A 56,082-nucleotide genomic window follows, 5' to 3' on the forward strand; every position below is an offset into this window, starting at 1 on the left:
CTCTTGCCATTCTCGCGGCTGATCTGGTTCAGCCCTTCGCTGAAGCGGAACTTTGCCACCTGCGACAGCGGCACCGACCCGCGCCTTTCGCCCGCTTCCTGCGGCAGAAGCACGGGAAGTGCCGCCAGCGCATCGATGCTCTCGCGCGTCGCCGCCGGCACCCGCACTGTCACTTCGAAACGCCGGTCGCCTTCGAACAGCAGCCCCGCCTCGCGCCCCGCCATCGCCGCGGCGACGGTATCGGCGACTTCCGCGACCGTCAGGCCATAGCGCGCGATCGCCGCGCGATCGAACTTCACGTCGAGCGTCGGTGACCCGCTGGTCTGTTCCGCTTTCACATCCGCGGCGCCGGTTATGGTCTGGAGCACACGCACGATATGCTGGGCCGTGACGCCCATCTTGTCGAGATCATCGCCGTACAGCTTGATCGCGACATCGCCGCGCACCCCGGCGATCAGCTCGTTGAAGCGCAGCTGGATCGGCTGGCTGACCTCGAAGGCGTTGCCGATCTTCGCGCCCGACTTCTCCTCGATCCGCTTCAGCACATCGGCCTTGCTGGTCACGCCCGCCGGCCATTCCGACTGGGGTTTCAGGATCACGAAGCCGTCCGAGACGTTCGGGGGCATCGGATCGGTCGCCACTTCGGCGGTGCCGGTTTTGGAGAACATCACCGCCACTTCGGGCAGGCTGGTGACCGCGCGTTCGACCTCGCGCTGCATGGTAAGCGACTTTTCGAGACTGACCGAGGGCACGCGGGTCGAGGCCAGCGCGACATTCTTCTCGTCGAGCTGCGGGATGAACTCCTGCCCCAATGACCCGAACACCAGTGCCGACGCTGCGAAGAACGCGATGCCGGCGCCAATGAACGGCCAGGGCCGCGCCACCGCCCGGTCGAGCAGCGGCGCGTAGAGCGCCTTGGTCCGGGCGATGATCCACACCTCCTTCTCCGAGACCTTGCCGCGGATCAGCAGGGCGACCAGCGCCGGGACGAGAGTCAGCGCCAGGATGAAGGCGGCGACCAGCGCGAGCATGATGGTGATCGCCATTGGCGAGAAGGTCTTGCCCTCGACGCCGGTGAACATCAGCAGCGGCGCGAAGGCGAGCAGGATGATCGCCTGGCCGAAAACCGTCGGCTTGATCATATCCTGCGACGCCCGCATCGTCTCCTCCAGCCGCTCGCTCAACATGAGTAGCCGGCCTTCATGCTCCTGGCGAAGCGCAAGCCGAGCCAGGCAATTCTCGATGATGATCACCGCGCCATCGACGATCAGCCCGAAGTCGAGCGCGCCGAGGCTCATCAGATTGCCGGGCACCCGAAAGGCATTCATGCCCATCGCCATCATCAGGAACGAGAAGGGAATGACGAGTACCGCGATGATCGCGGCGCGGACATTGCCGAGCAGCAGGAACAGCGCGATCGCGACCAGGATCGCGCCCTCGGCCAGGTTCTTCTGCACCGTCGCGACCGTCGCATTGACCAGCTTCGACCGGTCGAGCACCGTCGTCACCTTGATCCCCGGCGGCAGCGACTTGGCGATGCCGTCGAGCCGCTCGCCGACACTGCGCGCGACCACGCGGCTATTCTCGCCGATCAGCATCAGCGCGGTGCCGATCACTGCTTCGTGGCCGTTCTGGCTTGCAGCCCCTGTACGCAGCTCGCCGCCGATCTTCACCTCGGCGACATCCTTGACCGCGACCGGCACGCCGCCGCGGGTCGCGACGATCGCATCGGCGATCTCGTCGACATCGCGAATGCGGGCATCGGCGCGGACCAGAAACGCCTCGCCCCCGCGATTGAAGTAATTGGCGCCGACCGCAAGGTTCGCCGCCTCCAGCGCCTTGGCCAGTTCGGAATAGGAAATGCCATAGGAGGACAGCTTCACCGCATCGGGCTCGACGACATATTGCTTGGCATAGCCGCCGATCGAATCGATCCCGGCAACGCCCTGGACGGTGCGCAGCTGCGGGCGGATGATCCAGTCCTGCACCGTGCGCAGATACGCCGCGCGGCCGACCTCGTCGGTGAGCCGCGCGCCTTCCGGCGTGAGGAAGCTGCCGTCCGACTGCCAGCCTGGCCGGCCATTGCGGATCGTCGCGCCCTTGCCGCCCGGGTTGGTGAAGTCGATCGAATACATCAGCACTTCGCCGAGCCCGGTAGTGACCGGCCCGATCTGCGGCTGCACGCCGTCCGGGATCGTATCGCGTGCCTGGGCGAGGCGCTCGCTGACCTGCTGGCGCGCGAAATAGAGGTTGGTCTTGTCGCTGAAGATCGCCGACACCTGGCTGAAGCCATTGCGCGACAGCGAACGGGTGGTCTCCAGGCCGGGGATGCCGGCCAGCGCGGTCTCGATCGGGAAAGTGACGCGCTTCTCGATCTCGACCGGCGACAGGCCGCGCTCGACCGTGTTGATCTGGACCTGGTTGTTGGTGATGTCGGGCACTGCGTCGATCGGCAATCGCGTCAGCTGCCAGGCGCCGAACCCGGCGACGATCAGGAAGAGCAGCACCACTGCCCAGCGGGCGCGGACGGAAAAGGCCATCAGGGTTGCGATCATGGCTCAGTCCTCCTCGCCTGCGCCCTTGGCCAGTTCGGCCTTGAGCAGGAATGCCTCGCCGGTCGCGATCTTCTGGCCGGCGGTGAGGCCGGACAGGATCTCGATCCGCCCGGCGCTGCGCCGGCCCGTCGTCACTGGTCGTGCGCGGAAGCCGCTCGCACTCCGCACGAACACGACATCGCGCCCCTCGAGCGACTGGACCGCGCTCTCCGGCACGACGATGCCGCCCGCTTGCCCGGCGGCGGCGGGCTTGAGCCGCACCTGCACCGACTGGCCCGGCTGCAGCGCCCCGTCCGTGGCATCGATCACGGCGGTCGCCGCGCGCGTCTCGCCGCTCAGCGTCGGCGTCACGGCGCGGACCCGTGCTGTTATCGTCCGTCCGTCGGGCAGTTCGATCACCGCGGCGTCGCCAGCGGTGATCCGCTGCGCATCGATCGCCCCGAGTGCCGCCTCGATCTGGATCAGACGCGGATCGGCGACCCGGAACAAGGGTGTCTCGGCCTGCACGAATGCGCCCAGGCTGACTTGCTGGGCGGTGATCCGGCCGGAGATCGGGCTGGCGACGATCACGCCGCGCCCGTCACGCGTGACGTTCGCCGCCCCGGCCGCGACCTGCGCGCGGCGTGCCTCGGCATTGGCCGCTGCGGCCTCCGCCTCGGCGCGTTCCAGGTCGACGCGCGCCGACACTTTCTGATCGTAGAGATAGCGCTCACGCGCCACCCCGCGCGCGGCGAGCCTTGCCCGGGCTGCGGCGGTCGCGCCGTCGGCGGCGATCTGCGCCGCCTCGCGGCTCTCGACGATCGCCAGCGCCTCGCCTGCCCGCACCGGATCGCCGAGCCGCTTGAACACGCGCGTCACCGCGCCGCTCGCCCGGGCGGTGACCAGCGCTTCGCCATTCGGCGCGGCGGTGACGGTGGCATGCGCGACGATCTCCGCCGCCAGCCCGCCGGCCGCGATCGTCTGGGTGGTGATGCCCGCCTCGCGGATCGCAGCAGGGGTCATCTCGACCGCGTCGTTCGCCGGTGTCTTGCCGCCGGCCTCTGCATTGGCCTTTGGCGCGACCGGCTCGGCGGCCTCACTGGTGCAGCGCGCGACGGAGAAGCCGCTGGCGGCGGCGACAAGGATGGCGGCGGCAATGCTGCCGGCCAGGCGTTTGTCCTGAAGGATCATTGATTGTCTCCGGAAGTAAGGGGCGCGGGAGCGGTCAGCCGCTTCAGCCGCGCTTCGGCATCATGGTAAGCGGCGAGCGCATCGATCGACGCGCCGCGCGTCTCGGCCAGCGTGCGTTCGGCCTCGAGCAGTTCGAGCTGGCCGAACTTGCCCTGGCCATAGCCAATGCGTGCGATCCGCGCCGCCTCGACCGCTGCGGCCAGCGCCGCACCGCCCGCAGCGCGCGCGGTCGCGGCTTCATTGTCGCGCTCGGCTTCGGCACTGGCGATCGCCTGTTCGGCATCCGTCAGGCTCAGCCGGCGCTGCGCATCGGCCTGGGCCCGCTCGGCGCGCGCCTGATCGAGCGCAGCGCGGCCATTGTTGAACAGCGGGATCGGGATCGACACGCCGAACACCGCCGCCATGTCATTGGTCGCCGCCAGCCGTCGCGCGCCCGCACTGAGCGTGATGTCGGGCACGCGCTGCGACCGCGCGAGCCGCACCTGAGCATCGGCCGTGGCGAGATCGGCCTTCGCCGCCGCCCAGGCCAGCGTCCCCTCGGCCCGCGCCGGGATGGTCGGGCCATAGCCGCCGACCCGGTCGAACCAGTCCAGGTCGAGCGCCCCTGTCACCGGCCGGCCAGTCAGCCGCGCCAGCGCGTCGCGCGCCACCGTCACCGAGCGCCGTGCGCGATCGAGCGCGGTCGCGGCGTTGATCCGCAGCACATCGGCACGCTGTTCGTCGATCGGCGAGGTCGCGCCGACCTGTACCCGGTCGCGCGCGACGCGCAGGCCCTCATCGGCGATCCCGGCCTGCGCCTGCGCCACGGCCAGTCGCCGCTCCGCCGCGACCGCCACGATATAGGCCTGAGTGACGCGCAGCTTCAGGTCGCCCAGCAGCATCGCCGCGCTGACCTGCGCGCGGGTCAGCCGCGAGTCCGCCACCGCGATCCGTGCCGAGCGCTTGCTGCCCAGTTCGAGCGGCACTTGCAGGCTGGCGGTGGTCTCGGCACTCGACAGCCCATGATAGCTGCCCGTGCCGACGATATTCTCGGCCTGGACCTGCACTGACGGGTTGGGCCGCAACCCGGCCACGGTACGACCCGCATCAGCGGCACGCACCCCGGCTTCTCCCACTTCGACCATAGGCGATGCCGCCCCGGCCTGCGCCAACGCCTGTTCAAGCGTCAGCACGCCTCCTGATTGCGCCTGTGCGACACCCGCACAGAACGCGGCGGCCAGCATGGCCGCGATGAAACGATACATTTGAAAACACTCCTGACGGACAAGACTCCGGCAGCGCGGCGCACATCGCGTCGCGACCGGGGGCGGCCGTCAGGCTTGGGGTGGTCTCAGCGCAGGGTCGGTCGGGCTCGTCACCCCGCCGCGATACTCGGCCAGCGCCGGAATAGACGCGGCCGGGGCATGACCGACGCCATCGGCATCGGCGACCGGCGCCGCGACATGATGCCCATGGCAGCCGCCATGATGGTGCGGAAAGCCGCTATCGCCATCGGCCGGCACCTGGTCGGAATCGCCGTCGCTATGCCCGGCACTCATTTCCGTGCCGGTGGTCGCACAGCCGATCGGCTCCGACGCATGCGCGACTGACCCGAGCCCGAGCGACAGCGCGAGCATGAGACAGGTCAGGAGCAGGAGCATCCGGTGCATCACATCACTCACTAGCAGCGATCGCGCCATGATGGGAAGCGATCGATCCGCCGGAGGCTGGGTCCGCGCGCAGTTCCTGCCGCGCCTGGCGCACGATCTGCGCACCGCCGCTCAGTCCCAGCACCGCCAGGATCGTCGCGACGATCAGGTCGGGCCACATCGTACCGGTGCCGAACACCCCGCCTGCCGCCAGCACCACCGCGACATTGCCGATCGCGTCGTTGCGCGAGCAGATCCAGACCGAGCGCATGTTCGCATCACCCTGGCGGTAGCGGTACAATAGTGCGGCAACGCCGCCATTGGCGACCAGCGCCATAACCCCGATCACGCCCATCGGCACGGCTTGCGGCGAGGCTCCGACCAGCGCGGCCCAGCCCGCCGTCACCAGCACCCAGCCGCCGAGCACGGCCAGCGTCGCGCCCTTGGCAAAGGCCGCGCGGGCGCGCCAGCGTAGCGCCATGCCGGCCACCACCAGGCTGATCGCATAGCTGGCCGAATCCCCGAAGAAATCGAGCGCATCGGCCTGCAGCGCGCGCGATTCCGCCGTTGCGCCAACCACCAGCTCAATCCCGAACATCGCCGCGTTGACGATCAGCGCGATCCACAACACCCGGCGCCAGCGCGGATCATTGGCCGGTTTCTGCGTTGCGCAACTGTTGCAGGCCATGATCGCGGCTCCTCGACCGACTCGACGATCCGCTCTATATGCACCCTGTAGCAACTACAGGGTCAAGGCCTATGAGCGATCTCAAGATCGGCGACCTCGCGCGCGCCACCGGCACCGGCGTCGAGACAGTCAGATGGTATGAGAAGGTCGGCCTGCTCGCCCGCCCGCCGCGCACCGCATCGAACTATCGCAGCTATGGCCATAGCGACCTGATGCGCCTCAGCTTCATCCGCCGCGCCCGCGACCTGGGCTTTTCGATCGACCAGATCCGCACCATGCTCGACCTGTCCGACGACCGCGGCCGCGATTGCGCGACGATCGACACCATCGCATCGGAGCATCTGACCGAGATCGACCGCAAGATCGCCGACCTCACCGCCCTGCGCGGCGAACTGGCCAATATGGTCGTCTCATGTCGTGGCGGAAGCGTCGCGGATTGCCGGATCCTCGAGGCGCTCGCGCCCGGTCAGCGCTCATCGGCCTGACTCGTCGATCAGTGTCGCGAGATCGATCGCCCCGGCCATCGCCGCATTGCCCGCATCGCCGGGATGCAGCCGGTCGCCGGAATCATAATCGCGCCGCAACCTCGCAGGATCGGCCGGATCGCCAAGCAACCGGTCAAAATCGACCACCGCGTCGAATGTGCCGCTGCTGCGGAACCAGTCATTCACCCGCCGCCGCAGCGCGTCTTTCTCCGCGCTGTAATAGCTCGCCGCCATCGGCGTGCGGGGCAGCGCACCCGCGAACGGCGTCAGGGTCGCGCCGATCACGCGCACGCCATTGGCATGCGCCCGTATGACAAGCTGGCGATAGCCGACGGTCAGCCGCTCGAACCGCATCGGGGGTTCGCCCGGCGCGAACGGCGTGCTCGGCCAGGCAATGTCATTGATGCCAAGCAGCACGATCAATGTCCGCACGCCGGGCTGGGCAAACACATCGCGATCGATCCGCGCCAGCGCATTGCTGCCCATCCCGTCGCTGAGCAGCCGCGCGCCCGAAATGCCCGCATTGACCACCGCAATGCCCTGCGGCGCGGCGCGCGCAGCGAGATAATCCGGCCAGCGCCGCTCCGTTTCCATCGTCGCGCCCGCACCGTCAGTGATCGAATCGCCAAGCACGACCACTGTCCCGCGCACCGCCGGTGCCTCGACCAACACATCGGACAGGAACAGCCTGACACTGGTCAGCTCAGGCCGGACGAAGGCAGGTGCCGCAAGACGATCGCCGCGCAGGAGATAGCCGCTGCGCCGCCCGTCCCAGTGAAACGACTCCACGGGCACCGCCTCCCGGAAATACAGGCTGACGGCAAGATCCGCCGCCGCCGCGACCGGCATCGCCACGGCATCGCTCAGCACCGAAGCGCCCGGCGCAAGGATCACGCCTGGCGCGCCGCCAAAGGTCACCGTCCGGTCAGTCGCTGCGGCGATTGCCGAGCCGCCTGCCGACCGCGCCAGATGCACCCCGGCGATCCGCACCGGCGATTGGCCATAGGCATTGGACAGGCGAATCCGCACCTGCGTGCCGCCAATGCCGATCCGCACCACTTGCCGCACGGTGCGATCCTGCAGCGTCACGGGAACCCCCGCCGGCAACACAAAGCCCTCACCCCAGACCGGCTGCGGGCTCGCGCTCCACCCCGGAACCCAGTCGGCTGCCTGGGCATTTCCCGGCAAGGCCAGAACGAGAGCGAGAGCGGAGAACAGGCGGTTCATTGGAGTATCCTTTCGGCGAGGGGCGCGACACGGCACCTCTGTCGCGCCCGAGATGGACCCGTCGCCATCCGTGAAGTAGACGGCCTGAAGGAACATCATTCGAGAATTGACAGCACAAATGGCACGAAGCGACATCAACCGTACCGGCGAGATGGAGATGTTCGTCCGCGTGGTCGACCATGGCGGCTTCTCCGCTGCGGCACAGGTCGTCGGCCTCACGCCCTCGGCGGTCAGCAAGCTGGTCGCACGGCTCGAAGCCCGGCTTGGCGTGCGGCTCGCCCAGCGCTCGACCCGGCATTTCGCGCTGACTCCGGAAGGGCAGAATTATTACGACCGTGCGCTCCACATCCTCGCCGATCTCGACGAGGCGGAGCGCACTGCCGGCGCAGGCGGCCGGCCGACGGGGCGGCTGCGCATCAGCAGCAGCGCCTCCTATGTCACCCATGTCCTCGCGCCGATCCTGCCTGCCTTTCTCGACGCCTGGCCCGATATCGATATCGATGTGGTCCAGACCGACACGGTGATCGACCTGCTCGCCGACCGCACCGACATTGCGGTCCGCGCCGGCCCCATGCCCGATTCCCGGCTGGTCGCACGCAAGCTTGGCGAGACGCGCATGATGATCGTCGCCGCGCCCGGCTGGATCGCCCGCCACGGCATGCCGCAAAGCCCGGCCGAGCTCGAGCGGCACGACCGGCTCGGCTTTGCCTATTCGCGCGCCACCAATGGCTGGCCATTGCTCGACCAGGGGCGCGAGACCTTATTGCCGCTGCCGGCGCGTATTCGCGTGAGCGACGGCGAAGGCATTCGCCGCCTCGCGCTGGCCGGCATCGGCATCGCTCGCCTCGCCACCTTCACCATCGGCGACGATCTCGCGGCGGGCCGGCTGGTGCCGCTGCTCGAACAGCACAACCCCGGCGACACCGAAGCCTTTCACGCGGTGTTTCTCGGCCGGTCGGAATCGCTACCGGCGCGGGGGCGGGTGCTTCTCGATCACCTCGCCGAACATGGCCGGGTCGCCTGAACCGCTCAGCCGCGCAGATCCTTGCGCTGAGTCACCACCGGTATCCCGTTTGTGTCGACCTCGAACCCCACGATCTGGAAGCCGTGGCGCAGATTGATGATGATCATCGCATTGTTCACTGCGCGTGTCCGCGTTTCGACATGGGTATAGCCGCTCGCAGCCGCCGTCTCGTGCTGCCGAACCATCAGCGCGTCGGCGATCCCCAGCCTGCGCGCCGAGGGATGCACACCACCGAGCCAGCTATAAAGCAGGTCCGGCCCTCGCCTGTAGCCGAGCTTGAACCCGGCCAGTTCGGCCCCACCCCAGGCGAGCCAGAGATCGTGCCCGGCGATCCCGGGCAGGCGCGACGCCAGATAATCCGGGTCGAACCCGGGAAAGACCGCCGCACATAATGGCAGCAGCAACGCGACCGCCTCATCCGCGCTCCCCTCATGGCGCCGGTACTCGATGTCGCTCATGCGTCCTCCGCGTCGATATTGTCGATCACCCGCCTCAGCAGCGACAGCAGGGTTTCGACCTCGTCCGGGCTGAACCCGCGTACCGCCGCTGCATTGCCCGCGGTCAGGATCTGGCGCGCGGCACCCTGCCGCGCTCGCGCCGTCTCGGTCAGCGAAATCAGGCTGCTGCGTCCATCCTCCGGGTCAGGCTCGCGCTGGATCAGCCCGTCACGCTCCATCCGTGCCAGCATCTGCGCCATGGTCGGCTGCTCAACTTTGGCCCAGTGCGCCAGCTCGCGCTGCGACAGTTTCACACCATCCTTCAACGCGACCAGCACCGGCAATTGCCCGGTGCTCATCCCCAGCGGCTTGAGCCGCGCATCGCCGAGCCGGGCCATCGCCCGCGCAGCCCGGCTGATATGGTGACCGGGCGTCGCCATCGGTTTCCATAGATCGTCGCCCATTTACATAGCTACCTATCTAATATATATAGTGGCCTATGCAAACCATAGAGACCCAAATCTGATGCGACAATATCGGATCGCGATTATCGGCGGCGGCCCGGGCGGACTGACGCTGGCGCGGCTGCTTCATCTCGGCGGCCTGTCCGCCACTATATTCGAACGCGACGCGCATGCCAGCGACCGACCACAGGGCGGGACGCTCGACCTGCACGCCGATACCGGGCAGCGCGCGCTGCGCCTCGCCGGGCTCGAGCGCGAATTCCTCGCTGCCGCGCGCTATGACGATCAGGGCATGCGGCTGTACGACAGTGATGGCGTCCTGCTGTTCGGCGACGATTCGAGCGAGGGAGACCGGCCCGAAGTCGACCGCGCCGCGCTGCGCTGCTTGCTGATCGACTCGCTGCCGCCGGCGATGATCCGCTGGGGTACGCGCGTCGATCGGATCGAACCGACGGAAGATGGCCGTCACGATGTGATCGCGGGCGGCGTGCGTGAGTCCTTTGACCTGGTGGTCGGCGCCGATGGCGCCTGGTCGAAGGTCCGCCCGCTGCTCTCCGACGCCCGCCCTGCCTATGAGGGCGTGACATTCGTCGAGCTTGGCTTTGACGATGTCGACCGCCGCCATCCTGCGATCGCCGCGCTGGCCGGGCGGGGCAAGATGTTCGCGCTCGGCGACAATCGCGGCCTGATCCTGCAGCGCAACGGCCATGCCCATATCCGCGGCTATTTCTCGCTACGTACCGACGAGCCCTGGGCCATTTCGCTGGAGGACGCCGCGCCCGACGCGATCCGCGAGCGGATGCTGGGATATCTCAAGGGCTGGGCGCCCGCGTTCACCGATGCGATCCGCTCGGCCGACACGATCATCGGCGTGCGGCCACTTTACGCCCTGCCCGTCGGGCATCGCTGGGCGCATCGCCCGGGGCTGACCCTGATCGGCGATGCCGCGCATCTGATGTCGCCATTCGGCGGCGAAGGCGTCAATCTGGCGATGACCGACGCGGCCGATCTGGCGGCGGCGCTGATCGAGGACGACGACACGGCGATGGCGCGCTTCGAGGAGGCGATGGCCACCCGTGCCGAACCGGCGGCACGCGGCGCGACGGAGGGGCTGTACCATGCGATTTCGCCAAATGGCCCGGAAGCGGTGCTGGCGCATTTCATGGAGGTAATGGCGGGGGCGTGAGCGCCAGCCTTCACCGGCTGGCGATCGGCATCATCCGGCGGCGAACCCGCTGATCGCCAGTTTCTGCCCGGTCAGGCGCAGCGACGCGAACAATACGCCGCCATAGACCGCCGCAGTCGCAACGAACGCCAGCACTGTCGCCATGCCGAAGCCCGTGTTCAGGCCGCGATGCATGGCCAGCGCGACCGTCAGCGCGGCCGCTCCCGCCAGCAGCGGCGGCCATAATGGCGCGAGCGGTGCACGCACCCCGAGCTGCGCGCGCAGCACCAGCCGCCGCAGCGCCGCCTGCACCATGGTCGCCAGCAACACCGCCCCCGCCGCCCCGGCGACACCGAAGCGCGGGGTGAAGCTGATCGCGGCCGCGACGCAGACGATGAAGCTCGCCAGCATGATCAGCAATCCGCTCTTGGGCCGGAGATAGACGAACAGGAAATCACCAAGGCCGAACGTCCCCTGCACCGCCTCCGCCACGGTGAGCAGGATCAGCGCCAGATAGCCCGCGCTGAACCCGGCGCCGAACAGCTCGAGCAGCTGCCCGCCGACCGCGACGAATGCGACCAGGAAAGCGGTCTGCACCGACAGGATCAGCCGCGCGGCGGTGGCGAGCGCAGTGACGGTGCGCGCCTGGCCGCTGACCGACAAGGTACGCGCGACCATCGGCACCAGCAGGCTGTCGAAGCTCTGCCGCGCATGGCGCAGCGGCGTGCGCAGCTGCTGCGCCATGCCATAGATGCCGGCCCAGTGATTGCCGAGAAAGATGCCGACCAGATACAGGTCGAGGCGCGTGAACACGCCATTGATCACATCGGTGCCGGTATTGGGCAGCAGCTCGCGCAGCAACGTGATCAGTCGTCGCCCCGGGCGATAGCTGCGCAGCGCGAAATGCGGGAAGCAGCGCCGTATTGCGTACAGCGCATAGCCGTTGAGCATGATATTGCCGACCCAATAGCCGATGATCAGCCCGGTCCGCTCGTAGCCGAGCAGATAGGCGGCGACCGTACCGGCGAGCAGCGAATAGGGCTCGACGATGCTGCGCCCGACCACTTCATATTTGACCACATGCGTCCAGCGCGTCGCGGCAAACAATATGTCGGCCAGCGCCTGTCCCGCGATCATCGGTGCGATCCAGAACAACGCTCGCGCGGTCGACCCGGCCAGCGTGCTGGGCGGGATCAGCGCGGCCGCGCCCATGATCAGCGCGGCGACCGCCGCGCTCGCCGTCAGCACCAGCAGCACCGCATCGAGCACGACATGGAAATCAGGTCGATCCGATCCAGTCGCGCGCGCCTCGACATTGCGGTCGAGCAGCTGGAACAATGTCTTCTTCAGCGACAGGCCAGTCAGCGCGACGCACGCTTCGAGCACCGCGACGGCGATGCTGTAGGCGCCGAACCGCGCCGCGCCGAACAGCCGCCCGGCGACGAACAGGAACAGGAAGCGAGCTCCGAGCCGGATGACGAAGCCAAGCGCAGTGGAGAACGCCCCGCGCAGGATCATCCGGTCGGCGATCCCGCCCTGATGGGTATCGTCGCGGGCCAAGGTCAGGCCAAGCGCGTCGTGTCGTCGACCGCCAGCGCCTCCGTGATCGTCCCAGCGGATTCGCGCAGAATCGGGCGCACCGCGCAGAGCACCAGGAACAGCCACAATATGGCAAAGCCGCACAGCATGAACAGGATCACCCGGCCTCCACCGGCAACGATGATCAGCGCGAACAGCAGCGCGAAGAAATCGCGGCTGGTGACGACGACCAGCACATCAGTGATCTTCGCCGCGAGGCCGGTCGGGAAGCGTTGCCGATAAAAACGCTTGAGGAAATTGAAATCGCCCGGCTTACCGAGCCGCCGCGCGAGCCATGCCATCACACTCAGCCCGGCCAGCACGACCAGAATGGCGATCCCGCCGGCAAACGCCTGACCATATCCGTAAAGCTGAGTCAGGCTGATCGTTACGGCAACAAAGAAACCGACATTGATCGTCATGTCGACGCTGGTGTCGAGCAATGCGCCGCCCGCGCTGCTGCGATAGGTCGCGCGCGCAATCTCGCCATCGACCCCGTCGAGCAGCGATGCCGCCTGGAACAGCAGCCCGCCCGCGACCAGCCCGGCATAGCCGCCGAACAACAGGCCGAGGATCATCGCCGCACCAACCAGCCCGACCACCGCCGTCGCGTGCCAGGGGCGCATGCCGGGTATGCGCAGCAGCAGCGCGGAGACGCGCCGCGACACCGGCCGGTTGACCAGGCGCGAGGCAAGTCCGTCACTGCTCTTGCCGGTCGCCTCGACCACGCCGGCGAGGGTGATCGGCCGGATCTCCGCCGCCTTTAACCGTCGTGCTTCATGATCGAGGACGAAATGGATCGAGGCATCGGCACCGGCGCGGCGCACATCGTCGATCGCCTCGGACGACAGGCGCCCGCCATCCTGCAGATCGATCCAGATTTGCCGTGCGCCCCGGCCGCGCGCCTGCGCCGTCGCATGCGCCGCAACCGCCACGCCGCCGACGCGCTGTTGGGCTGCCGCCGCGCTGGGAAAGACAAGTCGCACATCGTTTCCGACCGGTGCGTCCGTCCTGCTGTTCATTCAAATCCCTTTTGCCGCCCGAAAACTGCCCGAACACCTGTGTATGCGACAGGTAAGTGCTATTTCACGCCATACAACTCAACACTTATACATGGATCAACTCCGGCCAATCTGAGGCGAAGAAAAGGCAGCGCCGGCGCCTTTGTATCATTGTGTCGCCGTGGCCGCGATGAGGTTCGGCGGCGGTTATGGCACCGCGTCGCTGCAGCGGATTTTTTCGCGACGTTTCACCTGGGCGACGCGCGTTGTTCGCTTATTGATCTTCTCGCACCGACCGAGACCGATCGTTACCGGAGAGCAAGGCCGGCCCCGGGCGCGAAACGGCGCACCAGGCGCTGCACGAGCAATCGCACCTCATTATAATGCGCTTCGCAATTTCCCCTTCCGGAGGTTGTACGAGTTCCCCTGACACGTTCGAAGGCAATCTCTGTTCCATCCAGGCACCCGCCGTCGCCAGCGCCGGACCAGCCATCGGTCAAGCGGTCGAATTGCGTCGTGAAGTGGCTATAGTCGGCCTGGGGCACGGTGAACCGCTGGATATGGACCATGTTCTTGCCCTCCTGCAGCGTGGTCACCGCGATGAAGCCTTCTGCCGGGCCGGGGCCTTCGGCGTGAGAAAGCGTCAGCGCGTGAATCACGCCGCCGAAATAGGGCATGGCCGCAAAGCGCAGGCCATTGCCGTGTAGCGCATTCAAGGCCGGCAAGGGGCGCAGCAATTTGACCACATTATCATACTCCGCCGCAGGCAAAGGCGATTCATGAGTGCGTGTCTGCTCGATCAACTCCGCGCGGGTGCCCCGCCAGCGCCACCATTCGCCGATTGCCGAATAGGAAATCAAGCCGAGCTCAAGCAGTATGATCACTGTGGCGACATACCCGAAGCGATGCAGCCATTTCAGCAGTCTCGGTCGGTTCATTCTCGCCCCGTCATGCTTGGCCCTGGCCAGATTGCCTGTGAAAAGCGAAACCGACAACAGCGTCGATCTTCACCTCTTCGCCGGCGCGGCAGTGCTTGAGCGCATGACCAGTTCATAGGGAAGATTACGGCTGAACGATCCCTTGTCCGGATGCGTGGCATAGGTCGGGTCGGTGAGGATATCGACCGCCGCGGCGGCCAGTTCCATCTTGGGCTGGCGGATGGTGGTCAGCTGCGGCCAGGACACCCGCGCGACCGGCGCATCGTCGAAGCCGGCGACCGACAGCGTGTCGGGCACCGCGATGCCATGCTTGATCGCGGTGACCAGTACGCCCAGCGCCATATCGTCATTGCTGGCGAAGATCGCGGTGGGCCGGTCGCCGCTGGTCAGGATCTCCTCGCCGAGCCTGAGGCCGGAGCGGAACGAGAAGTCGCCCTCCAGCGTCCGGTTCGGCGCAACGTCCAGCCCCGCCTCGCGCATCGCGTCGCGAAAGCCGATATAGCGCAGGCCCGATGCGCTGTGCACCGGATCGCCCTTGATGCAGGCGATGTCGCGGTGCCCGAGAGCAATCAGGTGCCGGGTCATCTCGCGCGCGGCGGCGCGGTCGTCCATCCGGACCGAGCCTGACCGTTCATCGTCGCTGCTTGGCGAGATGCGTACGAACGGCAACTCGTGCCGCTCAAGCACTGCGATCAGGTCCGCCCGGTCGCACAAGGGTGGGGTCAGGATCGCCCCGCCGAGATTGAGGGCGCGCAAGCCAGTGTCGATCTGGCCAAGCCAGTCGGGCGTTGCCGTGTCGAGCGGCTCGATCACCAGATGATAGCCAAGGTCGCGGCTGCGCAGCAATGCGCCGAGCTGGACATCGGCGGCATAGCCCGAGGCTGGATCGTCAACCAGCAGGCCGAGCAGATAGGATTTCGAACTCGACAGGCTGCGCGCGAAGCTGTTCGGGCGATAGCCCATCTCGCGCACCACGCGCATCACTTGTTCGCGCACCGGCGCGCGGACATGATCCTCGTCATTGATCACCCGCGACACGGTCTTGGGCGACACCCCGGCGCGCGCCGCCACTTCCTTGATCGTGATCGGCTTCATGCCGGCACCGTCACAGGGCCGGCGGCGGTCCGGTTGGCGACCGCGAAGCCGGCGATGACCAGATAGCAGGAGGCGGGCAGCAGCAACGCCAGTTCCAGCCCGATCCGGTCGGCCAGCACGCCGGTCAGCAGCGGCACGATCGCCCCGCCGACCACCGCCATGCACAGCAGCATCGACGCCAGCGGCGCCTGCGCATCATCCTCGGGCAGCGCCAGCGCGTACAACGTCGGATACATGATCGAATTGCACAGCCCGACTGCGAGCAGCGCGACCGCACCGGTCATGCCCCCGGCCAGGCTCGCGACCGCGGCCAGCGCCATCGCCGCCAGCCCCGCCACCGCCAGCAGCATGCCGGCATCGATCCGCCGGAGCAGGAAGGCACCGGCGAACCGCCCGATCATCGCCCCGCCCCAGTAGAGGCTGACCAGCTGCCCGGCGGCGAGCGGCGTTGCGCGCAGGATGTCGGGCAGCATCAGATAATTGGGGATCAGCGTACCGATCGCGACTTCCGCCCCGACATAAGCGAACATCGCCACCGTCCCGGCGAGCAGCCGCCGGTCATGCAGCACGGTCGGCAAATGGCGCAGCAAGGCGCCGGCAGGCGAGAGTGCCGCCTTGCCCAGCAGGTTGCGCTGCCGGTGGAATGCGATGGCGAGTATCCCGAGCAGCACCGCTCCGCCGATGAACGGCACGGCGTCGTCGCCCACCGGCCCGCCGCGATCAATCCCGATCGATCCGAGCAGGAACACCGCGCCGATCAGCGGCCCGAGCACCGTGCCGAGCGCATTGAACCCCTGCAGCAATGTCAGCCGCGCGGCGGCGCGGCGCGACGGGCCGACCACCGTGACCACGGTATTGGCGGCCATCTGCAGAAAGGTGATGCCGGTCGACAGCGTCAGCAGCGCAAGCAGCACCAGCGCGAAGGAGCGCCATTCGGCCGACGCAATCAGCGCCAGGCATCCCGCCACCATCACGGCAAGTCCGGCGACGATCGCGCGCATGTAACCGATGCGCAGGATCGCGAGCGCGATCGGGAAGGCGAACAGCAGGTAGCTGAGGTGAAAGGCGAACTGCACCAGCAGTGCACGGGTATAGTCGAGCCCCAGGGTCAGCGTCAGGCGCGGCACCAGCAGTCCGACGATCGAGGTCAGGAAGCCGCCGAGGAAGAACACCCCGATCGACAGCTCGAACAGGGTCTTGCTGGTTCGCGCTTCGGGGTCTGGCGAGGAGGTCGTCACGACCCTTTCATGGCTGGAGCGATGCAATCGTGCAACTGTCCGGAGAATTTTTGACATCGATGTCGGCCTCCTTTGACATCGATGTCGGTTTTTGTTGACATCGATGTCGAGCGCGCCTTTGGGTGCCGCCAAGCCCGATCACAAGGGTGAGTCGTGTGGGAGGATTTCATGAAACGGTCTCTGTTCGCCGCGAGCACCATGCTCGCCACTTCGTTCCTTGTCGCAGCGCCTGCGTTCGCGCAGACCGCGCCGGCGCCCGCCGAGCAGGCGGCCGATCCGGCAGTTGCGGCGACGCCCGTGGATGAAGGCGACATTCTGGTCACCGCAACGCGGCGCGAGACCAGCCTGCAAAAGACTCCGCTCGCGGTCTCGGCCTTCAGCCAGGCGACGCTTGACCGGCAACAGGTCAACAACATCACTGACCTGGCGCGCTTCGTGCCGAGCCTGCAATTCAACCAGCAGGGCGACCAGTCGGCGGTGCTGCTGACACTCCGCGGCATCGGCAACGACACCGCCTTCACTGAAGTCGCCGACCCAGAGGTCGCGATCTATATCGACGGCATCTATTCGCCGCGCGCGCAGGGCGCGTCCGTGCTGATGTACGATATGGAGCGCGTCGAAGTGTCGCGCGGACCGCAGGGCACGCTGTTCGGCCGCAACGCCACCGCCGGCGCGGTCGGCCTGATCTCGGCCAAGCCGACCTTCGACAAGCTTGGCGGCTATGCCGAGGCGATCGTCGGCGATTACAATCGCATCGGCACGCGCGGCGCGATCAACATCCCGATCAGCGACACGCTGGCGGCGCGCTTCGCCTTCGTCACCGAGCGCCATGACGGCTATGCCGATTTCCAGGCCGCCCCCAACGTGCCCAATGTCGACCGCTCCGCCTTCATAACCACCGGCAAGAAATATTACGCGCAGGACCAGATGTCGGGCCGGCTGAGCCTGTTATGGCAGCCGAGCGACCGCTTCAGCTGGAACCTCAGCGCGGAAGGCTTCCTCGACAAGGGCGCGCCGGTGATCTCGCTGCTGCAGACGCCGCGTCCCGGCACCAGGCTCTTCTCGACGCTCAGCGACACCGCGCCCGACACCGACCGCTATTCGGTTGCGGTGCGCAGCACGATGAACCTCGACATCAGCGACCATGCGCAGATCAGCTATATCGCCGGCTTCTCGCGCCTCGGCGGCAGCACCCAGGCCGATGCCGATGCCGGCGCACTGCCACCGACCGGCGGCTTCGACCCGGTGACCGGCCAGCAGCTCTATCTCGGCGCGTTCGGCGAGAACCGCACGGTCAAGTCGCGCTATGATTTCACCAGCCACGAACTGCAGCTGAAATCGACCGGCGAGAACCGCTTCGACTATATCATCGGCGCCTATTACTCGCATGAGAACAACAGCATCCGCTTCGATGTCGACCAGCGCGACGGCTATCGCGACGGCAGCACGCGCGCCTTTGTCGGCAGCTTCATCCAGGCCAAGCGCACGATCGACTCGCTCGCCGGCTTCGGCCAGGTCATCTGGCACGCGACCGACTCTATTCGCCTGACCGGCGGCCTGCGCTACACTCATGACAAGAAGGCCGATATCGGCGGGCGTAACGTCACCGGCTTTGGTTGCCCGACGCCGACCAGCCCGATCTGCACCGCCAATTTCTTCGGCGCCTACCCCAATGCGACGGCCGAAGAACTGCTCGCCTTGTTCCCGGCGGGCGCCTTCTCGATCTCGAACAATGACGTGAAAGGCAGCTGGAACAAGCTGACCTATCTCGCCCGCGTCGATGCCGACCTCTCGCCCGGCATGCTTGGCTATGCGAGCATCAGCAGCGGCTTCAAATCGGGCAACATCCAGGACGGCGGCAAGACCACCGACCCGGAGACGATCACCAACTATGAGGTCGGCCTGAAAAGCCGGCTGTTCAACCGCCGCGTGACCCTCAACCTCGCGGCCTATTACTCCGACTTCCGCGGCTATCAGGTCAACCAGGTGGTCACGATCCGCGACGCCAATGGCAACACGATCAGCAGCCAGGTCGGCACGCAGAACGCCAAGGGCGCCAAGGCATACGGCTTCGAGGCCGAGCTCAACGCCAACCTGACCGATCATGACCGGCTGCAATTCGCCGGCACGCTGCAGAAGACCAGGCTCGACACTTTGGTCGCGATCGATGGCCGCTTTGACGATGGCGGCAACACCGCCGCCGCGCGCGACCTGGAAGGCAATGAGCTGCCGCACGCGCCGCGCTTCTCGGCAACGGCAAGCTATGAGCATGACTTCGTGCTCGCCAATGGCGGTCGGATCACGCCACGCGGCACGATCCATTACGAGACCAAGAGCTACCTCACTTACTTCAACGGCGACTTCAAACCGCGCACGCTGACCACTGGCCAGGTGGTGGTCTATGGCGACGGCTTCGACAGCCAGAAGGCCTATACGCGCAGCGACCTGTCGCTCCGCTACACGGCGCCGGGCGACAGCTTCAGCATCGAGGCGTTCGTGCAGAATGTCGAGGACCGCAAGATCCGCACCGGCGCCAGCACCTTCGGCCCGACGCGCTATGACCCCGTGTTCCTCTCGGTCTATCAATCGCCGCGGACCATTGGTGCCCGCATCAAGGCATCGTTCTGATTGATAGACCAGGCGGGCAAGACCACCCCTCCCCTCCCCCCTGTCGGTCTTGCCCGCCTTTTTGTCCGTAAAGCCCACCGCCGGCGCCTCCTGAATCACCGGAGGCGTCCGGCTGTCGGCATGTGGAAGGCGACATGACATGATGAGTTTCAGAACCCGGGCCGTAATCGGCGCCATGCTGGTCTCGGCAGCGATGCCGGCAATGGTCGATGCCCGCACCGCAAAGCGTGCGCCTGCCGCGAAAGCCGCCGCCAGCACTGATGCTGAAGCCCGCGCAGCCAAACTGGTCAAGGCGATGACTCAGGCCGAGAAGCTCCAGCTCGTCTTCAGCTTCTTCCCGCCGCACGCGACCGGCAAACCCGGTTCGCCGACCGACATGATCCCGTCCGCCGGCCACATTCCGCCGATCCCCCGGCTCGGCATCCCGACGCAGCGTGAAAGCGATGCGAGCCTCGGCGTCGCCAATCAGGTCGAACAGCGCAAGGGCGATGTCGCGACTGCGCTTCCCGCCGGGCTCGCCACCGCCGCGACCTTCGATCCATCATTCGCCTATCAGGGCGGCGCGATGATCGGGTCGGAAGCGCGCGCCAAGCGCTTCAACATCCTGCTCTCCGGCGGCGTCAACCTGACGCGCGATCCGTGGAACGGGCGCAATTTCGAATATCTCGGCGAAGACCCGCTGCTCGCCGGCGAGATGGCGGGCGAAGCGATCCGCGGCGTGCAGAGCAACCATATCGTCTCGACGGTGAAGCATTTCGCGCTCAATTCGCAGGAAACCGGGCGCATGCTGCTCGATGCGCGGATCACGCCGTCCGCCTTGCGCGAAAGCGACCTGCTCGCCTTCCAGATCGCGATCGAACGCGGCCGGCCCGGCTCGGTGATGTGCGCCTATAACAAGGTCAATGGCGACTGGGCGTGCGAGAATGCGGCGCTGCTGACCGACATCTTGCGCAAGGATTGGGGCTATAAGGGCTGGGTCATGTCCGACTGGGGCGGCGTGCATTCGACCGCCAAGGCGGCGATTGCCGGGCTCGACCAGCAATCGGGCAAGGAGCTCGACAAGCAGCCCTATTTCGCCGCCCCGTTCGCCGCCGCCGTGGCCGATGGCAGCGTGCCACAGGCACGGCTCGACGAGATGGTCACGCGCATCCTGACCGGCATGATCGAGAATGGCCTGCTCGATCATCCGATGCCCGAAACCGCACGGCCGATCGATTACGCGGCCAATGCCAAGGTCTCGCAAGCCGCGGCGGAAGCCGGCATCGTGCTGCTCAAGAATGAGAAGAACCTGCTGCCGCTCGCCGCGACCGCCAAGCGCATCGTGCTGATCGGCGGCCATGCCGATGTCGGCGTGCTGTCGGGCGGCGGGTCGTCGCAAGTCCGCTCGGTCGGCGGTGCGCCGGTCGAGATCCCGCTGACCAGCGGCGCGGCGGCTTCGTTCGCGCGCGTCACCTATCACGCCTCCTCCCCGCTCGCCGCGATCCGCAAGCTCGCGCCCGGCGTCGAGGTGACCTTCATCGACGGCAGCGATCCGGTTGCCGCCGCGGCCGCAGCCAAGGCCGCAGATCTCGCCATTGTCTTCGCCACTCAGTGGCAGACCGAGGCACAGGATGCCGAAACGCTGGCGCTGCCCGACAATCAGGACGCGCTGATCGGCGCGGTTGCCGCCGCCAATGCGAAGACCGTCGTGGTGCTGGAAACCGGCGGCCCGGTACTGATGCCGTGGATCGACCAGGTCGATGGCGTGGTCCAGGCCTGGTATCCCGGCCAGCGTGGCGGCGAGGCGATCGCCAATATACTGTTCGGCGCGGTCAACCCGTCGGGCCGCCTGCCGATCACCTTCCCGCGCTCGGCCGATCAGGCACCGCGCCCCGAGCCGGTCGGCCTGTCGACTCTGAAGACCGCGGCCGACCGTGTTGCCGCCGCCAATTCGGACGGTGGCAAGGGTGCCGCACCGGTCTCTTTCCCGGTCGAGTATCAGGAGGGCAGCGATGTCGGCTATCGCTGGTATGCGGCGAAGAAGCTGACCCCGTTATTCCCGTTCGGCCATGGCCTGACCTATACCAGCTTCGGCTATGCCAATCTGAAGGTCGCGGGCGGCCAGACGTTGACGATCAGCTTCGACGTGACCAACAAGGGTGCCCGGGCCGGCGCCGATGTGCCGCAGATCTATGTCGCACGTGCCGATGGCGCGCCGCGCCTTGCCGCGTTCCAGCGCATCACGCTGAAGCCGGGGGAGACCCGCCATGTCACGCTCACCGCCGAACCGCGCATCCTCGCCAACTGGGACGATGCCGGGCATCAATGGCATATCGCCGGCGGATCCTATCGCGTCGTGCTGGCGCAGGATGCCAGCGGCACGGGCGGGATCACCGCGCAGGGTACGCTGACGGAGCGTCGCTTCGGGAAGTGACGCGGGGTGCGTTGGCGCTTTTGACCAGAAAATGCCGGGGAAGCACTTTGGCTTGAAGAGCATGTCTGCGGGGCACCGCTGGTGCGAAGATGCGACCTTCGAGCGACAAGGTTCACCGCTGTTCCGCGACGAATAAAAAAACCCACCCCTGTTAAGTTGGATTCCGCGGCCGAATTCCCCTCACGTTTCCAGCACCTTACCTTCTCCCACCCCTGTTATCGATAACAGGGGTGGGACAGCGCAATAACAGGGGTCATTTCCATCGGAACAGGGGTGACCGCCCCTGTTCCATGACCATGAGAAAGAGCCGGACGACCGCCGGCAGGCATCTCGTCCGACCTCACCTTGCGGCATCTCGCAGCGGCGTTGAATCGCCTGCGGGCCGGCGCTATTCCAGCCCCTCGACCAAGTCCTTGCTCTCCCTCAACCCGAGCCCGGTCGCCTCGCGTGCGACCTTGATCGCCTCGATCTTGCGGCCGGCCGAGAGCAGCGCGATGACCTGCGCCTCGACTTCGGGCGACAGGACATGGCTCGGCTCGCTGCCCGATACATCGACCGCGGCGCTCGCCGGCGGCTGATAGCGTGTCGGCACCGGACGATAGACCGGCGGCTGCCCACCAAGCAGCGGATCGCGCACGCGCGAGCGGCGCAGCACCAGCGCGAGCAGAATCACAAAGACGACGCCAAGGGCGATCAGGATGGGAAGAGGAACGAACACATCTGGCTCCTGTGCAATTGACGACTACGTTATATCGCGACGCCGCCATTCAACGCACTGAACGCCGAAATGTCACGCCGTATCGGCTATTGATCCATTCTGCTCTGCCGGCGGGAAACGACACGCGGCATTCGGATTTGCGCAAGAACCATCGTACGATTCCCAATGGCGAAAAGGAGACAATGAAATGCGCATGATACCGCGAAATCCCATCACTGGAGTCTACCCGGCCAGTGACGATTACGTGCATGCGATGGAGGTCATCGCGCCGACCAGATTTCTCTATCTGAGCGGTACGATGGGGCTGGATGAAGCGGGTAGCGCGCCCGAGAATCTGGACGACCAGCTTATCCTCATCTGGAAGAACATCACCCGCATTCTCGCCGAAGCCGAGATGACGGTCGACAATATCGTTCGCCTCACCAGCTACCTCACTGACCATGATTTTGCGGAGGCCAATGCGGCCGCCCGCTGTCGCGCGCTCGGCGACCGCCGCGTTCCGACAACGGCGATCGTCGTCAGGACATTGCTGCCCGAATGGCTGGTGGAGATTGAGGTGGTTGCCGCAGCATGATGGCTGCGCGACGCCGGCGCCGCCAATATCAAAATCTGCGCCAATCCGCCAAATGTCGCTGGCGGACGCGGCGCGCGCTCGCCTAGACTGAGCCGATAACAGCCCATCGAGAGGTCGCCCGTCATGGATCGTCGCCAGTTCCTCGCTTCCGGCGGCATCGCCGCGCTTGCCGCCACCCTGCCGGGCACGGTGCTGGCCGCAGCCGGGACAGGCGCCGATGCCGCGCTTAATGCCGATTTCGAAGAGATCTTCCAGCAGGCGGTCGCGCGGTCACCTGAATTCGCCACCTCGCTCGGCCTCGACAAGGGGCCGCTGGCGGGCGCCAAGAGCCGGTTGTCGCCGCGCACCGCGGAGAAGCGCGCCGCGGATGTGGCGCAGACCAAGACCGCGCTCGCGCGTCTCGCCCAATATGACATGGTCACCCTGTCGCCGCCGGCGCAGCTCAACCTGGAAGTGGTGCGCTATTCGCTCAGCACGCAGATCGCCTCGGCCGATGCCTTCGGCATCGACAGCGCGATCCGCCCCTATCGCATCTTCCAGCAGGGCGGCGCCTATTTCTCCGTGCCCGACTTTCTCAACACCGCACACACCATCAATGCCAGGCCCGATGCCGATGCCTATCTCGCCCGGCTCGATCAGTTCGCGACGGTACTCGACCAGGAAAGCGCATTGCAGGAGGCCGAGGCGGCCAAGGGCTTTCTCGCGCCCGGCTGGTCGCTCGACCTCACTTTGGGCCAGATGCGCAAGCTGCGCGGACAGCCGGCGGCGACGTCGAGCATCGTCCAGTCGCTGGTCACACGCGCCGCGGCCAAGACCATTGCCGGCGACTGGCAAGCCCAGGCGGCCCGGATCGTCGAGAGCAAAATCTATCCAGCACTCGACCGCCAGATCGCGCTGATCGAGAAGCTCAAGCCCGGCACAAAAGCGGGCGACGGCATCTGGCGGGTGCCCAATGGCGACGCGATCTATGCCATGGCGCTGAACCAGGCGACCACCACCATGATGAGCCCCGACGAGGTGCACCGCATCGGTCTGGCGCAAGTGGCGGAAATCACCGCGCAGCTCGACACGATCCTGAAATCGCAGGGCTATACCACGGGCACAGTCGGTGAGCGGCTCGCCAAGCTCAATGTCGCCGCCGATCAGCTCTACGCCAACACGCCGGCCGGCCGCGCCGAGCTGATTGCCGGGCTGAACGAGGGCGTCAAGGCGATGTACGAGCGGCTGCCGCAAGCCTTCGCAACCGTGCCGACCCAGCCGCTGGAAATCCGCGCGGTGCCGGTCGAGATCCAGGACGGCGCATCGAACGGCTATTACAACCGCGCCTCGCTCGATGGCGCGCGGCCGGCGATCTATTTCGTCAATCTCAAGGATGTCGGCGACTGGCCGAAATATACCCTGCCCTCGCTGACTTATCATGAGGGCGTGCCGGGCCATCATCTGCAGATCAGCCTCGCGCAGGAATCGAAGGACATTCCGACCTTGCGCAAGATCGGCTTCTTCTCTGCCTATTCCGAAGGCTGGGCGCTTTATGCCGAGCAGCTGGCGGACGAACTCAAGGCGTATCGCTCGCCGCTGGAACGTGCCGGCTATCTCCAGTCCTTCCTGTTCCGCGCCACGCGGCTGGTGGTCGATACCGGCATCCATGCCAAGCAATGGAGCCGCGAAAAGGCAACCGACTATATGGTCGCGACCACCGGCTTCGCCCAGCCGCGCACCCAGCGCGAGGTCGAACGCTATTGCACCCAGGCGGGCCAGGCCTGCAGCTACAAGGTCGGACACATGGCCTGGACCCGCGCCCGCGAAAAGGCGCAGGCGATGCTGGGCAACAGGTTCGACCTCAAGCAATTCCATGAGATATTGAAGGAAGGCGCAATGCCGCTGAGCATACTCGAGCGCCGCATCGACCAGCGGATAGCGGTACTGAAGAAGGGCTGAGGGCCGGACCTGGCGGCGGCTATGCGAACCAGTAAGCGTGCATCGCGTGCAGGAACGGCTGCTCGGCAACCGGATAGCCCGAGGCGGAGCCGATCACGGAGTCTATCCCGCAATGCGGACAGAACGCCGTACCGTCTCCTTCATCCAGCCAGTCGTCGATCTCCGCCACAATATAGGTTTTGCGGCAATAAAAGCAGCCGCAGATTGCACTGCATTCCAGCTCGCCCCGATGACGGCTGCTATGGCGATGCGCCGCTTTAAGAATGTCCAGGGCATAAGTCATGCGGCCATTATCCATCATGCCGGCGACGTCCGCAACGAAGCGGAACAGGCGAGGCATGTATTCTGCGTATCGATTCCTGATCAGACTATCGCGTCTAACGGCTCCCGCCCCGGTACCTTCACCGGCAGATCATTGATCAGAAGCAGCGCAAGCACCGCCGCCGGGCAGGCGACCTCGCCGGCCAGCCACAGGCGGAGCATCGCCAGTTGCGCCGCCGCGGCCGCCGTTGCGACCAGCGCGCGCGACGTGGTGTCCGGCATGGTGCGCTCAAGCCGCTCGCCGATCATTGCCGCCAGCTTGCGCTGCAATCTGGGCAGGCGGTCCGGATCGAAGATCACGCGCGCCAGAGCTCGCTGTTCCCACAGATGATCGAGCATCATTCGCACCGGCACCACGCCGGCGCGGCCGGTCGCGGCATTGGCCAGCGGCACGAACAGCGGATCGATCACCGCGGCCAGCACATCGTCCTTGCCGCGGAAATGCTCGTAAAAGGTCGAGCGGCCGATATCGGCCTCGGCGATCAGGTCGGCGGTGCGGATCGAGTCATAGCGACGCGCGAAGATCAGGCGGATAAAGGCGTCGACCACCGCCGCCCGCGTCCGGCGCACCCGGCGATCCGGATCGTCTTCGTTTCCCGGCCTCATCGCCTGAGGATACACGATGCGCCCGCGCTTTTTAACCGCCGTTCGCGCGCGGGCGCCGGACATTTTGGGGCGATCGTCCGGAAACGGATTGTACCGCGCTTTATCGGTCGCGATCCTGTCCGGCACGACATAGAGATAGGGTTGCCAAGGGAGACAGCGAATGACCGAGACGCACCGGGTGACCGCGATCCTGCCGAGCAATGATCTCGACGCGAGCGAAGCATTCTACCGCACGCTCGGCTTCGAGGTGGAGAATGACTATGGCGATTACCGCATCCTCGCCGACGGCAAGGGCTGGCATCTGCATTTGAACAAGGTCGCCGGATGGCCGGCGCATATCGAGCATAATCCCTTTGGCCTGTATCTCTATGTCGACGATGTCGATGCGGTCGCCGACCGCGTGCGCGACCTGATCATCGAAAAGGGCACCCCGCACCTCAAGCCCTGGGGCACTTATGAATTCGCCGTCAGCGACCCAAGCGGCACGCTGGTGCGGATCGGGCGCGCGGTCGGTTAGGTCGACATGTAATTTTCAATTGCTTCCCCGGCGAAGGCCGGGGAACAAGAAGTACATCCCCTGAAGGGAATCCCCGCCAATTTTGCTGTTGACCCTCCACTTGGTGGAGACCGTAATCGAGTCGCCATGGGAGTGAAATTGTACACGATCGGCGAATTGGCGAGCCTGACGGGTCAGTCGGTCAGGCGCATCCGTTTCTATTCCGACAAGGGCCTGCTGCCGCCGAACATCCGGTCGGCCAGCAATTACCGGCTCTATGCGGATGCCGATGTCGCGCGGCTCGATCTCATTCGGGCGCTGCGCGATGCGGGTGTCGGGCTCGCGGCAATCGAGACATTGCTGCGCAGCCAATTGTCGCTCCGGGACGTCCTGCGCACCCGGCTCGACATGCTCGAAACCGAGATCCTGGCCAAGCGCAGGACCGCCGCTGTCCTTCGTGCCACGCTTCGCGTCCCAGACCCTGACGCTAATGATTTAAGGAGGCTTTGGACCATGAGCAGATTGAGCAACGCGCAGATGCGCGCCCGTGTCGAAACCTTTGTCGACCGGATCGCCGACGGTGCGCCGATCGACGATGACTGGCGCGAGCGGATGGTGGAGACAAGCGTCCCCGACCTGCCCGAAGACCCGACCGAGGAACAGATCGCGGCATGGGAAGAGATCGCCGCCATGCTGGAAGACGAGAGCTTCGCCCAGGAATTGCGCGCCGAGACCAGCGCCTTCTGGACCGATGCGCTCGACCCGGCGGCGTATCGCGATGCATCGCTGAACACCTATGAGGCAGCGACGCGGGCAGTCGATCAGGATCTCGCACCGGACAGTGCGGAAGGGCGGGCGATCGCACAGGACTGGCTGCGGACATCCGCCCGGGCGATGGGCCGCACGCCCGATCGCGCCTTTATCGACTGGCATATCGCCCAATATGACAAACAGGCGGGCCGCATGGGCCGCTATCGCGAGCTGCTGGCGCAATTACGCGGCGAGACGATCACCCGGGCCGAAAGCCGGGCCTGGGCCTGGTTGAACGATGCGATGAAGGCGGCCGTCCCGGCCTGAGCGTAAGGCGCCCCCCTCTCCCCGTTCGGGCTGAGCTCGTCGAAGTCCTGTTCTTTCTTACCAGGGGAAGAACGACTCCCTTCGACTGCCTGCCAAGGCACGCGGCCAGCACGAACGGGGTGGGCAAGGGCCGCATAACCTTCCCCCGCCCGCCGTGCGAAAAAATTGTCGTACATTGTCCCTCGGGATCGTTCACATCGGGCCCGCGTTGGAGCATGATGTTCACCTGTATCGGGCGCACATCCCCGTCATTCGGAATGGCGCCCTTCAGGACGAAAGGCCGATATCGCTCATGTCCGATCCCCAGACCCTCGAAATGACCCGGCGCAGTATCCTTGGCACCGGTGTGGCCGGCGTCGCGGTCGCCTCCGCGCCCGCCGCTGCACTGGCCGAGGCCCCGCCCTCGCCCGCCGCGGCGCCGCCGACCATGAAGGTCACGCTCAAGGTCAACGGCAAGGCCGGCGCGCTCGATCTCGACACGCGCACGACCCTGCTCGACGCGCTGCGCGAACATTGGAAGCTGACCGGCACCAAGAAGGGCTGCGATCATGGCCAGTGCGGTGCCTGTACGGTGATCGTCGAGGGGCGGCGGATCAATAGCTGCCTGACGCTCGCGGTGATGCATGACGGAGACGAGATCACCACGATCGAGGGGCTTGGCCGGCCCGGCGACCTGCATCCGATGCAGGCCGCGTTCGTGCAGCATGACGGCTTCCAGTGCGGCTACTGCACCCCGGGCCAGATCTGCTCGGCAGTGTCGGTGCTGCAGGAAATCCGCGACGGCATTCCCAGCCATGTCAGTGGCGATATCGTCGCCGCGCCGCAAATGACCGCACACGAGATGCGCGAACGGATGAGCGGCAATATCTGCCGCTGCGGCGCCTATTCGAACATCATCGACGCGATGCAGGACGTTGCCGGGCAACAGGCCAGGAAAGGAGTGAAAGCATGAAAGCCTTCACCTATGAGCGCGCCGCGACCCCGGCCGAGGCCGCGGCGATGGTCGCCCGCAATCCCGGCGCCCGCTTCATTGCCGGCGGCACCAATTTGCTCGACCTGATGAAGCTGCAGATCGAAACCCCGCAGCATCTGGTCGATGTCAACCATCTGAAGCTCAACACGATCGAGGCGACGCCGGAGGGCGGGCTGTGGATCGGCGCACTGGTGCGCAACACCGACCTTGCCGCCGACAAGCGCGTGCGCAAGGATTATGGCGTGCTGTCTCGCGCCTTGCTCGCCGGCGCCTCGGGCCAGTTGCGCAACAAGGCGACCACCGCTGGCAATCTGCTCCAGCGCACCCGCTGCCCCTATTTCTATGACACGACCAAGCCGTGCAACAAGCGCCAGCCCGGCGCGGGCTGCGCCGCGATCGGCGGGTTCAACCGCACTCACGCGGTGCTCGGCGCCAGCGACCAGTGCATCGCCACACATCCGAGCGACATGGCGGTGGCGATGCGGCTGCTCGATGCGAAAGTCGAGACGGTCGATGCCAGCGGCACCGCACGATCGATCCCGATCGCCGATTTCCACCGCTTGCCCGGCGCCACGCCCGAGGTCGAAACCGCGCTGGTCCGCGGCGAGCTGATTACCGGCGTCACCCTGCCCGCGCCGATCGGCGGCGTGCATTCCTATCACAAGGTCCGCGACCGGGCCTCCTATGCCTTTGCATTGATCTCGGTCGCGGCAGTGATCGAGCCGGGCGGACGTAGCGGGCGGCTTGCCTTTGGTGGCCTCGCGCACAAGCCGTGGCGAGTCGAGGCGGCCGAGGCGAACATTCCGAGCGGCGCGAAAGCCACTGCCGCCGGCGTGCTGACGGGCGCGCGCACCACGCCGCAAAACGCGTTCAAGCTGCCGCTGGTCGAGCGCACGCTCGGCGCGGTGTTCGCCGAAGCGAGAGGCTGAGCCATGAAATTCGACACGCCCGCCACGACCAACCCGATCGACCAGCTCAAGGTGATCGGCAAGGCGCATGATCGTATCGACGGCCCGCTCAAGACCAGCGGCCGCGCGCCCTATGCCTATGAACGCCATGATGTCGTGCCCAACCAGGCCTATGGCTTCATTGTCGGCGCGGCGATCGCGACCGGGCGCATCACCCGTATCGACACGGCGGAGGCGCTGGCCGCGCCCGGCGTGCTGGCGGTGGTCACGCATGAAAATGCCGGCAAGCTCGGCAAGGCCGGGGCGATCACCGCGCATCTGCTCGGCGGGCCGCAGGTCGAACATTATGACCAGGCGATCGCGGTGGTGGTCGCGGAAAGCTTCGAACAGGCGCGCGCGGCGGCGAAGCTGGTGCGGGTCGATTATACCCGTGGCACTGGCGCTTATGATCTCGCCGAAGCCAAGGCATCGGCGATCAAGCCCAAGGATGGCTGGGGCGGTGCGTCCGATACGGCGGTCGGCGACTTTGCCGGCGCATTCGCCAAGGCCGCGGTCAAGCTCGACGCGACCTATACCACGCCCGACCAGTGCCACAGCTCGATGGAGCCCCATGCCAGCATCGCCGCGTGGGACGGCAACAAGCTGACGCTGTGGACCTCGAACCAGATGATCGCCTGGGCGGTGCGCGACCTGAGCGAAACGCTGCTCATTCCGAAAGAGGATATCCATGTGATGTCGCCGTTCATCGGCGGCGGCTTCGGCTCGAAACTGTGGATCAGGAGCGACGCGGTGCTTGCCGCGCTTGGCGCGCGCGCAGCAGGGCGTCCGGTCAAGCTCGCGCTGGCGCGGCCGCAGATGTTCAACAACACCACGCACCGTCCCGCGACGATCCAGCGCATCCGCATCGGCGCGACCCGCAAGGGGAAGATTACCGCGATCGGCCATGAAGGCTGGTCGGGTGACCTGCCGGGCGGCGGGCCGGAGACGGCGGTCAACCAGACCCGTCTGCTCTATGCCGGGGCGAACCGCATGACCGCGACGCGGCTGGCGGTGCTCAACCTGCCCGAGGGCAATGCGATGCGCGCGCCGGGCGAAGCGCCGGGGCTGATGGCGCTCGAAATCGCGATGGACGAGATGGCGGAGAGACTGAAGCTCGACCCGGTCGAGTTCCGCATCCTCAACGATACGCAGGTCGATCCGGAAAATCCCGGCACGCCTTTCTCGCATCGCAATCTGATCGGCTGCCTGCGCACCGGCGCGGAACGGTTCGGCTGGGACAAACGCAACCCGAAACCGGCCCAGGTCACTGACGGCCGCTGGCTGGTCGGCATGGGCATGGCGGCGGCGTTCCGCGGCAACCTGACCACCAAGTCCGGCGCGCGGGTCGGCATCGACAAGAAGGGCGTGGTGACCGTCGCGACTGACATGACCGATATCGGCACCGGCAGCTACACGATCATCGCCCAGACCGCCGCCGAGATGATGGGCGTGCCGATCGACAAGGTCGTGGTGCTGCTTGGCGATTCGAGCTTCCCGGTTTCGGCCGGCTCGGGTGGACAATGGGGCGCCAACAGCTCGACCGCCGGCGTCTATGCCGCGTGCCACGCGTTGCGCACCGCGATCGCGCGCAAGCTCGGCATGGATCCCGACACCGCGACCTTCGCCGATGGCAAGGTCAAATCGGGCAAGCGCAGCGTGTCGCTGGCCGAGGCGGCGGGCGATGCCGGCCTGTCGGCGGAGGATTCGATCGAGTTCGGCGATCTTGCCAAGACCTATGCCCAGGCAACCTTCGGCGCGCATTTCGCTGAGGTCGGGGTCGACCGCGCGACCGGCGAGATGCGCATCCGCCGGATGAGCGGCGCGTTCGCCGCCGGGCGCATCCTCAACCCCAAATCGGCGCGCAGCCAGGTGATCGGCGCGATGACCATGGGCGCGGGCGCGGCGCTGATGGAGGAAGCAGTGGTCGATCCGCGCTTCGGCTATTTCGTCAATCACGATCTCGCCGGATATGAAGTGCCGGTCCATGCCGACATCCCACATCAGGACGTGTTCTTCATGGACGAGGTCGACGACAAATCCTCGCCGATGAAGGCCAAGGGCGTGGGCGAACTCGGCATTTGCGGCGTCGCCGCGGCGATCGCCAATGCGGTGTACAATGCTTGCGGCGTCCGGGTGCGCGACTATCCGATCACGCTCGACAAGGTGATCGGGAAATTACCGCCTTATGTGTGAGACTGACGCGCCATAATCACCAGCCGTCACCCCGGACTTGTTCCGGGGTGACGAAAGGGGCGAGCGGACCGATTCAAGGTGTCGGCGATCTCATGGCATCCAGGATCACATCGAATTGGGTGAATTCCCAACCCCGTTCGTGCTGAGCCTGTCGAAGCACCGTTCTTCTCCTCACACGGCAGGAAATTGGTAAGAAGCCTGTGATGACCAACACTCGCCCGCACATCACCCCGCTTGCCTACACCGATGCCGAGATCGCGACGCTCGATCTCCCGGGCGGCACGCTGAGCATCACGCGCGGCATCGGCTCGGGCCTCGCGCGCCGTGCCGGCGATGCGGCGGGCATCTTCTGGGCGATCGGCGACCGCGGCCCCAATCTCAAGGTCGAGCCGGCGGTCGCGCGCTACGGCCTCATCGCGGTCGCTCGCCATGCCGATGCCGAGGGCGCCAAGGTCATGCCGCGCCCCGATATCGGCCCGGCTCTGTCCGAACTGCGCATCGAAGGCGACACCGTCGCATTGCTCCGTACCCTGCCACTTCGCGGCCGCAGCGGCACAGCGATATCCGGCCTGCCCACCCCCGGCGGCGCGAACAGCATCAGCGAACCGGCGATCGCGCTCGACGGCACGATCCTCGCGCCCGATCCGTCCGGTGCCGATACCGAAGGCGTGGCGGCCGCGCCCGACGGCAGCTTCTGGGTCGGCGACGAATATGGTCCGTCGCTGTTCCGCATCGCCGCCGACGGCACGGTGATCGCCCGCTGGGTGCCGAGCGGCACGGAAGAGCTGTTCGCCGGCGCCGACTATCCGGTGATCGGTGCGCTCCCGGCCATCGCCGCGCGCCGCCAGATCAACCGCGGCATCGAGGCGCTGGCATTGTCGGACGACGGCGCCTGGCTCTATCTCGCGTTCCAGAGCCCGCTCGCTCATCCCGATGCCGAAGCGCACCGCAGGGCAAAGCATGTCCGCATCTGGAAAATGGACACGGCAACCGGCGCGGTCGCCGCGCAATATCTCTACCCGTTCGATCCGCCCGAAAGCTTTCGCCGCGACTGTGCGCTGGGCGCAGTGGACTGGTCCGATCTCAAGGTCAGCGAACTCGTCCTGTTTGCCGCAGATCGCCTGCTGATCCTCGAACGCGGTTCCGCGACCACCAAGCTCTATACCGTCCAACTCGATCCGGCGCATGAGACCGGCCCGGAACTGCTTGACGACGCGGTGCGCCCGACACTCGAACAGCTCAGCGCCGATGGCCTGATCGGTGACCGGGCGCTGGAGAAGACGCTGATCCTCGACAGCGACGACCTGCCCGAGATTGATGCGGATCTCGAAGGGCTAATCCTGCTGTCGGCAAATACGTTGCTGCTGGTCAACGACAATGATTTCGGTACGGAGGGCCTGCAGACCAAATTCTGGCGGGTGGAATTACCAATCGGCTTGCCGGCCGATTGACGATCGATTTAAGAGTTCCGACGCGCCACCGCTCAAACCGACCAGGCCGCCAGATCATCCTCCTGCCCGATCAGCGCCAGGCCGTGTGCGATCGAGGTGAGTTCACCGCCCGATGCAATCGCATCCTCGCCGAAGCGCTGTGCGAAGATCGCCCGAACACGTGGCGTCAGCGACGTCCCGCCGGTCAGGAAGACGCGATCGACCTGCGCTGCCGTCACCCCCGCGACCGCCAGCGCGCGATCCACCGTCTGGTCGATCCGCGCAATATCCTCGGCGATCCAGGTCTCGAACTCGGCGCGGGTGACATCGGCCTCGATCGTCAAGCCGGCGCCGGCGAAATGGAAATGCGCCTGATCGCCGCTCGACAAGGCGCGCTTCAGCCGGCCGACCGCATCGTAGAGCGGATAACCCAGTTCCTGCTCGATCACCGCAATCATTCGGCCGATCGCCTCGGGGTCGGTCGCGTTGCGGCGCAGTTGCTCAAGCTCGGCCATGGTCTTGCGATTGCGCATCAGCGCCAGCCGCGACCAGTCAGCGAAATCGGCAAAATAGCCGCGCGGGATTTCCAGCAGCTTGCCGAACGAGCGATAGCTGCTGCCCTTGCCGAGCATCGGCAGCACCAGCCGGTCGATGATGCGGTAATCGAACCGGTCGCCGGCGATGCCAATACCGGCATGGCCCAGCGGCTCGCAGCGCCGCGCGGCGCCGGGTGCGGCAATGCGCACAACTGAAAAGTCGCTGGTGCCGCCGCCGAAATCGGCAACCAGCACCGTCGCCGGATCGGTCAGCCGCGACGCGAAGCTATAGGCCGCGCCGACCGGCTCATAGACATAATGGATCTCCGCCCCGATCCCGGCGAACATCGCGTCATAGCGTGTGCGGGCAAGCGCCGCGTCGGGCCGGCTGCCGGCATATTCGACCGGCCGGCCGACCACCACGCGCGCCGGCGCAGCGCTCAGCCGCCCGCCGCTGCGTGCGCGCATCTTGTCGAGAAACAGCCGCCCGAGATCCTCGAAGCGCAGCCGCCGCTCGAAGATCGAGGCCGTTTCGAAACTGGCGCTCGCCGCGACCGACTTAAAGGACTGCACGAAGCGGCTGTCCTGCGGATAGTCGAGATATTCGGCGATCGCCCAAGGCCCTGCTTCCGACGCAATCCCGCCGCGCACCGCCTCGTCATGCCAGAAACAGAGGGCAGAGCGGAACACCGCGTCCCGACCGTCGGGCGCGTCGAAGTCGATCAGGTCGGGCGGCGCGCCAGCAGGGGCGAGCGCGGCAACGCTGTTGGTCGTGCCGAAATCGAGCCCGAGCACGGGGCCTTGGGTCTGCATGACACGTCTCTCTGGATTTTTTACGCGGGTCTCGAGCCCGGCGGGCCGGTGCCTTTGCGCCGGGTCGGCGCCAAGGGCAAGCGGGGAATGGTGATTGAGGACTATTGCGCAATTAAATGCCGGCGGTGACCCCGGACTTGGTCGTCCGTATACTTCCCAAATCGCTTCCCCCGGCGAAGGCCTGGGCCCAGTAGCGAACCAGACTGTAATTGCCGTTGCGCTTCACTATTTCCGCCTTTCCGACTGGGCCCCGGCCTTCGCCGGGGAAGCGATAAAGGGGATTTGGCCTTGTCGCTCCCTAACCCGCCGCCCGATTGATGTCCGCATTGTCCAGCACCGGCTTGTCGAACCCGTGCCGCGCCACCGTGATCATCGCGCGCCCGACATTCTCGGTCGTGGTCACGGCCCCCGGCCATTGCCGCCGGATCGGGCCGGCGATCCAGCCAGTCAGGGCATAGGCCGCGCGGTACCAGCCCGTCTTGGACACGATGCCGTGCAGCGGCTGGATAAAGCCCGGCCGGAACATGAAATTGGCCTTGAACGGCAGCCGCGCCAGCGCCGCCTCGGTCCGGCCCTTGACCCGCGCCCACATCATCCGGCTCTGCTCGCTCGTGCCCGCGCCGGTGACATAGACGAAGATCGCGCCGGGATTGAGCGCCGCGATCCGCTCCGCGACGACCAGGGTCATGTCATGGGTGATACGAGTATAATCCGCCTCGCTCATCCCCGCGACCGACACGCCGAGGCAGAAGAAGCATGCGTCGCACTGCAGCAGGCCCTCGCGCACGTCGCCGATCGCGAACATGTCCTCGACCACCAACTCGCGCAGCTTGTCATGCGGTACGCCGGTGATCGCACGGCCGACCGTCATCACCCCGGTGACGCCATCATCGAGCAGACATTCGCGCAGCACGCCGCGCCCAACCATGCCGGTCGCACCAAAGATCAGGACTTTCATGCGCGGGAGACTAGCAGCGCAGCGTCCGGTGCGAAAGCGCAGGCCGGCCATGGCGGTAGCGCGTCACGCTTCCTATCTCCGACATCGATCAAGGAGATCATCCATGTCCGACCAGACCATCATCGACAGGCCAATCAAGAGTCCCGGTCCCGACCATCCCATCACCATCACCGCCGATCCGTCGCGTGTGCAGGTGCTCGTTGCCGGCAAGACCATCGCCGACAGCCGCAATGCGCTCATCCTGCAGGAGGCGTCCTATCCGCCGGTCCATTACATCCCGCGCGCCGATCTCGACCTGACGCTGGTCGAACGCACCACCCATTCGAGCTATTGCCCGTACAAGGGCGAGGCCTCCTATTTCAGCATCCCGGCGGGCGGCGAGCGGTCGGTCAATGCGATCTGGACCTACGAGGCGCCCTATGGCCCGGTCGCCCAGATCAGGGACCATGTCGCCTTCTACCCCGACCGCGTCGATCAGATCATCGTCGAACCCTGACTTACCTGACGGCGTTCACTTCCCTGATCAGCTCGATCAACGCACGCAGGCCGGCGGGCACGTGCCGCCGGCCGGGATAATAGAGGCACAACCCGGGATAGGGCGGGCACCAGTCGTCGAGCACGCTGATCAGCCGCCCGGCGGCGATATGGTCAGCGACCGACCATTCGCTGAGCAACGACAGCCCCGCCCCGGCGAGTACCGCTTCCTGCATCAGGGTCATCTCGTCGAGCGTCAGCGCGCCGGGCACATCGATCTCCACAGTCTCGCCGCGCCGCTCAAATTCCCAATGATAGATCGCCCCGCTCGCCATGCGTGCGCGGATGCATTGATGTTGCAGCAGGTCGGTGGGCACCTGTGGCCGGTTGCGCCCCTCGAAATAGGCTGGCGATCCGACCACACGCATGCGTTGATCCCCGCCGATCGGCACCGCGATCATGTCCTGCGGCACCACCTCCCTGATGCGGATGCCGGCGTCGAAGCCCTGGCCGACAATATCGACCAGCCGCCCCTCGGTGACCAGCATCAGGTTCATCTGCGGATAGCGTTTGAGATAGGCGAGGAAGATCGGCGTCAAGATCATCCGCGCCGCGCCCGCAGAGGTGTTGATGCGCAGCGTGCCGGTGGGCGTATCGCGGTGGCTGTTGATGCCCTCGATCGCGCCGCCGATATCGGCCAGTGCGGGGGCGATGCGGGCGATGAACTGCTCGCCGGCATCGGTCGGCGAAACACTGCGCGTGGTTCGGTTGAACAGCCGCACGCCAAGCCGCGCCTCGAGCGTCGCCACCGCATGGCTGAGCGCGGAAGGGCTCATGCCAAGCTCAGTCGCCGCCGCACGAAAGCTGCCAAGCCGTGCAACCGCGACGATCGCGTCATATTCGGTCAGGCCGGTCCTGAGCCCCGTCTTGGCCATTGTGCGATATCCTGCATCACTTCATGCCGGTCTATCCCGCTTATTCGGCCAATGCCAGCGACATACATCGCGGGCTCCCAGCCAGGAGACCCGACATGAAGATCATCGACCAAGTCTATATCGACGGCGCGTTCGTCACCCCGCACGGCACCGAATTGTTCGATCTGTACAATCCGGCGACTGCAACGGTGATCGGCCAGGTCCGCCTTGGCGACGAGACCGACACGCGCACCGCGATCGCTGCAGCGAAGCGCGCCTTTGCCGACTTCTCGCGCACCAGCAAGGAAGAGCGGATCGCGCTGCTCGACCGTCTCGCCGATGCGATCGAGGCGCGCACCGCCGACATCACCGAAGCGGTGATCGAGGAATATGGCGCACCGATGTCGCGCGCTGCCTGGATGGCCGATTATGCGGTCGGCACCTTCCGCCTCGCCGCGAAGACATTGGAGAGCTACGAGTTCATCCGCCAGATCGGCACTGCACGGGTGACGATGGAACCACTTGGCGTGGTCGGGCTGATCACGCCGTGGAACAGCGATGCCGGTTTCATCTGCGGCAAACTGGCGATGGTCGTCGCGTCGGGATCGACTTGCGTGATCAAGCCGAGCGAGATGAGCGCGATCCAGACCCAGATCGTCACTGAGGCGCTACACGCCGCCGGCCTGCCCGCCGGTGTATTCAACATCGTCAACGGGCGCGGCGAGGTGGTCGGCGCGGAAATCAGCGCGCACCGCGATATCGCCAAGGTGTCGTTCACTGGGTCGACCGCGACCGGCCGCGCAATCCTGCGCGCCGGCGCCGAGACGATGAAGCGCGTCACGCTCGAACTTGGCGGAAAATCGCCCATGATCATTCTCGACGATGCCGATTTCGCGGCCGCCGTGCCTTTCGTGCTCGGGGCGGGATTCATGAACAGCGGCCAGGCCTGCGTGGCCGGCACGCGCATCCTGGTGCCCGAAAGCCGCCTGGCCGAGTTCGAAGCGGCGATCAGGACAGCGATTGCCAGGATCAAATCGGGCAATCCGCGCGAGGCGGACACGGCGATCGGCCCGATGGTCAGCCAGCGCCAATGGGACCGCGTCCAGGGCTATATCGCCAAGGGCCTCGCAGAGGGCGCAACCTTGCTCGCCGGCGGCGAAGGCCGGCCCGACGGCACGGCGGACGGCTGGTTCGTCAAGCCGACGGTATTCACCAATGTCCGCAACGACATGGTCATCGCACGCGACGAGATTTTCGGCCCGGTGCTGTCGATCATTCCCTATCGCGACGATGAGCAGGCGATCGAGATCGCCAACGATACCGATTACGGCCTGCACGCCTATGTCGCCGGCGGCGACGAAACACGCGCCCGCGCAGTCGCCGACCGGATCGTTGCCGGCCGCGTGATCATCAACGCCGCGCCGATGGAGATGAACGCGCCGTTCGGCGGCTTCAAGCAATCGGGCATCGGCCGTGAAAATGGCGTGTTCGGGCTCGAAGCCTATCTCGAACCCAAGGCGGTGATGGGCTGAACTGCGTCGGGGGCGACCGCCATCGCCCCCCGGCCATCATTCGGTTATCACCGGACCAATGGACCACCCGACCCTCTACAGCTTCCGCCGCTGCCCCTATGCCATGCGTGCGCGCATGGCATTGCTGGTCAGCGGCGTGGCGTTCGCGCTGCACGAGGTCAGCCTGCGCGACAAGCCGGCGGCGATGCTCGCCGCCTCGCCCAAGGGCACGGTCCCGGTGCTGGTATTGCCGGATGGCCGGGTGATCGATGAGAGCCTCGACATCATGCGCCACGCCCTCGCGCACAACGACCCGGAACACTGGCTGGCCGGCGACGATGCGGCGCTGATCGCCGCCAATGACGGCCCGTTCAAGCATCATCTCGACCGCTACAAATATCCCGACCGCCACCATAGCGACCCGATCGAGCACCGCGCCGCGGGACTGGCGCTCCTTGCCGATCTCGACACGCGGCTCGCCGGCGCCGCCAATCTGTGCGGCGAGCATCGCACATTGACCGATATCGCGCTGATGCCGTTCGTGCGCCAGTTCGCTGCGGTCGATCGCGACTGGTTCGATGCGCAGCCTGTGCCGGGGGTGCGGCGCTGGCTCGACGCCCATATCGCGTCGTCGCTGTTCGTCAGCGCGATGGCGCTCGGCAGATCCGGGCCGGCGGCTTCCTAGCGGACCCGGAGTTGGCTCTCAGGCCAGCCCAGATATTGTCTCCCCGGTGACAGCCTGTTCAATTCCAGCCATTATAGCCGGGCGTTGCAAAATGTCTGGTCGCCGAGACTCCGTTTGGGAGGCGTATATGGATCGTCGAGCGAGCGCCGTCCTGGCCATGCTGATAGCATCCCTCGTCCTCCCCTGGACAGGCACATCGGCTATGGCAGGTTCGAACCGGCCTGCCGCCGGAATGAAGCTCGAGCCATGCGCGTTGCCCGATATCGGCCGGACGGCGCGCTGCGGCACATTGCTGCGCCCGGAAAATCCCGCGCGGCCCGGCGCGCGGCAAATTCCGGTCGCCGTCGCCATCGTGCCGGCGCGCAGCGGCCACGCCCGACCGGACCCGATCGCGATCCTGCTGGGCGGACCTGGCGAAAGCGCGATCGATGCCGCGGCATTCCATGATCGCTGGCTTGGGCCGTTGCTCGATGATCGGGACCTGCTGCTGGTCGATCAGCGCGGCGCCGGCCAGTCCGCCGCGCTGGCGTGCGATCTGATCCAGAGCGGAAATTCGGCGCCATTGGCATCGGATATCTTTCCTCCGGCGGCGGTCAAAGCCTGTGCGGAGCGATTGAGCCGGGGCGCCGATCTCACGCAATATGGCTATACGAATTTTGCGGCCGACCTCGAACAGATGCGCCGGGTGCTCGGCTATGGGAAGCTCAACCTGTTCAGCGGATCCTATGGCACGCGTGCAGCACAAGTCTATCTGCGCGCCTTTCCCGCAAGCGTTCGCACGGCCTATCTCGGCTCCGTCGTTCCGATCGATATCGCCACCCCCATAGCCATGGCGGCGACGGCGCAGGGCGAACTCGACCATCTTTTCACAGCGTGTGATGCGGACCGTGCCTGCGTCGCTGCGTTTCCGGAACTGCGCACGGAATTTCGCACGATATTGGCCCGGCTCGACCAGGGTGAAATACGGACGACGCTCGCGCGCGACGGCAAAGCGCAGGTCCTGCGCCGCGGGCCAGTCGCGTCGTGGGTCCGCTCCAGGCTGTACCGACCGGCGAGCGCGGCCATACTGCCATGGGCAATCCATCAGGCCTATCTCGGTAACTGGCAGCCGATCGTCAATGGCATCATTGCCGGCGCGAGCCCCGATCTGAGCTTTGGTCTATTCTTCGCTCTGACCTGCAATGAGGATGTCCGTTTCATTTCCCCGAACGCTGTTGCCGCCGGCAATATCGGCTTCCTGCGCGATTTCCGGATTCGACAACAACAGGGGGCCTGCCGATACTGGCCGCAATCGCCTTTGCCCGCCGGCTATCGCCGGCCGGTTCGGTCGGATGTGCCGGTACTGATGGTCACCGGGGAGAATGACGGCGGCACGCCAACATGGTTCACCCGCCATGCCGCGAAGGGGTTTCGCAGCAGCTTCGTGCTGCTGGCGCCCGGCCAGGGTCATACCGAATGGAGCGACTGCATCGCGCGCCATTATGCCGCGCTGGTCAGGGATGGCGCGATCAAGAATGGCAAGGACAGCTGCCCGGTGGTGGTTCGACCGCCGTTCAAACTGAACTAACAAGCCAATTGTCGGGGTCGACGTGGCGTTCAGGCGCCGCCTGCCTTCGCCTCGGCGATCGCCGCGCGCAATGCTTCGGTCAGCGCGCGAATTTCAGCGGCATTTGCCGCATGGGCCGCTTCCAGCGCGGCAAGGTCCTCACCGCAAAAATCGCACAGCTCATTTTCGATCCGGACGAAGCGCCGGCAGCCACGACACAGGCGCAGCGGGACCGGGATGCGTCCCGACTCAGACATGAGCGAGCGCCCCGCCCCCGACCGCTGGATCGACCACTGCCCCATCCACTGTCTCGACGACGATCTCGAATTCGCCATGATCGAAGGATCGCCCTTCGGCATCCTTCACCTTGACCAGCCGTTCGCGCAGGCCCCGCGCCTCGAAATCGAGCGCGCGGTGGTGGCACATCGGATTGTTGCCGGCCCGCCCCATCAGCGCATGCGCCGTCCAGGTACAGCCCGCCATGCAGGTCTCGGCATAATAGCAGGTGCGGCAATAGCCCCACAGATCATCGACCGTACGGCGCCGGTTGAACGCCATCGGCTCGGCATTTTCCCAGATGTCGCGCAGCCGCCGGTCGCGGATATTGCCGCCGGCATAGGGGCTGGGCAGGCCGGGGCAGGATTTGATCGTGCCGTCAGCCTCGATCCCCATCACCGTGTCGCCGGCGTTGCAGCCATGGAAATGGATTTCTTCATTCATCACGTTGCGCAGCGCGGATTCATGCGGGCCGAAATAGCCGATATTGCTCGCCGGCTGCAGGAACAGGCCGCGCTCGCGCCCTTCGACGGCAAGCTCGGCAAGCAGCGGCAGCACGTCGAGCATCTGCCAGGGCTGAAGCAGCATGTCGGGATGGTCGGCGGCATTGCCCATCGCGGTGGTGATGGCGAGTTGCCAGTTATGGCAGCCGGCATCGATGATGATGTCCATCAGCTCGCGCAGCTGGGGCAGGGTGCGGGCGTTGATCTGCGTGTTGACCCCGACCTCAAGTCCGTGCGCGCGGACATTGCGCATCGCCTCCAGCGCCAGTTCGTAGGATCCGATCACGCCGCGCAACCGGTCATGCGTTATGCCGATGCCGTCGATCGAAATGCCGACCGCATTGAGACCCGCGGCCGCCGCCTGCGCGACGCGCGCGTCGCTCAGATTGCGTCCGCCGGTCTGCAGGTCGCATTCCATCCCCGCCGCGCGGATCGCCGCGATGATCTGCAGCCAGTCCTTGCGCAGATAGGCTTCGCCGCCGATCAGCCCGACGCTGCGCGCGCCAAGCTCGGCGATCTGGTCGACCAGATCGAGCGCCTCAGCCGTGGTCAGCTCGTCACGCCGCCGCCGCCCGGCGCGCGACCCGCAATGCTGGCACGCCAGATCGCAGGCAAGCGTGATCTCCCAGACCACGCTCACCGGCACGCGCTTCAGGATATCGTCCAGGCCGGAATAGCGAACGGGCAGCGACAGATCGGCCCGTTCGGTGATCACCCCTTGGCCTTGCGGAGTGCGCCCTCGGCCGCCTTGATGATGCCGTCCAGGTCGCCATATTCGGCCTTGAGGTCCTTCACCCCGGCAACAAGTGCCTTGAGCTCCGTCACATCGGCGCGCTGCAATATGTCGAAGACCACTGGACGATAATAGACCCGGCCCGGATCAAGCAGGTCACGCAGTCGCGCCAGTGTGAGCGCTTCACGCTGAAGCTTAGGAATTGCCATTGCTTCCTCCCGATTATCACGACATCGAGTCGCCACGGGATTTTACTATGGTTTTGTTATCTCCATACTGAAAACAGGACCGTTTCGGAGCTTTCTAGACTCTTAGGAAACTATGGAGAGAGGGCATGCCATTCTCCGGGTCGAGCCTGAGCACATTGGTCAGAATACAGACCTGCCGATATTTCCCGATCAGCATCAGCAGTTCCAGTATCGCCATCTCGTCGAAATGGCCGGCAAGGTCAGACCAGAGATCATCATCGATATCGCACTGCACCTGCAGCGCATCACAAAGCCGGATGACGATACCATCCTTTGCCGCCCATTGATGGACCTGCACAGTAGCAGTGGTTGCCGCGACTTCTACCTCGGTCAGTTCCGCCGCCGCGCTGAGCAAACCGACATGAACACCCCATTCATAGTCCGAGCCATTCAAGGCACAGACCCGGAGAATGGTCAGTTCGCGATGCCGCAGGCTGACATGACCCGGGCCGAGCAAGCCGTCGCCGACAAATCGGCTGAACAGCCGCTCATCCCGCGCCAGGACGCGGAAGAGCTGCAATTGCGGCAGCCGCTCGAATGCACTGGTAACGGCGGGCGACCAGGGGGCACTGGCGGGCGAAATACGAACGGGCATGATCTTCTCCAATCTGCTATGGCTTTCATAGCATATTGGAGACTGAATGCTATGGTTTTTGTAGCACCCTTGCCGGGACAGGCAGTCCGCGGGTCGAAAACCGGCCGGCCGGTCATGGCGGCGCTCGACCTGCTGGGACGCCGAGGATGCTTGCGGGTGCTATGGGAGCTTAGAGACGACACGCCCCTGACCTTTCGCGCATTGTCGGCAGCATCCGAACTCCCGCCCGCCACGCTGAACACGCGGCTGAAGGAACTTCGCGCCGCCGGGATCATCGAAGCGGAAGGTGCCTATCGCCTCACCGCTTCCGGTCGAGCCTTGCTGACCGCTTTGGAACCACTGCTGCTGTGGTCGGAGCAATGGGCGCAGGACAGGAAAGCAATATGACCATCGACCTGCAAATATCGCGCTACATCGAGCGCTGGACCACCTCCCCTTTTGCCGCAGCGGACGGCCAGCCATGGACCATTGTCCGTGACGCGGAGGCGCTGGTCCGATCTGCCATTGCTCATCTTGGTGCGGAATATCGTATCGAGTCCGACATCGCGGTTCACGCATCAGCGACGCTCGAGCCGGGCGCAGTCCTGAAAGGGCCGGCGATCATCGGGCCGCACTGTTTCGTCGCCGCGGGCGCCTATTTGCGCGGCGGGGTCTATCTCGATGAGGAGTGCATCATCGGACCAAATGCGGAACTCAAGACCAGCTTCATGTTCAAAGGGTCGAAGATCGCGCATCTCAATTTCGTCGGGGATTCGATCCTCGGCGCGGGCGTCAATGTCGAAGCCGGCGCGATCATCGCCAATTACCGCAATGAACAGGACGACAAGCGCATCCGGATCCTTTTCCACGGCGAGGTCATCGACACCGGCATCGACAAGTTCGGTGCGCTGCTTGGTGATGGTACGCGGATCGGCGCCAATGCGGCGATCGCACCGGGCGCGATCCTGCCACCCAATAGCCGGATCGGCCGATTGCAGTTGGTGGATCAATCCCCGTCCGCTGCCTGACCGGCATCGCGTCTATCGACCGCGCTGCCAGGCGGACGGGGTAACGCCGCACATCCGGACAAAGGCGCTGGCGAACTTGCCGGCATTGGCATAGCCGACCGCCCCGGCCACGCGCGTGACCGACAGGCCGGTGGCGAGCAGCAGCTTGGCCCGCTCCATGCGGCGCAAGGTGAGAAAGGCATAGGGCGTCATCCCGGTGGTCGCCCGGAATGATCGGGTAAAGCCACTCGGATCCTGCCCGGCCTCCGCCGCCATTTCCGGCACCGACAGATCGTCGTCGAGCCGGCTTTCGATCAGCTCAACCACGCGCGCGAAGCGCTCCGGTCCGAGCGGATAGACGCGACGATTGCCGGGCGGTGGTGGCAGATCAGCCAGGCGCTGCAGCACCAGCGCGACGCCATGATCGAAAAAGGCGCTTGAGGCACCGTGCACATCCGCTTCGTGCCACAGCGCCGACAATACCGATGTCAGCAACCGATCGCGCTGAAAACCACCGGCGGCACGGGCGAGGTCGGCGTCAAGCACCGCGCAGCCCTGGCATTTCGTCGCACGATCGAGATCAATCGCCAGCCCGACCATGCGCAGCGCGGCACTGCGCGTTTCGACCCGGCGATGCGGCGGCGTGACCACCACCTCACCGAACCGCCATTGGCCGTCGAGCCGAACCCCGTCAGCGTTCTGGAACAATCGCGTCGCGGGCCCGAGCGCCATGCCGATGCGCAGATAGGGGCCGGTCCGCACTTCCCCGGCAAAGGCGTCGTACCCCGCCCGCACCATCATCACCGATCCGGCCGGGTTGGCCCTGACGCTGCCCGCCTGTCCGGCGTGCCGTTCGATCAGGGCACGGTCGGCGCGCTGGTCTTCCATTCGTCCGTCCGCTCGTCCCACCACCGCCCGACTCCAATATTTCCTGTTTCGGAGCAGCCTGTCCCGTTGCGGAGTAGCGGCACGCTCGTGAGACATTATTACACGCGCTGAGAATAATTCGCAATAAGCTGGCGGCGACACTTCGCGCCGGCCGGGGGATCATCGTGAATCATATCGTCATCGCGGCTTCGGCCGCGGCCATCGCACTTGGCCTTGCCATGCCCGCCCATGCCGAAACCGCCGCTGAAGAGCCCGCCCCCGCTAAAAGCGCCGCGCCGCAGGAAAAGGCCGGCGACATCGTCGTCACCGCGACCAAGCGCGGCACCAGCCTGCAGGACACGGATCTGTCGGTCACCGTGCTGGACCGCAAGGCGCTCGACGCGGCGCGGATTCGCGACATCCGCCAGCTCGACGCGGCCGTGCCCAATGTCCAGTTCAACGAAAGCGGACAGCTTGGCAGCACCTTCATCTCGATCCGCGGGATCGAATCCAACCCGTTCATCGTCAATCGCGCCGCGGTCTATATCGACGGCATCCCGTTCCGCGAACTCTCCAACGCCGTGCTCAACCAGGTCGAATCGATCGAAGTGCTGCGCGGGCCGCAGGCGACCCTGTACGGCGCGAACAGCGAATCCGGGCTGATCGTCATCAACACCCGCGCGCCAAGCACGACCGCGACCGGCGAGATGCGCGTCACCGGCACCAGCTATGGCGGCGGCCAAGGCGTGGTCGCGGATGGTTTTCTCGGCGGCCCGCTGGCCGGCGACACGCTGAGCGGATCGGTCGCGTTCAAGCTTGGACGCGAGGCAAGCTTCCTGCAGAATCGCGCGCCCGGCGCCCGCGGCGGGCGGATCGGCGAGACGTTCGTGCAGGGCCGGCTGCGCTGGACGCCCGATGCGCGCCTGACCGTCAACGCCACCGCCTATATCCTCGACACGCGCGCACCGGGGGTGTTCGACCAGGAATATCTGCCGCTCGATATCGATCGCTACAATGCCAGCTATGCCGACACATATAATGGCGGCCGGCAGATCGAGCGCTTCACCTATCTCAACGATGCGCCCAAGCGGACCAATGAGCGCGAGATCGTGACCGGTGCGAGCGCCAGCTACCGGCTCGGCTTTGGCACGATCGACGCTGCGCTCTCCTATCGCCAGTTTCGCAGCGATGCGCGCGGGCTCGATTTCGACTTCACCGCCCTGCCGACCGTCGCCGGGCAGGACAACAAGACCAAGAATTTCTGGAACGCCGAACTCCGCTTCTCCTCGCCCGCCGCCAAGCCGTTCAACTATATCGTCGGCGTCTCGCATTATCGTCAGGACGATCGCCGGTTCCTTGCGACCTTTGTCGGGCCGGGCACGATCGATTCCTTTGTCCGCGCGCCGCTGCAGCGCGCCAGCGCGCGCGACTGGGGCGTGTTCGCATCGGCCAGCTGGTCGCCCATCGGCCTCGACGGACTGACCTTCAGCGGCGGGCTGCGCTATGATCATGCCCAGCGTGCCGCGCGCCAGCTGGCCGGCTCGCTCGATCTCGGCGCGGGCGGCCAGTTCGTCTATCGCGACGCCACCCTGTCGGGCGGCTTCTCGGCGCTGCTGCCGCGCGTCTCGGTCCGCTATGCGCCCTCGCCGCAGCTGACCTTCTACGCCAATGCCGCGAAGGGCTATATTCCCGGCGGCTTCAACCTCACTGCTGCGCAGGCCAATCTCAGCGACGACGTACTGCGCTTCGCTTCCGAGACGATGTGGAGCCGCGAGGCCGGGTTCAAATGGCGCTCGACTGACGGCAAGCTGCGCATCGCCGGCGCGGCCTTTTATATCCGGTCGAACAACTGGCAGGAGATCCAGGTCGCGACCGACGCGCAGGGGCGGATCATCTCGTCCGATTATATCGGCTCGAACGCGTCGATCGACAGCAAGGGGTTCGAGCTGGAGGCCTCGGCCGAACCGGTCCCGCGCCTGACGCTGACCGTCAATTTCGGCTATGCCGATGCACGCTATCGCGACCTGCAGATCGACGCGACCACCAATGCGCGGCGCCGTCGCGTGAAGCTGGTGCCGGCCTATGACGGCTATCTCGCCGCGCGCTATCAACTGGCCAGCGGCTGGTTCGCACGCGCCGAGCTGGCGCTGACCGGGACGGAAACGCTGGAGAGCCGCGGCGAAGCGGTTCAGCCCGCAACGCAGACGATCGGCCTGCAGGCCGGCTATGACGGCAAGCGTTATTCGGCGCGGCTGTTCGTCGAAAATCTGACCAATGTCCGCCGCGGCACCGGCCTTGCCTTTCGCAACCTCGGCTTCGGCAATGACGGCAACTGGTACTCACCGATCGGGCGATCGCGGCAGATCGGACTGGAACTCAGCACAAGATTTTAAGGGAGCAATGATGGACAGGCTGTCGACGGCCGCGCTGAGCGGCGTTCCGGAAACCTTGCTGATCCCGCTCGCGGCACGGCTGCTGGCGCGCGAGCATAATCCCGATCTCGGCTTTATCGATCCGGCGGCGCAGGCGATCGGCGAACGCCTCGCCTTCGACCCGGCGCGTTTCGCCGATGATCGCGGCAGCATGCGCGGCTCGATCGTCCGTGCACTGTGGTTCGACAGCGTGGTCCGGCGCTTTCTCGCCGCACACCCCGAAGCGCTGTGCGTGTCGATCGGCTCGGGGCTAGACACGCGTACCGACCGCGTCACGCCGCCGCCGGGTATGGACTGGTATGACATCGAATTCCCCGATGTGGTGGCACTGCGCCAGGCGCTGATCCCCGCCCGTCCCAATGTCCATGCGATCGCCGCCGACGGCGCGGATGTCCTGGCGTGGATTGATGCCGTTCCCTGGCGGCGCGAGCGGCCGGTGCTGGTGATGGCGGAGGGTGTCAGCATGTACCTCACACCCGAAGCTGGTGCGGCCTGGCTGCGCGCGCTCGACTATCTTGCCGGGGTCCGCGCGACGCCGCTGACGCTTGCCTTTGACTTCGCCTCGCCCTTCATGGTGCGCAATTCGCGGCGCAACCGCAGCGTCGGGCGAACTCAGGCGCAGTTTTCCTGGGGACTGCGCCGGATCGACGATGCCATCCGCATCGCGCCCGGTTTCCGCGTTACCGAACGCTATGACGTGGCGCGCCGCTCCGGCGCCCTGTCGCGCACGGTCAGCTTGGCGCACCGGCTGATCACCGGCGGTCGCCCGCTTTACGGCTGCGCGACCCTGACGCATGGCGGCCGCACGGGCGGCTAACTCAAAAAAAGCCCGGCCCCGGGACATCCCGGGGCCGGGCAGTTTGCGGGCAAGGCCTGCGCTTTCAGTCAGTGACTTCGATCACCACCCCCGCGCCGACGGTCCTGCCGCCTTCACGGATCGCGAAGCGCACGCCCGGTTCGATCCCGACCGGCTTGCTCAGCGTGAAGCCGATGTCTGCCTGGTCGCCCGGCGACACCGAGGCGCCGCTGTCGATCTCGATCACCCCGGTGACATCAGTCACGCCGAAGAAGAATTGCGGGCGGTAACCGCTCGCAAACGGCGTGTGACGGCCGCCTTCCTCGCCGGTCAGGACGAAGATCTGCGCTCTGCCCATGACTCGCGCCCTGATCGCACCAGGCGCGCTGAGCACCTGGCCACGCTCGACATCGTCGCGCTTCAACCCCCGGAGCAACAGCCCGACATTCATGCCGGCACGCGCCTCCGGAATATCCTTCCGGAAACTCTGGATACCGGTCACGATCAGCTCTGCGCCGTGATTGTCGAGCCCGACAATCTCCACCGCGCTGCCGATCCTGAGCGTGCCGCGCTCGACCCGGCCGGACACCACGGTGCCGCGGCCGGGAATGGTGTGCACGCCCTCGATCGGCATCAGGAACGGGCTGTCATAATCCCGCACCGGGTCCGGGATATGCGCATCAAGCGCCGTCACCAGATCGACGATCGCCTGCGCATCGGCACCGGCGAGGTCACCGCGCTCGACCGCCTCGGCCGCGCGCAACGCACTGCCGAACACGAACGGCGAGTCACGATAGCCCTGCGCGGCCAGCAACTCGCTGGTCTCGAGCTGGATCAGCGCCATCATGTCGTCGCGGTCGCCCGGATCGAGCATGTCCATCTTGTTCACGAACACGACGATGTGACCGACATTCACCTGCCGCGCGAGCAGGATGTGCTCGATCGTCTGCTTCGCCGCGCCTTTGGTAGCGTCGACCAGCAGGATCGCCCCATCCATCTGCGAGGCGCCGGTGATCATGTTTTTCACATAATCGGCGTGACCCGGGCAATCGATATGGGCGTAGTGCCGGAGGTCCGACTCATATTCCACATGACTGGTGTTGATGGTGATGCCGCGCGCCTTTTCCTCGGGCGCCTTGTCGATCTGGTCGAACGACAGGGCCTTCCCGCCCAGCCGCGCGGCCTGGACCCGGGTGATTGCCGAGGTCAGCGTGGTCTTGCCATGATCGACATGGCCGATCGTCCCGACGTTCACATGCATCTTGTTGGTCATTGTCTTCACTCTCGTTGAAACGCCGTCAAACCCGGTTGGCCAGACCGGGCCCGAGCGGCCATTGGCATTGGCGCGCCAATTCGGTGGAGGGCGCGCGCGGTGCGCGGTCGCCCCAAAAGCAAAAGGCCCGCCGGGCGGATCCCCGGCGAGCCTTTGCTCGGTATGTCCGGGTGTCCGTCAGGGGACCCGGGCGGAAAAAGCCCGGAAAATCAGGTTTCGATCCGCCATGCGCCAGCGGCGCGCACCGGCATGGTGCACGCGGACAGGGCAGCATTGATCGTCAGCAAAAGCGTCATCGCCTTGCTCCTTTTCGCAAGCAGAGCGCAAGCAAAGCATGCGCACAAGAAAAACCCCGGAAGGCGGTGGCCATCCGGGGTCTTGCAACACAGGGGAGGCCAACGCCTCCTGAACACAAGAGACGGGTCAGATGTCGATCGAATATAGCAGCTCAACGCCGGCATTTGCCGCCGCGTCGCTTGCTGTCCTGTCGAATTCTACGGTCGTCACGATGATGTTCCTCGAATAGTGTTGCGGCCGTTAGCACCGCTGGAGCTTGTTTACAAGCACACTCAATGCCGCTGCGGCGACCTGCCGAAAAGATATAGGACAATCCGGTGTCCCATATCTCCTACGCCATCAGCGCAAAGCCCATCCTTGGCCGGACCCGCTAGGCAGGTACCGACGCCTCCACCCCACGCCGCAGCACCGAAGCCACCAAGCCCACGCCAAGCAGCAGCAACACCGCATTGACGATCACCGCGACCGGATCACCCGTCAGCCCGCCGCGCAGCGCGACATGCCCCAGCGCCGCCAACACCAGTGCCGCGCCACCGATCGCCCGGCACGCCCGCGACAGCGTCTTCGCCGCGACGAACCCGCTCGCCGCCAGCGCAAGCAATGTCGCCCCGCCCCACAGCGACAAGGGCAGTGACAGCGGCGCGCCCGTGCCGGCGATCACCACGCCCAGTGCTGCGACGGCAAAGGCAAGCGGCTGACCCCACACGACTGAAGTCCACACTCGTTCCCAGCCCTGCGCCGGCCGCCCCTTATCGCGCCGCCGTGCGAGCCAGATCGTCACCCCGCTCGCGGCGAGATAGGTCAGGCCAAGCCCGAGCAGGCCGTACACGACCCGCACTGCCCCGCCGCCGAACCAGCCGAAATGCAGCGAGCCGATCGAGCCGAGAATATCCTTGCCGAGATTATTGTCGCGCGCGTAGCTGGCATGGAACAGTTTGCCATCGCGGTCGAAGGTCAGGGCATCGGTCCCGGCGAGCCGGTTGGGCTGGCGCAGTCCGACCTGTGTCGCCTGGCCATATTCGGCCGGGTGCTGCATCAGGATATAGGCGGGCGTCGCACCCGGCGATCGCACCGATGCCTGGCGCAGCATGGCGGCGAGATCGGGCAGCGGCGCGGGCCGCGGGTCGTCCTTCGGCAGCGGCGGCAGGAACAGGGCATAGACCTTGTTCACATCGCCCTGGAACACGGCAAGGCCAAGCACCCCGACGATCAGCGTGGTCAGCCCAAGCAGCGCGCCGGTCAGCGACACGATGACATGGAAAGGGAGCGCCCACACGCCGAGCCGGTTGTGCAAATCCGCTTCCTGCAGCCGCCGCGATCCGCCGAGCCGCACGTGAAAGGCATCGCGAAACACTCGCGGATGCGCGAGCAGGCCGGAGATCAGCGAGGAGAGCAGCGCCACCCCGGTCAGCCCGACCAGGAACATGCCCCAGGTCTGCGGCAAATGCAGGTTGATGTGCAGATGCGTGACGAACTCGGTCCAGGGCGATGTGCCGCTTCCCGCGATCCGGCCCTGCCCGTCGGCGACCCAGGCATGCTCGCCGGCCTTGCCCTCGGTGGTGATCAGCAGCCATGGGAGTTCGGGCGACGGCAATGTCACATAGGCATGCTCGACCTGATTCCCCGCACGCGCCATCGCCCCGGTAAAGGCGGTCTGCACTGCGACGGGCGCAGCGGCCTCGATGCGCGGTGCGGCGGGATGTTCCCAACGCTGGAACTCGCGCGCGAACACCGCGATGCTACCCGACAGGCAGACAAGATAGATTGCGGCGGCAAAGGCGAGCCCAAGCGCGCTATGCCCTTTCAGCACCGCGCGCACGAAATCGGCTGGCACCTTGGGCCAGATCGGCTGGCGCTTGCGCGGCGCCGTTTCGGTCATCGCGGTCATGCGAACCCCCTGAGAATGGCGGCAGTGAAGCAAATCAACGTCACGCTGGCGAGCATCGCGGTGGCGCGCAGGATACGGCTGTCGGCCAGCGTCCAGGCCATCGCCCCGCCCCACAGCACCGGCACCATCAGCCCCGAAATCAGCAATCGCGTCTGCGGCTCGCCTGGCACCCACACGGCGTAACAGACGCCGACCGCCATCGCCGCGATCATCCCGATCGGCCCGGCGAGCAGCCAGCGCAGGATCGTGCGCCAGGCGGTCGAGGGCCGCTCGAGCGGTTCGGGCGCGAGGCTCTGGTCATTATTGCGGTTCCGCGCCGCTTTCACGGTCGCACCGCTCGTCACCACCGCGAGCACGCCGACTGGGATCAGCGCCACCGCGATGAACGGCCCGCGCGCCGCGCCCAGCACCCAGGCCGGCCACAACAAGGTCGCGATCAGCATCGCCCAGCCGCCCAGCATCCAGGGCAGCCGCTGCTCGATGCGCAGCCGCCACGCACGGCGCAGCGCCCATCCGCCCGCCGCCGCACCGATCAGGATCGGGATCGCGGCCAGCCAGGTGAGCGATTCCGGCATCACCATTTCGTCTCGAACACCAGGCCGAAGACCTGCGGATCGCCCAGCACCCCGTTGCGCTGCGACGCATTGCCATATTCGAAATACTGCTCGTCCAACAAGTTGCTGGCATAGGCCGACAGGCTCCAATGCTCGGCCTGATAGCCGAGCTTGGCGTTGACCAGCGTCCGGCCGCCCACGACATATCGAGACTGCGGCGCGCCGACATCGGTGAACACGCCGCTGCGGTGACTGGCATTCACATTGGCGACGATGTGCGACCCGACGCGCACATTGGCACCGCCCGACAGCGTCCATTGCGGGGCATAGGGGAATTGCATCCCGCTCAGATCGTTGACCGCACCGACATCGACCCTGAAGGAATCGAACCTGGTGCGGGTATGGCCGATCGACGCATACCAGTCGAACGCCCGGCTGACGCGATGCCGCGCCTCGATCTCGAAGCCGTAAAGATGCGACTTGCCGGCATTGACCGTGTTGAAGTCATAGGTGTTGAGCCCGAAATTGACGGAGGTCTGCTGGTCCTTCCAGTCGATGTAGAAGGCGTTGGCATTGATCGTCAGCGCGCCGTCGAGCCAGGCCGTGCGCAGCGACAATTCATAGTTCCAGGTGAATTCCGGATCATAGGCCATGGTCAGGTTGCGCGCGATGTTCGAACTCGACCCGCCCGAACGATAGCCGCGCTGCGCGACAAAGGCGGTCGACACGGTCGGCGTCCAGTTCATTTCCAGCCCAAGCTTGGGCAGGAACGCGTTGAACGTCCGCTTCGACGGCAATGTCACCCCGGCCGCCTGCCCGACCAGTCCGAGCACACCGGCATTGATCGCGGTAAATGCCGGCGCGAATGGCCCATAGTCCGCCGGATTGGGCAAGGTTCCGGCAAATCGCGCGCGCGTATCCGACGAAAGCCGGTTGGTCTCGCGGTCGTAACGCGCGCCGGCTAGCACCGACAGACGATCGGTGAGTTCATATCTGGCGTCGGCAAACAGCGCCATGGTTTCGACCTTGGTCGGCGTGCGATTGGCATAATCGACCGGGATCGACGGCAAGGCGGCGGTGTAGCGCGCGGCAATCAGCGCGGCGGTTGCCGGGTCGACCCCATTGCCTTGCAACAAGGCAGCGATCGTGCCGGTCGGCGTCTGGACCTGAGTGAGGCTGGCCTGAGTGCCGATCTGGTCGCGATTATAATAAAAGGCGCCGATCAGCCCGCTCAGCCGCTCGCCCTTGTAGTTGAGGCGCAGCTCCTGGGTGAAGGTGCGGTAGCGAAAGCCGATATTGCCGACGGTCAGATCGGCCGCGGTGCGGTCACCGTCATAGGTGTCGAACTGGCGGATCTTGTTGAACGACGACACGCTGTTGAGCGAGAATCGGTCATTCAGCTTGTAGCTCAGATCAAGCGTGGCGATGTCCGTGCGGATCGAACTGGCGTTGGGCGCATTCGATGATGCGGTGCGGTGATCGAACATGTCGGGCGTGACGTCGGTATAGGTAAAGGCATAGCCGCCATCGCGTTTGGAATGAGTATAGCCCAACCGTGCTTCGAACCCGGGCAGCGCATTGGGCGTCCAGAGCAGTTTCCCCCGCAGGCTCAGCGCATCGACTGGATTCTCCGGCGCGTTGCGCGTGACATTATGAACAAAGCCATCGCCGTCGCGCTTTTCCGCGGCAATGCGGAACGCCAGTTCGTCGGCGATGATCGGCCCACCCCCGGCAATGGCGAACGCGCGTTCGTCATAGCTGGTATAGAGCGCCCGCCCGCGCGCACTCCAGTCCATCGTCGGGTCGGTGGTGCGGATGATCACCGCGCCGGCCAGGGCGTTCAACCCCTGCAGCGTCGACTGCGGCCCACGAAATATCTCGACTTGCGCGACGTCCCACATATCGGTCGGCGCACCATGCAGCGTACCGGTCGGCAGCGGCGCGCCATCGACATAGACCGTCGACAGCGCACCATCGCCGCCACTCGAAACGCCATTATTGGCGATCCCACGAATGGTGAAGCCAGCCCCGCCATAAATTGTCGAGACATTGGCGGTGCGCTGCAGCACCTCCTGCAGCGAGCGGAGATTCTCTTCCTCGATCCGCGCCGAAGTAATCACTGCGACGCTGCTCTTGGTCTCCTGCAACGATCGCGCGACCTTTTCGCCGGTGACGATGATGTCGTCGGAGGTGTCGGCCTGTAGCGCGGCATCGATGGGCTGGTCCGACAGATTCGGCCCGGCTGACTGCGCCTGAGCGGTCGAGGCAAGCGCCATGGCGACAAGGCTGGCCGACAGCCTCAGGAAAATGCGCGTCATCGATACCCCCGGAAAATTCGAGCCGCCCGGTATCAACGCCACAATTGCGAGTCAAACTCATTAGCAAAATATGCAAAGCGACGGCTGATAGCTAAGCTTTCTCACGACAAAGATCAGCCTGTGTTGAATTCCCATTATAACAGTAGAGATTGATCAGCGGGCCGGGGGAGGCGCTGACCTGCCGATTCTCGCCCCAGGGATTTCCAGGAGAATGCAATGAAGCTGTTTACACGATCGCTGTTCGCAACCCCTTTGATCGCGGCCGCGACGCTCGGTCTTTCCGCCTGCAACACGCCGGCGCCGGTGGACAATGGCACCACCAACGACCTTGAGCTGGTCAATGAGGAAGCACCGCTCGACGGCAACCTGTCGACCGATAGCGAAATCAGCGGGAATGTCGGCAGCCTCGATTCGGTTCCGACTGGCAACGAAATTGCAGTCGGCAATAGCGCCGAGGGCAACGCCACCGCTCACTAAGCGGTTCATGGTGCGGCACGACGGCCAGCCCGAACCTGTTGCGGCCACAAACCGCGCGTCGCCGTCGCATCCTCTCATCGCCCGGATAGCTCCCAAGGCGTAACCTCACGGCCCGGCGGCAACGCCGGGCCGCTTTCTTCGTTCAGCCTCGATCGCAATCCTCCGGCGCGGCAGCCACCAGCCCGTCGGCGAACCATTGTCCGAGCATCGCCCCGGCCAGCGCCAGCCCCGCTTGCTCGCCGCGCGCCTCGACCAGCATCGCGCACAAGTCGGCAAAGCCGGCGCCCGACTGGGCACGTTGCAAGGCATCGCATTCGATCGCTTCGATGGTCCGAAAACAAGGTGTGAAGTCCTGCCGCCACACCAGCATCGCCGCTGACTCGGGCAGGATCGCCGCAGCGGGTGGCGCAGTGCCGACGGACAGCGCCGACCAGATCGCGCCGGCGTTGGTCCGGGCGGGCGCGATCCGCAGCGTGGGCACGAAGCTCAACCGCGCTTTGTCCCAGTCGATCCCGGCAATCGCGGCCGGCGGCAGCGCAACTGCATCCGCGCCCTCGAACGCTTGGGCCAGCATCCATTCCAGCGTCGCCAGTTCGGCGACCTCGGCATCGTCGGGATAGAGGCCGGCCAATGTCCGGTCGAACCCGGCACCATAGACACCGAGTGTCCAGCCACTTGGCGGCGTTCGCTCGATGTGATGGCGCGCCGCATCGACAAAGCCCGGCCCGCCCAGCCAGGCATGGAGCTGCGGATAGGTTTCGGCGAGGCAATCGGTCAGCTGCACACGATAGGCATTGTGATAGACCGCAAGCCCGGCCTTTGTCCCGGGCGCGACCCAGCTCTTCACCGCACCCGCCCCGTCCAGCAAATGGCGGCGAAAGTCGCGCTGCAGCGCAATCAGGCTCATGCCGCGATCCGCTCACGCGCGGCCGCGATGCGTCGCGCCTGGTCGAGCTCGGCAAGCAGGTCGGCAAGCGGCGGAATATCGTCATCGCGCTCGATCATCGTTGCGACCGGCCCGATCCGCGCCAACGCCGCGTCGTACAGCGCCCAGACGCTGTCGGGCACTGGCCGGTCATGCGTGTCGATCAGCAAATCCCTGCCCCCGCCCGAACTCGAACCCGAACTCGAACTATGCCCGGCGAGATGGATCTGGCGCACCCGCTCCGCCGGCACGCCATCGAGATAGGCGATCGCGTCGAACCCATGATTGGTCGCGCTGACAAAGATATTATTGACGTCGAGCAGCAGGTCGCACCCGGTGCGTGCGCACATCTCCGCCATGAAATCCCATTCGGTCGCATCGCTGTCGGCAAAGCGCACATAGCTTGACGGATTCTCGATCAGCATCGCGCGGCCAAGCATATCCTGCGCCTGTGCGACATTGGCGCACAC

At 65.9% G+C, this 56,082-nt stretch carries 52 protein-coding genes (1 of these 52 only partly in view); 22 read left to right on the forward strand and 30 right to left on the reverse strand.

Annotated features, from left to right (window positions below):
- The 5 genes from ACRECS_RS16005 to ACRECS_RS16025 form a co-directional block, all read right to left on the reverse strand.
- Positions 1-2,555: efflux RND transporter permease subunit (locus ACRECS_RS16005; protein ID WP_431583948.1), on the reverse strand; the 2,555-nt coding region annotated here is incomplete at its 3' end.
- 3 nt (positions 2,556-2,558) lie between these two features.
- Entirely contained in the window at positions 2,559-3,725 is a 1,167-nt protein-coding gene (locus ACRECS_RS16010; protein WP_431583949.1) for an efflux RND transporter periplasmic adaptor subunit, read from the reverse strand.
- A complete protein-coding gene (locus ACRECS_RS16015; protein WP_431583950.1) occupies positions 3,722-4,969 on the reverse strand; it encodes a TolC family protein in 1,248 nt (415 codons plus the stop codon). The genes ACRECS_RS16010 and ACRECS_RS16015 overlap by 4 nt, the downstream gene beginning before the upstream one ends.
- Positions 4,970-5,038: 69 nt before the next feature.
- On the reverse strand, positions 5,039-5,374 hold the full coding sequence (locus tag ACRECS_RS16020; protein ID WP_431583951.1) for a hypothetical protein: 336 nt from the start codon (positions 5,372-5,374) through the stop codon (positions 5,039-5,041).
- A gap of 4 nt (positions 5,375-5,378) precedes the next feature.
- Positions 5,379-6,041, reverse strand: a complete 663-nt coding sequence (locus tag ACRECS_RS16025; RefSeq protein WP_431583952.1) for a cation transporter — start codon at positions 6,039-6,041, stop codon at positions 5,379-5,381.
- 71 nt (positions 6,042-6,112) lie between these two features.
- Here ACRECS_RS16025 and ACRECS_RS16030 point away from each other — a divergent pair, with 71 nt between their 5' ends.
- Positions 6,113-6,526: a MerR family transcriptional regulator gene (locus tag ACRECS_RS16030; RefSeq protein ID WP_431583953.1), complete on the forward strand. Its 414-nt coding sequence runs from the start codon at positions 6,113-6,115 to the stop codon at positions 6,524-6,526.
- Here ACRECS_RS16030 and ACRECS_RS16035 read toward each other — a convergent pair.
- Entirely contained in the window at positions 6,515-7,753 is a 1,239-nt protein-coding gene (locus ACRECS_RS16035; protein ID WP_431583954.1) for an SGNH/GDSL hydrolase family protein, read from the reverse strand. The two genes, ACRECS_RS16030 and ACRECS_RS16035, sit on opposite strands and share 12 nt — an antisense overlap.
- A 118-nt stretch (positions 7,754-7,871) precedes the next feature.
- On the opposite strand from ACRECS_RS16035, the gene ACRECS_RS16040 reads away from it, so the two are divergent.
- On the forward strand, positions 7,872-8,777 hold the full coding sequence (locus tag ACRECS_RS16040) for a LysR family transcriptional regulator (protein ID WP_431583955.1): 906 nt from the start codon (positions 7,872-7,874) through the stop codon (positions 8,775-8,777).
- A 5-nt stretch (positions 8,778-8,782) separates the two neighbouring features.
- Here the strand turns inward: ACRECS_RS16040 and ACRECS_RS16045 are convergent, their stop codons facing one another.
- The gene (locus tag ACRECS_RS16045; protein WP_431583956.1) at positions 8,783-9,235 is read right to left on the reverse strand and encodes a GNAT family N-acetyltransferase; all 453 of its coding nucleotides are present in this window, start codon (positions 9,233-9,235) and stop codon (positions 8,783-8,785) included.
- Positions 9,232-9,678 carry a MarR family winged helix-turn-helix transcriptional regulator gene (locus ACRECS_RS16050; RefSeq protein WP_431583957.1) on the reverse strand — a complete coding sequence of 149 codons (447 nt, stop codon included), beginning with the start codon at positions 9,676-9,678 and terminating at the stop codon, positions 9,232-9,234. The genes ACRECS_RS16045 and ACRECS_RS16050 overlap by 4 nt, the downstream gene beginning before the upstream one ends.
- A gap of 61 nt (positions 9,679-9,739) precedes the next feature.
- Here ACRECS_RS16050 and ACRECS_RS16055 point away from each other — a divergent pair, with 61 nt between their 5' ends.
- The gene (locus ACRECS_RS16055) at positions 9,740-10,864 is read left to right on the forward strand and encodes an FAD-dependent oxidoreductase (RefSeq protein WP_431583958.1); all 1,125 of its coding nucleotides are present in this window, start codon (positions 9,740-9,742) and stop codon (positions 10,862-10,864) included.
- A 30-nt stretch (positions 10,865-10,894) separates the two neighbouring features.
- Here the strand turns inward: ACRECS_RS16055 and ACRECS_RS16060 are convergent, their stop codons facing one another.
- The 5 genes from ACRECS_RS16060 to ACRECS_RS16080 form a co-directional block, all read right to left on the reverse strand.
- Positions 10,895-12,403 (reverse strand): lipopolysaccharide biosynthesis protein, encoded by a 1,509-nt coding sequence (locus ACRECS_RS16060; protein WP_431583959.1) that lies wholly within the window; start codon positions 12,401-12,403, stop codon positions 10,895-10,897.
- Between the two features lie 2 nt (positions 12,404-12,405).
- Positions 12,406-13,443, reverse strand: coding sequence for a CDP-alcohol phosphatidyltransferase family protein (locus ACRECS_RS16065; RefSeq protein WP_431583960.1), 1,038 nt, complete (start codon positions 13,441-13,443; stop codon positions 12,406-12,408).
- 287 nt (positions 13,444-13,730) lie between these two features.
- Positions 13,731-14,360, reverse strand: a complete 630-nt coding sequence (locus tag ACRECS_RS16070; protein WP_431583961.1) for a hypothetical protein — start codon at positions 14,358-14,360, stop codon at positions 13,731-13,733.
- Between the two features lie 69 nt (positions 14,361-14,429).
- Positions 14,430-15,455, reverse strand: a complete 1,026-nt coding sequence (locus ACRECS_RS16075; RefSeq protein ID WP_431583962.1) for a LacI family DNA-binding transcriptional regulator — start codon at positions 15,453-15,455, stop codon at positions 14,430-14,432.
- A complete protein-coding gene (locus ACRECS_RS16080) occupies positions 15,452-16,693 on the reverse strand; it encodes an MFS transporter (protein WP_431583963.1) in 1,242 nt (413 codons plus the stop codon). The genes ACRECS_RS16075 and ACRECS_RS16080 overlap by 4 nt, the downstream gene beginning before the upstream one ends.
- A gap of 168 nt (positions 16,694-16,861) precedes the next feature.
- On the opposite strand from ACRECS_RS16080, the gene ACRECS_RS16085 reads away from it, so the two are divergent.
- Together ACRECS_RS16085 and ACRECS_RS16090 are read left to right on the forward strand one after the other, a co-directional pair.
- Complete coding sequence (locus ACRECS_RS16085; RefSeq protein ID WP_431583964.1) at positions 16,862-19,321, forward strand: TonB-dependent receptor; 2,460 nt, start codon at positions 16,862-16,864, stop codon at positions 19,319-19,321.
- 142 nt (positions 19,322-19,463) lie between these two features.
- Entirely contained in the window at positions 19,464-21,734 is a 2,271-nt protein-coding gene (locus ACRECS_RS16090) for a beta-glucosidase (protein ID WP_431584015.1), read from the forward strand.
- Between the two features lie 388 nt (positions 21,735-22,122).
- Here ACRECS_RS16090 and ACRECS_RS16095 read toward each other — a convergent pair whose 3' ends face one another.
- On the reverse strand, positions 22,123-22,452 hold the full coding sequence (locus ACRECS_RS16095; protein WP_431583965.1) for a ribosomal protein L7/L12: 330 nt from the start codon (positions 22,450-22,452) through the stop codon (positions 22,123-22,125).
- A 187-nt stretch (positions 22,453-22,639) separates the two neighbouring features.
- On the opposite strand from ACRECS_RS16095, the gene ACRECS_RS16100 reads away from it, so the two are divergent.
- Positions 22,640-23,026 (forward strand): RidA family protein, encoded by a 387-nt coding sequence (locus tag ACRECS_RS16100; RefSeq protein ID WP_431583966.1) that lies wholly within the window; start codon positions 22,640-22,642, stop codon positions 23,024-23,026.
- A 123-nt stretch (positions 23,027-23,149) separates the two neighbouring features.
- A complete protein-coding gene (locus ACRECS_RS16105) occupies positions 23,150-24,964 on the forward strand; it encodes a DUF885 domain-containing protein (RefSeq protein ID WP_431583967.1) in 1,815 nt (604 codons plus the stop codon).
- Positions 24,965-24,983: 19 nt separating this feature from the next.
- On the opposite strand, the gene ACRECS_RS16110 is transcribed toward ACRECS_RS16105, so the two are convergent.
- Both ACRECS_RS16110 and ACRECS_RS16115 read right to left on the reverse strand, forming a co-directional pair.
- On the reverse strand, positions 24,984-25,304 hold the full coding sequence (locus tag ACRECS_RS16110) for a hypothetical protein (RefSeq protein ID WP_431583968.1): 321 nt from the start codon (positions 25,302-25,304) through the stop codon (positions 24,984-24,986).
- Positions 25,305-25,327: 23 nt separating this feature from the next.
- Positions 25,328-25,855 carry a TetR/AcrR family transcriptional regulator gene (locus ACRECS_RS16115; RefSeq protein WP_431583969.1) on the reverse strand — a complete coding sequence of 176 codons (528 nt, stop codon included), beginning with the start codon at positions 25,853-25,855 and terminating at the stop codon, positions 25,328-25,330.
- 196 nt (positions 25,856-26,051) lie between these two features.
- Between ACRECS_RS16115 and ACRECS_RS16120 the strand changes: the two genes are divergently transcribed.
- From ACRECS_RS16120 to ACRECS_RS16145, 6 genes are all read left to right on the forward strand, one after another.
- Positions 26,052-26,408, forward strand: a complete 357-nt coding sequence (locus ACRECS_RS16120) for a VOC family protein (RefSeq protein WP_431583970.1) — start codon at positions 26,052-26,054, stop codon at positions 26,406-26,408.
- Between the two features lie 126 nt (positions 26,409-26,534).
- On the forward strand, positions 26,535-27,464 hold the full coding sequence (locus ACRECS_RS16125; protein ID WP_431583971.1) for a MerR family transcriptional regulator: 930 nt from the start codon (positions 26,535-26,537) through the stop codon (positions 27,462-27,464).
- A gap of 292 nt (positions 27,465-27,756) precedes the next feature.
- Positions 27,757-28,416, forward strand: coding sequence for an aldehyde dehydrogenase iron-sulfur subunit PaoA (gene paoA / locus ACRECS_RS16130; RefSeq protein ID WP_431583972.1), 660 nt, complete (start codon positions 27,757-27,759; stop codon positions 28,414-28,416).
- The gene (locus ACRECS_RS16135; protein WP_431583973.1) at positions 28,413-29,366 is read left to right on the forward strand and encodes an FAD binding domain-containing protein; all 954 of its coding nucleotides are present in this window, start codon (positions 28,413-28,415) and stop codon (positions 29,364-29,366) included. Before paoA ends, ACRECS_RS16135 begins: the two co-directional genes overlap by 4 nt.
- A 3-nt stretch (positions 29,367-29,369) precedes the next feature.
- Positions 29,370-31,577, forward strand: coding sequence for an aldehyde oxidoreductase molybdenum-binding subunit PaoC (gene paoC / locus ACRECS_RS16140; RefSeq protein WP_431583974.1), 2,208 nt, complete (start codon positions 29,370-29,372; stop codon positions 31,575-31,577).
- Positions 31,578-31,780: 203 nt separating this feature from the next.
- Positions 31,781-33,028 carry an esterase-like activity of phytase family protein gene (locus ACRECS_RS16145; protein ID WP_431583975.1) on the forward strand — a complete coding sequence of 416 codons (1,248 nt, stop codon included), beginning with the start codon at positions 31,781-31,783 and terminating at the stop codon, positions 33,026-33,028.
- Positions 33,029-33,060: 32 nt separating this feature from the next.
- Here ACRECS_RS16145 and ACRECS_RS16150 read toward each other — a convergent pair whose 3' ends face one another.
- Both ACRECS_RS16150 and ACRECS_RS16155 read right to left on the reverse strand, forming a co-directional pair.
- Positions 33,061-34,356 carry an Hsp70 family protein gene (locus ACRECS_RS16150; protein ID WP_431583976.1) on the reverse strand — a complete coding sequence of 432 codons (1,296 nt, stop codon included), beginning with the start codon at positions 34,354-34,356 and terminating at the stop codon, positions 33,061-33,063.
- A 298-nt stretch (positions 34,357-34,654) separates the two neighbouring features.
- On the reverse strand, positions 34,655-35,314 hold the full coding sequence (locus tag ACRECS_RS16155) for an NAD-dependent epimerase/dehydratase family protein (RefSeq protein ID WP_431583977.1): 660 nt from the start codon (positions 35,312-35,314) through the stop codon (positions 34,655-34,657).
- 103 nt (positions 35,315-35,417) lie between these two features.
- Between ACRECS_RS16155 and ACRECS_RS16160 the strand changes: the two genes are divergently transcribed.
- The gene (locus ACRECS_RS16160) at positions 35,418-35,810 is read left to right on the forward strand and encodes a DUF427 domain-containing protein (protein ID WP_431583978.1); all 393 of its coding nucleotides are present in this window, start codon (positions 35,418-35,420) and stop codon (positions 35,808-35,810) included.
- A gap of 1 nt (position 35,811) precedes the next feature.
- On the opposite strand, the gene ACRECS_RS16165 is transcribed toward ACRECS_RS16160, so the two are convergent.
- Entirely contained in the window at positions 35,812-36,723 is a 912-nt protein-coding gene (locus ACRECS_RS16165; protein ID WP_431583979.1) for a LysR family transcriptional regulator, read from the reverse strand.
- A gap of 95 nt (positions 36,724-36,818) precedes the next feature.
- Here ACRECS_RS16165 and ACRECS_RS16170 point away from each other — a divergent pair, with 95 nt between their 5' ends.
- From ACRECS_RS16170 to ACRECS_RS16180, 3 genes are all read left to right on the forward strand, one after another.
- Positions 36,819-38,234 (forward strand): aldehyde dehydrogenase family protein, encoded by a 1,416-nt coding sequence (locus tag ACRECS_RS16170; RefSeq protein ID WP_431583980.1) that lies wholly within the window; start codon positions 36,819-36,821, stop codon positions 38,232-38,234.
- 58 nt (positions 38,235-38,292) lie between these two features.
- The gene (locus ACRECS_RS16175) at positions 38,293-38,898 is read left to right on the forward strand and encodes a glutathione S-transferase (RefSeq protein WP_431583981.1); all 606 of its coding nucleotides are present in this window, start codon (positions 38,293-38,295) and stop codon (positions 38,896-38,898) included.
- A 202-nt stretch (positions 38,899-39,100) separates the two neighbouring features.
- Positions 39,101-40,465 carry an alpha/beta fold hydrolase gene (locus tag ACRECS_RS16180; RefSeq protein ID WP_431583982.1) on the forward strand — a complete coding sequence of 455 codons (1,365 nt, stop codon included), beginning with the start codon at positions 39,101-39,103 and terminating at the stop codon, positions 40,463-40,465.
- A gap of 29 nt (positions 40,466-40,494) precedes the next feature.
- Here ACRECS_RS16180 and ACRECS_RS16185 read toward each other — a convergent pair whose 3' ends face one another.
- The 4 genes from ACRECS_RS16185 to ACRECS_RS16200 all read right to left on the reverse strand — a co-directional run bounded on the left by ACRECS_RS16185 (position 40,495) and on the right by ACRECS_RS16200 (position 42,799).
- Positions 40,495-40,701: a hypothetical protein gene (locus ACRECS_RS16185; protein WP_431583983.1), complete on the reverse strand. Its 207-nt coding sequence runs from the start codon at positions 40,699-40,701 to the stop codon at positions 40,495-40,497.
- Positions 40,694-41,938, reverse strand: coding sequence for a radical SAM protein (locus ACRECS_RS16190; protein WP_431583984.1), 1,245 nt, complete (start codon positions 41,936-41,938; stop codon positions 40,694-40,696). Before ACRECS_RS16190 ends, ACRECS_RS16185 begins: the two co-directional genes overlap by 8 nt.
- Complete coding sequence (locus ACRECS_RS16195; protein WP_431583985.1) at positions 41,935-42,165, reverse strand: hypothetical protein; 231 nt, start codon at positions 42,163-42,165, stop codon at positions 41,935-41,937. Before ACRECS_RS16195 ends, ACRECS_RS16190 begins: the two co-directional genes overlap by 4 nt.
- Before the next feature lie 94 nt (positions 42,166-42,259).
- On the reverse strand, positions 42,260-42,799 hold the full coding sequence (locus tag ACRECS_RS16200; protein ID WP_431583986.1) for a carboxymuconolactone decarboxylase family protein: 540 nt from the start codon (positions 42,797-42,799) through the stop codon (positions 42,260-42,262).
- 114 nt (positions 42,800-42,913) lie between these two features.
- On the opposite strand from ACRECS_RS16200, the gene ACRECS_RS16205 reads away from it, so the two are divergent.
- A complete protein-coding gene (locus ACRECS_RS16205) occupies positions 42,914-43,186 on the forward strand; it encodes a winged helix-turn-helix transcriptional regulator (protein ID WP_431583987.1) in 273 nt (90 codons plus the stop codon).
- Positions 43,183-43,806: a transferase gene (locus ACRECS_RS16210; protein ID WP_431583988.1), complete on the forward strand. Its 624-nt coding sequence runs from the start codon at positions 43,183-43,185 to the stop codon at positions 43,804-43,806. Before ACRECS_RS16205 ends, ACRECS_RS16210 begins: the two co-directional genes overlap by 4 nt.
- Before the next feature lie 12 nt (positions 43,807-43,818).
- On the opposite strand, the gene ACRECS_RS16215 is transcribed toward ACRECS_RS16210, so the two are convergent.
- A complete protein-coding gene (locus ACRECS_RS16215; RefSeq protein ID WP_431583989.1) occupies positions 43,819-44,673 on the reverse strand; it encodes a helix-turn-helix domain-containing protein in 855 nt (284 codons plus the stop codon).
- A gap of 164 nt (positions 44,674-44,837) precedes the next feature.
- Between ACRECS_RS16215 and ACRECS_RS16220 the strand changes: the two genes are divergently transcribed.
- Together ACRECS_RS16220 and ACRECS_RS16225 are read left to right on the forward strand one after the other, a co-directional pair.
- Entirely contained in the window at positions 44,838-47,045 is a 2,208-nt protein-coding gene (locus ACRECS_RS16220; RefSeq protein ID WP_431583990.1) for a TonB-dependent receptor, read from the forward strand.
- Between the two features lie 10 nt (positions 47,046-47,055).
- Positions 47,056-47,901, forward strand: a complete 846-nt coding sequence (locus tag ACRECS_RS16225; protein ID WP_431583991.1) for a class I SAM-dependent methyltransferase — start codon at positions 47,056-47,058, stop codon at positions 47,899-47,901.
- Positions 47,902-47,965: 64 nt separating this feature from the next.
- Here the strand turns inward: ACRECS_RS16225 and tuf are convergent, their stop codons facing one another.
- From tuf to ACRECS_RS16245, 4 genes are all read right to left on the reverse strand, one after another.
- Positions 47,966-49,153 carry an elongation factor Tu gene (gene tuf / locus ACRECS_RS16230; RefSeq protein WP_431583992.1) on the reverse strand — a complete coding sequence of 396 codons (1,188 nt, stop codon included), beginning with the start codon at positions 49,151-49,153 and terminating at the stop codon, positions 47,966-47,968.
- A gap of 667 nt (positions 49,154-49,820) precedes the next feature.
- Positions 49,821-51,338, reverse strand: coding sequence for a PepSY domain-containing protein (locus ACRECS_RS16235; RefSeq protein ID WP_431583993.1), 1,518 nt, complete (start codon positions 51,336-51,338; stop codon positions 49,821-49,823).
- A complete protein-coding gene (locus ACRECS_RS16240; RefSeq protein ID WP_431583994.1) occupies positions 51,335-51,913 on the reverse strand; it encodes a hypothetical protein in 579 nt (192 codons plus the stop codon). The genes ACRECS_RS16235 and ACRECS_RS16240 overlap by 4 nt, the downstream gene beginning before the upstream one ends.
- On the reverse strand, positions 51,913-54,210 hold the full coding sequence (locus ACRECS_RS16245; RefSeq protein WP_431583995.1) for a TonB-dependent receptor: 2,298 nt from the start codon (positions 54,208-54,210) through the stop codon (positions 51,913-51,915). The genes ACRECS_RS16240 and ACRECS_RS16245 overlap by 1 nt, the downstream gene beginning before the upstream one ends.
- A 216-nt stretch (positions 54,211-54,426) precedes the next feature.
- Here ACRECS_RS16245 and ACRECS_RS16250 point away from each other — a divergent pair, with 216 nt between their 5' ends.
- Positions 54,427-54,687, forward strand: a complete 261-nt coding sequence (locus ACRECS_RS16250) for a hypothetical protein (RefSeq protein WP_431583996.1) — start codon at positions 54,427-54,429, stop codon at positions 54,685-54,687.
- Positions 54,688-54,829: 142 nt separating this feature from the next.
- Here the strand turns inward: ACRECS_RS16250 and ACRECS_RS16255 are convergent, their stop codons facing one another.
- Both ACRECS_RS16255 and bufB read right to left on the reverse strand, forming a co-directional pair.
- A complete protein-coding gene (locus ACRECS_RS16255) occupies positions 54,830-55,594 on the reverse strand; it encodes an HvfC/BufC family peptide modification chaperone (protein WP_431583997.1) in 765 nt (254 codons plus the stop codon).
- Positions 55,591-56,082: the 3' portion of an MNIO family bufferin maturase gene (gene bufB / locus ACRECS_RS16260; RefSeq protein ID WP_431584016.1), read on the reverse strand. The gene runs 369 nt beyond the window's last position; 492 of the gene's 861 nt are visible here — the last part of the coding sequence; the start codon falls outside the window, past its right edge; the stop codon is at positions 55,591-55,593. The genes ACRECS_RS16255 and bufB overlap by 4 nt, the downstream gene beginning before the upstream one ends.

It is taken from the genome of Sphingomonas sp. (genome assembly GCF_050725575.1).
Taxonomy (GTDB): Bacteria; Pseudomonadota; Alphaproteobacteria; order Sphingomonadales; family Sphingomonadaceae; genus Sphingomonas.

What these genes read in the sequence shown, in the direction of transcription:
- ACRECS_RS16010 (WP_431583949.1), bottom strand. Translation starts at nt 3,725, where the DNA reads ATGATCCTTCAGGACAAACGCCTGGCCGGCAGCATTGCCGCCGCCATC.
- ACRECS_RS16015 (WP_431583950.1), bottom strand. Translation starts at nt 4,969, where the DNA reads ATGTATCGTTTCATCGCGGCCATGCTGGCCGCCGCGTTCTGTGCGGGT.
- ACRECS_RS16020 (WP_431583951.1), bottom strand. Translation starts at nt 5,374, where the DNA reads ATGCACCGGATGCTCCTGCTCCTGACCTGTCTCATGCTCGCGCTGTCG.
- ACRECS_RS16025 (WP_431583952.1), bottom strand. Translation starts at nt 6,041, where the DNA reads ATGGCCTGCAACAGTTGCGCAACGCAGAAACCGGCCAATGATCCGCGC.
- ACRECS_RS16030 (WP_431583953.1), top strand. Translation starts at nt 6,113, where the DNA reads ATGAGCGATCTCAAGATCGGCGACCTCGCGCGCGCCACCGGCACCGGC.
- ACRECS_RS16035 (WP_431583954.1), bottom strand. Translation starts at nt 7,753, where the DNA reads ATGAACCGCCTGTTCTCCGCTCTCGCTCTCGTTCTGGCCTTGCCGGGA.
- ACRECS_RS16040 (WP_431583955.1), top strand. Translation starts at nt 7,872, where the DNA reads ATGGCACGAAGCGACATCAACCGTACCGGCGAGATGGAGATGTTCGTC.
- ACRECS_RS16045 (WP_431583956.1), bottom strand. Translation starts at nt 9,235, where the DNA reads ATGAGCGACATCGAGTACCGGCGCCATGAGGGGAGCGCGGATGAGGCG.
- ACRECS_RS16050 (WP_431583957.1), bottom strand. Translation starts at nt 9,678, where the DNA reads ATGGGCGACGATCTATGGAAACCGATGGCGACGCCCGGTCACCATATC.
- ACRECS_RS16055 (WP_431583958.1), top strand. Translation starts at nt 9,740, where the DNA reads ATGCGACAATATCGGATCGCGATTATCGGCGGCGGCCCGGGCGGACTG.
- ACRECS_RS16065 (WP_431583960.1), bottom strand. Translation starts at nt 13,443, where the DNA reads ATGAACAGCAGGACGGACGCACCGGTCGGAAACGATGTGCGACTTGTC.
- ACRECS_RS16070 (WP_431583961.1), bottom strand. Translation starts at nt 14,360, where the DNA reads ATGAACCGACCGAGACTGCTGAAATGGCTGCATCGCTTCGGGTATGTC.
- ACRECS_RS16075 (WP_431583962.1), bottom strand. Translation starts at nt 15,455, where the DNA reads ATGAAGCCGATCACGATCAAGGAAGTGGCGGCGCGCGCCGGGGTGTCG.
- ACRECS_RS16085 (WP_431583964.1), top strand. Translation starts at nt 16,862, where the DNA reads ATGAAACGGTCTCTGTTCGCCGCGAGCACCATGCTCGCCACTTCGTTC.
- ACRECS_RS16090 (WP_431584015.1), top strand. Translation starts at nt 19,464, where the DNA reads ATGAGTTTCAGAACCCGGGCCGTAATCGGCGCCATGCTGGTCTCGGCA.
- ACRECS_RS16100 (WP_431583966.1), top strand. Translation starts at nt 22,640, where the DNA reads ATGCGCATGATACCGCGAAATCCCATCACTGGAGTCTACCCGGCCAGT.
- ACRECS_RS16105 (WP_431583967.1), top strand. Translation starts at nt 23,150, where the DNA reads ATGGATCGTCGCCAGTTCCTCGCTTCCGGCGGCATCGCCGCGCTTGCC.
- ACRECS_RS16110 (WP_431583968.1), bottom strand. Translation starts at nt 25,304, where the DNA reads ATGCCTCGCCTGTTCCGCTTCGTTGCGGACGTCGCCGGCATGATGGAT.
- ACRECS_RS16120 (WP_431583970.1), top strand. Translation starts at nt 26,052, where the DNA reads ATGACCGAGACGCACCGGGTGACCGCGATCCTGCCGAGCAATGATCTC.
- ACRECS_RS16125 (WP_431583971.1), top strand. Translation starts at nt 26,535, where the DNA reads ATGGGAGTGAAATTGTACACGATCGGCGAATTGGCGAGCCTGACGGGT.
- paoA (WP_431583972.1), top strand. Translation starts at nt 27,757, where the DNA reads ATGTCCGATCCCCAGACCCTCGAAATGACCCGGCGCAGTATCCTTGGC.
- ACRECS_RS16135 (WP_431583973.1), top strand. Translation starts at nt 28,413, where the DNA reads ATGAAAGCCTTCACCTATGAGCGCGCCGCGACCCCGGCCGAGGCCGCG.
- paoC (WP_431583974.1), top strand. Translation starts at nt 29,370, where the DNA reads ATGAAATTCGACACGCCCGCCACGACCAACCCGATCGACCAGCTCAAG.
- ACRECS_RS16145 (WP_431583975.1), top strand. Translation starts at nt 31,781, where the DNA reads ATGACCAACACTCGCCCGCACATCACCCCGCTTGCCTACACCGATGCC.
- ACRECS_RS16150 (WP_431583976.1), bottom strand. Translation starts at nt 34,356, where the DNA reads ATGCAGACCCAAGGCCCCGTGCTCGGGCTCGATTTCGGCACGACCAAC.
- ACRECS_RS16155 (WP_431583977.1), bottom strand. Translation starts at nt 35,314, where the DNA reads ATGAAAGTCCTGATCTTTGGTGCGACCGGCATGGTTGGGCGCGGCGTG.
- ACRECS_RS16160 (WP_431583978.1), top strand. Translation starts at nt 35,418, where the DNA reads ATGTCCGACCAGACCATCATCGACAGGCCAATCAAGAGTCCCGGTCCC.
- ACRECS_RS16165 (WP_431583979.1), bottom strand. Translation starts at nt 36,723, where the DNA reads ATGGCCAAGACGGGGCTCAGGACCGGCCTGACCGAATATGACGCGATC.
- ACRECS_RS16170 (WP_431583980.1), top strand. Translation starts at nt 36,819, where the DNA reads ATGAAGATCATCGACCAAGTCTATATCGACGGCGCGTTCGTCACCCCG.
- ACRECS_RS16175 (WP_431583981.1), top strand. Translation starts at nt 38,293, where the DNA reads ATGGACCACCCGACCCTCTACAGCTTCCGCCGCTGCCCCTATGCCATG.
- ACRECS_RS16180 (WP_431583982.1), top strand. Translation starts at nt 39,101, where the DNA reads ATGGCAGGTTCGAACCGGCCTGCCGCCGGAATGAAGCTCGAGCCATGC.
- ACRECS_RS16185 (WP_431583983.1), bottom strand. Translation starts at nt 40,701, where the DNA reads ATGTCTGAGTCGGGACGCATCCCGGTCCCGCTGCGCCTGTGTCGTGGC.
- ACRECS_RS16195 (WP_431583985.1), bottom strand. Translation starts at nt 42,165, where the DNA reads ATGGCAATTCCTAAGCTTCAGCGTGAAGCGCTCACACTGGCGCGACTG.
- ACRECS_RS16200 (WP_431583986.1), bottom strand. Translation starts at nt 42,799, where the DNA reads ATGCCCGTTCGTATTTCGCCCGCCAGTGCCCCCTGGTCGCCCGCCGTT.
- ACRECS_RS16205 (WP_431583987.1), top strand. Translation starts at nt 42,914, where the DNA reads ATGGCGGCGCTCGACCTGCTGGGACGCCGAGGATGCTTGCGGGTGCTA.
- ACRECS_RS16210 (WP_431583988.1), top strand. Translation starts at nt 43,183, where the DNA reads ATGACCATCGACCTGCAAATATCGCGCTACATCGAGCGCTGGACCACC.
- ACRECS_RS16215 (WP_431583989.1), bottom strand. Translation starts at nt 44,673, where the DNA reads ATGGAAGACCAGCGCGCCGACCGTGCCCTGATCGAACGGCACGCCGGA.
- ACRECS_RS16225 (WP_431583991.1), top strand. Translation starts at nt 47,056, where the DNA reads ATGGACAGGCTGTCGACGGCCGCGCTGAGCGGCGTTCCGGAAACCTTG.
- tuf (WP_431583992.1), bottom strand. Translation starts at nt 49,153, where the DNA reads ATGACCAACAAGATGCATGTGAACGTCGGGACGATCGGCCATGTCGAT.
- ACRECS_RS16235 (WP_431583993.1), bottom strand. Translation starts at nt 51,338, where the DNA reads ATGACCGCGATGACCGAAACGGCGCCGCGCAAGCGCCAGCCGATCTGG.
- ACRECS_RS16240 (WP_431583994.1), bottom strand. Translation starts at nt 51,913, where the DNA reads ATGCCGGAATCGCTCACCTGGCTGGCCGCGATCCCGATCCTGATCGGT.
- ACRECS_RS16245 (WP_431583995.1), bottom strand. Translation starts at nt 54,210, where the DNA reads ATGACGCGCATTTTCCTGAGGCTGTCGGCCAGCCTTGTCGCCATGGCG.
- ACRECS_RS16250 (WP_431583996.1), top strand. Translation starts at nt 54,427, where the DNA reads ATGAAGCTGTTTACACGATCGCTGTTCGCAACCCCTTTGATCGCGGCC.
- ACRECS_RS16255 (WP_431583997.1), bottom strand. Translation starts at nt 55,594, where the DNA reads ATGAGCCTGATTGCGCTGCAGCGCGACTTTCGCCGCCATTTGCTGGAC.